This window comes from Sphaerisporangium rubeum (genome assembly GCF_014207705.1).
Classification (GTDB): Bacteria; Actinomycetota; Actinomycetes; order Streptosporangiales; family Streptosporangiaceae; genus Sphaerisporangium; species Sphaerisporangium rubeum.
The window spans coordinates 5,150,371-5,206,068 of the sequence record NZ_JACHIU010000001.1 but is presented as its reverse complement, the minus strand read 5'-3'; the positions used below and the strand labels follow the sequence as shown (position 1 = coordinate 5,206,068).

Here is a 55,698-nt window from a genome sequence, read left to right as displayed (position 1 = left end):
CTGCCACAGCAGCACACCGCCGGTCTCCGGGTCGTAGATGTGCGAGCCGAGCCTGCGGTCGATCTCCAGCGCCATCAGCGCCGCCGCGAGCACCGGGAACGCCAGCAGCACCAGCATGCTGGTGAGCAGCGTGTTCCACGTGAAGATCGGCATCCGGAACATCGTCAAGCCGGGTGCGCGCATCGTGATGATCGTGGTGATGAAGTTGACCGCGCCGAGGATGGTCCCGAGGCCCGACATGACCAGCCCCATGATCCAGAAGTCGCCTCCGTGGCCCTGGGAGTACTGCTGCCGCGACAGCGGCGTGTACGCCGTCCAGCCGAAGTCCGCGGCGCCGTTCGCCGTCACGAAACCCGCCACCACGATCAGGCCGCCGAACAGGAACAGCCAGTAGCTGAGCATGTTGAGCCGGGGGAACGCCACATCCGGCGCGCCGATCTGCAACGGCATGATGGCGTTGGCGAATCCCGCGAACAACGGGGTGGCGAAGAGCAGCAGCATCAATGTGCCGTGGATGGTGAAGTACTCGTTGTACTGCTTGGCGCCGGCCACCTGGAGGCCCGGTGCGAACAACTCCGCTCTGATCAGCATCGCGAGGAACCCCGCGATCAGGAAGAACACGAACGCCGTGACCAGATAAAGGTTCCCGATCACCTTGTGGTCGGTCGACGCGGCCCATTTCATCGCCGTGTAGGCGCGCTCGCGTCGTTTTTCCCGTCGTTCAAGCACGGTCTCTGAAACCATGCCCCACCCCCGTCCGCCTCCGGCGGGCACACCTCCTTTCGTTCCCCGTTCTCCGCACGCGGTTCACCAACAGATTTCCATGAAACGCCGCCGGGTCTCAGCGGAACAGCGCCGCGGGGACGGCGTCGGCGACCGCCTGATAACCGGCCGGGTTGAGGTGCAGGTGGTCACCGGTGTCGTACGCGGGCCGGATCCGGCGCGGGTCCGCGGGATCACCGATCACCCGGTCGAAGTCGACCACGGCGTCGAAGCCGCCGCCGGTGCGGATCCAGTGGTTGACGACCTGGCGCGTGTCCGCACGCAGCCCTCCGGGGTCGTCGTAACCGGGGTCGTTCCCGCCGAACGGTGTGATCGTGCCGCCGTACACCGGGATCCCGTGCGCGTGCGCGCGCGTGACGATCTGCTCGTAGGCCGCGATCAGGTCGGCCGCGACCCGCGCCTGCTCGCCGGGGGTCGCCGCCGCCGTCCCGATGTCGTTCACCCCTTCGAACAGCAGCAGCCACCGCACGCCGCTCAGCGCGAGCAGATCCCGGTCCAGCCGCGCCAGCACGCTCGGGCCGAGCCCGTCGTCCAGCACACGGTTGCCACCCGCCGCCTGGTTGAGCACGGCGACGTGGCGGGTGGACGGGCTCGCGTGCAGGCGGTCGGCGAGCCGGTCGGGCCAGCGGTCGTTGCCGTTGGTGGTGGAACCCCGGCCGTCGGTCAGCGAGTCGCCGATGACGACCAGGCCCGCCGTCCCCGCCGGGGCCAGCACCTCGACGCCGCTGAGGAAGTACCAGTGATCGGTGCTCGTCGCGCCGGTCAGGTCCACGCGGGAGACATGGTCACCGCCGACGATGTGCGAGGTGGTGCGCGAACCGGGATGCGAGGTGATGGCGGTCGACGCCTGGCCCTCGGCCAGGTGGATCGTCACGGTCAGGTTCGACCGCGGGGCCGGCGCGAGGTCCAGCGGATCGGACACCGCCTGCGCACCCACCGGGATCGTGACCGACGGCCGGCCGCCGAAGGTCACCGGACGCGACGTCCCCGGCTCGACGGCCGCCACACCGGCCCGGCCGCCTGCGGGGAGCGCCACGGCGGCCTTGGTGAGGGGCAGCGCGGCGCCGCCGAAGGCGTTGGAGAACCGCAGCCGCGTCCGCGTGCCGCCGGCCGACACGCGTACCGTCTGGCGCAGCGTGGCGCCGGCGAGCACCAGACCGTCCCGGGTGAACGGCGGGGGAGGCATGTTGTCCGGCTCGGTGAGCTGCGGCGCCGCCACCCAGGTGTGCACCCAGCGCGCGCCTGCCGGGTCGGTCATCTCGTGCGGCCCGGTCGCCGGGGGACCCCGCCGCCTGCGGTCACTGCTGGTAGTTCTCGACCTCGCTGACCGGCCGTGCCGCCGCCTGCTCGGGGTCCTCGCCGAACTCGCGGCGGGCCTTGCGCTGGCGCAGCAGGTCCCAGCACTGGTCCAGGGACTCCTCCAGGTGCCGCATCCGGCTCCGCTCGTCCTCCGACGACACCTCGCCGGCCGACACCCGCTCCCGCAGCGTGTGCTCCTCCGCGACCAGGTCCTTGATCTTCGAGAAGATCTCCCCGTCCTGCATGCGCGCCTCCCTTTCCGTTTAGGGGGAGCTTACGGGTAGCGCATCCCATAGGCTGACAAAGGCCACTCATCACGCGCTGACCAGGTGTGACGCGCCTCGGCCGGCCCGGTCATGCGCCGAGGAGGGCCACCTGGTGAGACGGCGTCTCATCGACCCCGGTCCATCTGCTACCGTCGGACGTATGCTGCGCGGGCTGCTTCTTAGCCGCCGCGGCGAGGGCCTGTAAGAGGCCGGCTCCCTCGCCGCGGAGCGATGTGCTGCGCGTCGGCCGCCTGTGGATCTCCCGGTGGCGGCAACTCTTCTACGCATCAGGTCACACCTGTGCCGCCCCGGTTTACTGACAAAACCGACGAGGAGCACGATGTTTCCGGAGCAGCAGCCCAGCCAGATGCCGTACCAGCGCTACGAGTCGTACGCACCGGTACGCCTGAAAGACCGCACCTGGCCTGATCGTGTGATCGACCGGGCACCCCGCTGGTGCGCGGTCGATCTGCGCGACGGCAACCAGGCCCTGATCGATCCCATGGACTCCCACCGCAAGCTGCAGATGTTCGAGCTGCTGGTGCGCATGGGCTACAAGGAGATCGAGGTCGGCTTCCCCGCCGCCTCACAGACCGACTTCGACTTCATCCGCCGCATCATCGAAGAGGACCGCGTCCCCGGCGACGTGGTGATCCAGGTCCTCACGCAGGCGCGGGCCGAACTGATCGAGCGGACCTTCGAGTCGCTGCGCGGCGCCAAGCAGGCCATCGTCCACCTGTACAACTCGACCTCCACGCTGCAGCGCCGCGTCGTGTTCGGACAGGACAAGGACGGCATCACGGCCATCGCCGTCGAAGGCGCCAAACTGTGCAAGAAGCTCGCCGGCCAGATGACCGACACCACGATCTTCTTCCAGTACTCACCCGAGTCCTTCACCGGCACCGAGCTGGAGTACGCCGTCGAGGTCTGCGACGCCGTCAACGACGTGTGGCAGCCCACCCCCGACCACAAGACCGTCATCAACCTGCCGGCGACCGTCGAGATGGCCACCCCGAACGTCTACGCCGACCAGATCGAATGGATGCACCGCAACCTGCGGTACCGCGACTCCATCGTGCTGTCGCTGCACCCCCACAACGACCGCGGCACCGCCGTCGCCGCCGCCGAGCTCGGCTACCAGGCCGGCGCCGACCGCATCGAAGGCTGCCTGTTCGGCAACGGCGAGCGCACCGGCAACGTCTGCCTGGTCACCCTCGGCATGAACCTGTTCTCCCAAGGCATCGACCCGCAGATCGGCTTCGGCGACATCGACGAGATCCGCCGCGTCGTCGAATACTGCAACCAGCTCCCCGTCCACCCGCGCCACCCCTACGGCGGCGAACTGGTGTACACCGCCTTCTCCGGCTCCCACCAGGACGCCATCAAGAAGGGCCTGGAACACCTGGAGCGCGACGCCGCCACCGCCGGCGTCCCCGTCGACGACTTCGCCTGGGCCGTGCCGTACCTGCCGATCGACCCCAAGGACGTCGGCCGCACCTACGAAGCCGTCATCCGCGTCAACAGCCAGTCCGGCAAGGGTGGCGTCGCGTACATCATGAAGGCCGAACACGGCTTCGACCTGCCTCGCCGCCTGCAGATCGAGTTCTCCGGCGTCATCCAGTCCCGCACCGACACCCAGGGTGGCGAGGTCACCGCCGCCGAGATGTGGACCATCTTCCGCGACGAGTTCCTCCCCGACCCCACCCGTCCCTGGGGCCGCTTCGCACTCCTGGCCCACCGCAACGTCTCCAAGGTCGACGAGAAGGACATGATCAGCGTCGACATCCGCATGGACGGCGAGATCCGCGAACTCGAAGGCGTAGGCAACGGCCCCATCTCCGCCTTCGTGGACGCGCTGAGCCGCGTAGGCGTCGACATCCGCGTCCTCGACTACAGCGAACACGCCATGAGCTCCGGCTCCGACGCCAGAGCCGCCGCCTACGTCGAATGCCAGGTAGCCGACCAAACCCTCTGGGGCATCGGCGTAGACGCCAACACCGTAACCGCCTCCCTCAAAGCCATCCTCTCCGCCGTGAACCGAGCCCACCGCACCTGACCACTCCAGCCCCGGACCTCCTGACCGTCCCCGGGCTGACCTGTCGCCTGTACCGGGTTTCGGTTGGCCGGTTGTTCCCAAGGTCGGCCTGGCGCCTGTGCCGGTTTTCGATCGGTCGGTTGTTCCCAGGGTCGGCCTGTCGCCTGTGTCGGGTTTCGGGTGGTCGGTTGTTCCCAGGGTCGGCCTGTCGCCTGTATCAGGGTTCGGTATGTCGGCTGGGATCGAGGGTTGCGGCCACCACATCGGCCGGTCTGCCTACTGCTCCGCGCATCGGCGGACCGGCCTCCCACCTCCGCCTCGCTTGCCTCTTTCTCGGCGCCGATACGGCGGGACGCGGGACGGCGAATCCGGCGCCTCTGTACGGCGCCTGAGATGGTTGTGCCGAGGTCACGCACCATGCTGATCAGTAGGTCGCGTCGGCTGATCTGGATCCTTGAAACCCCTACCTCGCTCGCTGTGGTCTTTGCCCACCCATCCGAGTCGACTCACGCCAACATGGCGGCCCGCCTACCCCCCGGGCTCTCCCGGCAGTAAAACTCCGTCATGGCCGGCCTTCCTCCGGCCGGTTCTGCCACAGCCGGTTTCCAGCGCGGCCAGCCTTCACCACCAGACCCGGCACGACCCGGCCTCCCCACAGCAGGCCCCGAAACATTCACAGCGTGACCGGCGTGCCATCCCCGTACGCACTACCGATGCGTAGATGCTGTGAGAAGAGCTTGACCACCACCAGCGCGAATGCGTTGATGCGCTGGACGAATCCACCACCGCGGACGACGGCGGGTTTCGTACTGGGGATCAGCAAAAAGTCCGACATTCTCCCTCCCCGCCTCACCCACGGCGACCTAAGGCAAAGGAGTCCGAATGTCCGCACGCAGGCTCACCCAGGCCCTCACCGCAGCCCTGATCACGGGAGCCGCCGTCCTCACCGTGACCCCGGCGAACGCCATGGCCCCCGACGACTGCGCACCCGGCAAGATCTGCGCCTGGAGCGAGATGTTCTACCGAGGCAAGATGGCCGTACTCCCCGCAGGCGCCGGCTGCGTGAACACCGAGTTCCCCGTGTACTCCATGTACAACACCTACGGCACCCCCGGCATCCCGGCAGTAGCCCTGATGTACACCGGCCGCAACTGCACAGGCACCCTGCTGTTCAACGTAGGCCCCAAGGAGCGCTACCCGGCGTTCCCGGCCCCCGCGCTCAGCGCCATGCTCGCCTGGTAACAACCTCACAGAGATCTCACAGAAGCTCTCCGGAGCCCTCCAGCACGACCTGCCAGCATCTCGCCGCATGAACACACGGCATCGGCACACGGAGGGACCCCGGTGATCGAGGTAAGGCAGATCAGCAAGCGGTACGGCGACGTCACGGCGGTGGACCGGCTCACGTTCGACGTACGGCCGGGGGTGGTCACCGGCTTCCTCGGGCCGAACGGCGCAGGCAAGACGACCACCATGCGAATGATCCTCGGGCTGGACGCACCCACCGCCGGTGACGCGCTCGTGCTCGGGGTCCGGTACGCGGACCTGCCGGCGCCGATGCGGGCCGTCGGCGCGCTGCTGGACGCCGGTGCGGCGCACCCCCGCCGTACCGCACGCGATCACCTGGTGTGCCTGGCCGACAGCAACGGCATCGGCCGCCGCCGGGTGGACGAAGTGCTGGGGCTCACCGGGTTGTCGGCGGTGGCGGGCCGCGGAGCGGGGACGTTCTCGCTCGGCATGCGGCAGCGGCTCGGCATCGCGGCGGCCCTGCTCGGGGACCCCGCGGTGCTCGTGCTCGACGAGCCGGTCAACGGCCTCGACCCTGAAGGAATCCTGTGGATCCGCACGTTGATGCGCGACCTCGCCGCCGAGGGCCGCACGGTGCTGGTGTCCAGTCACCTGATGAGCGAGATGGCGGTCACCGCCGACCACCTCGTCATGATCGGCCGCGGCCGGCTGATCGCGGACATCTCTGTCGAGGACGTCCTGCGGTCCCGCGAGGTCCTGGTCCGCACCCCCGAGGCCCGGCGGTTCGCCGGTGCGCTGACCGCCATGGGTGCGGCGGTGCGGCAGGACGGCGAGGAGCTGACCGTCGCGGGGGTGTCCGCCGAGGAGGTGGGACGGCTCGCCGCGGCGGAAGGCGTCGTCCTGCACGAGCTGACGCCGCGCCGCACGTCCCTGGAGGACGCCTTCATGGCCCTGACCCGCGACGGCGTCGAGTTCGGAGCGGCGCGATGACCGCCACGAGGAACGGGACCGGATGGGACCTCGCGTCCGTCACGGCGCGCGGCCGGGTCAGGCCGGTGGATGTCGTGCGCTCGGAGTGGTCCAAGGCACGCACGTTGCGGTCCACCTGGTACACGCTGCCGGGGCTCGTCATCGTGGGTGCGCTGCTCACCTTACTGTTCGCGAACGCCGCACGCCGGGGTCAGGCGGACCCCGAGGCGGACCCGTTCGAGTGGGTGTTCCGAGGGCTGCTCATCCTGCAGCTCATCGCCGGATACCTCGGTGCCAGAGCGGTCACCGTCGAGTACGCGACCGGCACCCTGGGGGGCTCCCTCACGGCGGTCCCACGCCGGGGACGGATCCTCGCGGCGAAGGCGGTGGTGTACGCGGCCATGGCGCTGGTCGCGGGCTGGGTCACCGCGGTGACCATGTTCCTCATCGGCCGCACCGTGCTCACCGCCAGGGGCCTGCCGTTCTACGCCGTCACCGACCCTGGGGTGGCGCGGGCCCTCGCCGGCGTCGGCCTGTACATGGCGGTGATGAGCCTGTTCGGTCTCGCGATCGGCGTCCTGGTCCGCACGACCGCCGGAGCCGTCACCGTCCTGTTCCTGGTGTCCCTGCTCATCCCGGTCCTGTCGCAGCTCTACCCGGCCTGGCTGGCGACGTTCGTGGTGAAGTACTTCCCGACGACGGCCGGCGTCCGGCTCCTCACCGTGAAGGACGACCCCGCGCTGCTCGCGCCATGGCCCGGTTTCGCGGTGTTCTGCGCGTACACCGTGGTGCTGCTGGCCGTCGCGTACGTGGTGTTCCGCCGCCGCGACGCGTGATGCGACGCTGAGGCGACGAGGATGGGACGGGACGACGGGGGTGAGGCCATGACGGACACCGGGAGTTCCGGCGAGGAACGGCTGCTGGTCGTGGACGACGAACCCACGGTGCGCGAACTGCTGGCCGCGACCCTGCGTTTCGCCGGTTTCACGGTGACGTCCGCCGCCACCGGCACCGAAGCCCTGGAGGCGGCACGCGCCGACCGTCCCGCGCTGGTGCTGCTCGACGTCATGCTGCCGGATCTCGACGGCTTCCAGGTCGTCCGCCGCATCCGCGACCTGGCCCGCCCCCCGATCCCCGTCCTGTTCCTCACCGCGCGCGACTCCCCGCAGGACAAGGTCACCGGCCTCACCCTCGGCGGCGACGACTACGTCACCAAGCCCTTCGACCTGGAGGAACTGATAGCCCGCATCCGCGCCATCCTCCGCCGCACCGGCACCCCCGAAGCCGCCACCCTGACCGTCGGCGACCTGGAACTCGACCCCGAGGCCCACCAGGTCCGCCGCGCCGGCACCCCCGTCCGCCTGTCACCCACCGAGTTCCGCCTCCTGCACCACCTCGTCCTCAACGCCGGCCGCGTCGTCTCCAAGGCACAGATCCTCGACAGCGTCTGGCAGTACGACTTCGCCGGCGACACCAGCATCGTCGACACCTACATCAGCTACCTCCGCCGCAAACTCGACCCCACCGGCCCCCGCCTCATCCACACCGTCCACGGCGTCGGCTACATCCTCCGCAAACCCCGATGACCCCATCACGTCCCCGGCGGCCTTGGCGCGTATCGCTGCGCGCTCGCCTGATCCTGATCACCAGTGCGCTCCTGGCCACCGGCCTCATCGTCAGCGGCTCCATCGTGATCGGCATGCTGCGCGCCAACCTGGTCGACCGCGTGGACAAGCAACTGCGCTCCCTCAGCGGCCTCGCCGCACTGCTCCCGCTCCTCCCGTCCGACATCCTCGGCAGGCAGAACCCGCAGGAGACACGCAATCGCGTAGCCAACCTCGACCTCGTCACCGACCTGTACGTAGCTGTCCTCACCCCGTCCGGCACCGTACAGCAGGAGGTCCGCCTCCCCGCACGCCACGACGAGACCGGCCCGTCCCTGCCGGCCCTCACCCCATCCGAGATCACCCGCCGAGCCCAGCACCCCTTCGACACCCCCGACCGCACCGGCCCCGGCACCTGGCGCGTCCTCGCCCTACCCCGTCCCGCCATCCCCGGCATCCCGACGGCGAGTCCAAGAACCCCCGCCGTCCCCGGCCTCCCGACCGGGAGTCCTAGAGCCCCTGCCATCCCCGGCACCCCGACCGGGAGTCCAAGAACCCCCACCACCCCCGGCACCCCATCCGCGACCCCGGACACCCCCACCACCATCCCCGGTCTGCCGAGCACCACAGGCGGTGTGGTCGTCGCCGTCTCCATGGACGGTGTGACCTCCACCGTGGCCCGCCTCCGCGCCGCCATCCTCGTCACCGGCGCCGCACTCCTCGCCGTCCTCACCCTGACCGGCCTGTTCGCCATCCGCGCCGGCCTGCGTCCCCTGCGCCGCATCGAGGAAACGGCAGCCGCCATCGCCGCAGGCGACCTCACCCGCCGCGTCCCCGAGGCAGGAAACACCGAGATCGGCCGCCTGTCCGCCTCACTCAACGGCATGCTCACCCAGATCGAACAGGCCTTCGCGGCCCGCGCCGACTCCGAGGCCCGCCTCCGCCGCTTCGTCGCCGACGTCAGCCACGAACTCCGCACCCCCCTGTCCGGCATCAAGGGTTTCACCGAACTCCACCGCCTAGGCGGCCTCACCGACGTCGACCAGGCCATGTCCAGAATGGAAACCGAAGCCACCCGCCTGTCCCGCCTGGTGGAAGACCTCCTCCTCCTGGCCCGTCTCGACGAAGGCGGCGACGCTCTCCCCCTGGACCTGGCCCCCATGGACCTGCGCACCCTGGCCGCCGACGCACGCCTCGACCTCAAAGCCCTGGCCCCCGACCGCGAAGTGACCTTGACCTCCCCAGCAGGCGGCCCCCCGGCCCCCGCTCTGGTTTTCGGAGACGAACGCCGCCTCCGCCAGGTCGTCACCAACCTGATCAGCAACGTGGTGACCCACACCCCACCCGGCACCCCCGTGAGAATCACCGTAGGCACAACCCCGGACACCACCCCACCCGAAGCGACCCTCGCCGTGACCGACCATGGCCCCGGCCTCACCCCGGCCGAAGCCCCCCACGTCTTCGACCGCTTCTACCGAACCGACCCCTCCCGCTCCCACCCCGACACCACCGGCACCGGCCTCGGCCTCTCCATAGCCCACTCCCTAACAAAAGCCCACAACGGCACCCTCACCCTCCGAACCACCCCAGGCGCCGGCGCCACCTTCACCCTGACCCTCCCGGCCATCACCCCACCACCGTAGCGACGTATCCACCAGTGACCCAGCGACCAGAACACCAAGAGCCGAGCGACCAAATCTCCATCGAGTGAGCGACCAATCGACCAGCTACATGGCGTCCAGAGTTCCACTCGATCGAGCGCTGTGGCATGCTGACCTGGTGGTGGACATGGGATGGACCCCTCTCGGTGATGTACGTCCGAGGCATGCCGAGAGCGCCGTAGCCGAGGCCTTGTCCGATACCCGTGTCGTGCTGATCAACGGAGCCCGCCAATCCGGCAAGAGCACTCTCGTCCGCGTGGTCGCCAAAGGCAGGTCAGCCGAATGGCGCACCCTGGACAACCCCGTCGTACGTCAGGCGGCCCTCACCGACCCGGCCGGCTTCGTCGACTTCCCCGAGCCGATGGTGATCGACGAGATCCAGCGGGCCCCTGAGCTCCTCCTCTCCATCAAGGAACAGGTGGACGCCGACCCCCGTCCCGGCCGCTACCTCCTCACCGGCTCCGCGCGCGTCCTCGGCCTGCGAGCCCTCCCCGACACGCTCCCCGGCAGAGTCGAGACCATAGAGCTCTGGCCGTTCTCCCAAGGCGAGATCGACGGCACCCCCGACCGCTTCATCGACGCGCTCTTCACCCACGGCCCCGGCCTCCGCCACACCTCCACGCTCACCCGCGCCGACTACGCCGACCGCGTCGTCCGAGGCGGCTTCCCCGAGGCGGTGGCCCGCGCCACCCCCCGCCGCAGGGAACGCTTCTTCGACTCCTACGTCTCCGACCTGATAGCCCGCGACGTCACGCAGCTCTCCGAGATCGAACGCGTCCCCGAGATGCGCACCCTGATCCGCCTCCTGGCCGCACGCTCCGGCAATCTCCTGGTGCCAGGCACCCTGGCCTCCGCCGCAGGCGTCCCGCTGACCACCGTCAACCGCTATCTGGCCCTGCTGGAGGAGGTCTTCCTGACCAAGCGCGTCCCCGCCTGGTCCCGCAACCTCAGCAACCGCGCCACCAGCATCCCGAAACTGGCTTTCGTGGACTCAGGCGTGGCCGCCAACCTCATAGGCGCCGACACCCGCACCCTGATCCGTCCCGAAGGCCCCTTCGGCCCCCTGCTGGAGGGCTTCGTCCTGATGGAACTCAGCCGCCAGCTCACCTGGTCGCAGGAACGCGCAGACCTCTACCACTACCGCACGAAAGACCAGGTAGAGGTGGACGCCATCCTGGAGACGCGCCAGGGAAAAGTAGCCGCTCTGGAGATCAAAGCCTCCTCGACGGTCCGCCCCGACGACTTCCGCGGACTCCACCACGTGGCCGACCGCGTAGGCGACGACTTCATCGCCGGGGTGGTCCTCTACACCGGCACCCAAACCCTCCCGTTCGGCGACCGCATGCGCGCCATCCCCATCAGCGCACTCTGGCAAGCCGCTCCCTGAAGGCGCTCAGCCGACCTCATACCCCTTGATCAGCCTGACGAGTACGGTCCACTCCCGAGCCGGGACGACCAGCGCCGGTCCACAACGATCCTTGCTGTCCCGCACGGCCCGTCGTCCTCCGGAAAGGTTCGCCACCTCGACACAGTTACCGCCGTTGCTGCCGGAATAGGTGGACTTCTTCCAACGGCTGGTATCGAAGGCCGTGGTCAGCTTGTCCATCGGGATATCGTCTCCTTGATTAATTCCAGGGATTCGCGCTGAGGAAGCGCTTCGGATCGAATGCCTTCGTACCTGAATGCTAGGGTCCTTACGGTTTCTGTCCAGTCTGTGACCTGTGCGTTGGACGCAGCCTCGATGTACGCGGTGTCCGGTGCGCCATCCGCCTCCGCGAGCACGAAACCTCCCAGCAGGCCGGTTGTGGAGCAGGCGGTGAGCGGCAGGATCTGAATGGTGATCCGAGGGGACTGGCCGATCTGACAAAGATGTTTCAGTTGTTCCGCCATGACCTCGGGGCCGCCTATCGGACGATGCAGTACGGCTTCGTCGAGTACTGCCCACAGCATCGGCGGCTTGGTGCGCCGGAGGACCGACTGGCGTTCCATCCGCGTCGTCACCTGCTCTTCCACCTCCTCGACCGTCACCCCAGGTTCTCCGCTCAGCATGGCCCTGGCGTAGTTCTCCGTCTGTAGCAGGCCGGGGACGAGAGAGGGTTCCCAGGTGCGGATCACGTCCGCGCTGCTCTCCACTTCGAGCCAAGGACGAAACCACGGTGGCGCGGACGCGCGGGTCACCAGCGGCCAGAGTCGAACCAAGGCGCCATCGGCTTGGAGAGCGTCGTCACAGTGTTGCGCGAACTGCTCGGACGGGCACCGTTTGGCCGTCTCGATCATGCTGATGGTTCCGACCGAATACGGTACGGCTCGCGCCAGTTGCTGCTGTGACCAGCCGCGTTCCTTCCGATGCCGGCGGAGTTCGAAACCGAACAGTGCTACGGGGGAGTTCGAGGGAAAAAGTTCACTTTCCTTCGGCATGAGGACTCCGTTGTCTTCTCAGCCTTTCAGCGAAACCGTTGGTAGCTTGTTGAAGTCAATCCGTTACTCAATGTATCCGAACTTCGAGAGGGTTGGAGGGGCAATCGTGAACCAACGCGTGAAACGGGTGAGGCATGAAGGCAGCGAGTGCGGAGCCGAGGATCCTTGGTGAGGTGGAGCTTCCCGCTGTTCGGGAGTCCGTCGCACTGGCGCGGGCCGAGGTGCGGCGATGGCTGGGGGAGGGGGCTCCGGTCCTGGAGGATGTGGTGCTGCTCGTGTCGGAGCTGGTGACTAACGCGGTCACGCACTCGGGGGCCGGGCCGGGGGATTTCATCGGTCTCATCGTCAGTGAGGCCGCAGGGATCCTCTATGTAGAGGTGACCGATCCCGGGTCACCTCTACACGGGCCGCGGGTGATGGAGCCGGACGGTGGGGAGCACGGTCGCGGGCTGCTCATCGTCCAGGAGGTGGCACTGGGGTGGGGGAGCAGCGGCGGTGGGGAGGGTGGGGCTCGTACGGTCTGGTGTGCGGTGCGGGCTTGAGGGTTACCAGCCGGCGGCGCGGCCTAGAGGGGTGTCGGTGGTGGGGGAAACGGGGGTGGTGAGGACGACAGGCATCTGGGCCATGAAGCGGGGTTCGGTGCCTTGGTGTTCCTGCGCCGCGTGGATGGTGAAGGGGTGGACGATGTAGGCGTCGCCGGGGGAGCCGGTGGCGAGGGAGATGGGGCGGTCGGCGCCTGTCGTGTCGAACAGGGAAGCCGACTGCATCGGGTCGATCACCGTCTCGTCCAGGTGGGAGGCGATGTCACGGTGGGAACCCGCGCGGATGCGGGTCGGCGCGTCGGTGGGGCCCACCTCGGAGAACAGGACGAGCAGGAGGAGGGTCTGAGGTCGGCCGCTGACTCCCCAGGTGCCGTCGGGACGCTGGGTGTTGTGGTCCACGTGCCAGCCGCGGTCGTCGGCCGACGGGCTCACGGGGAAGCGGACGGGGATGTTGCCGAGGCTGCCTCGAGGTTGCCAGCCGCCTTCGCCGGCTACGGCGTCCAGGGCCGCGCGTAGGCGGGGGCTGCGGACGAACTCACCGAAGGGGCCCTGGCCGGCGAGGTCGGCGGTCCAGACGACGGGCTTGGTCCAGCCGGACGGGTCGTCGGGGGACAGGCCGATGAAGCGCCATAAAAGGGCCCTGGCCTGGTCGGCGACCTCGCGCGGGACGATGGCTTCGACTTTGGCGAAACCGTCGGCGATGAATCGGTCGACGTCGATGGTGTGCATGGGTCAGGAAGCTATCAGCGGCGTCCAACGATTTTTGGGGGCCGTGAGGAGGGTGGGGAGATGAACCCGGGACCGGGTTCCCGGGTTGGGTGGCTGTCGGGAAAGTGGGCCGGAACGAGGCTTTCTCGGGCCGGGGGAAGGGCTCGAACGGGGTTTGTCAGGGTGGGGAGAAGCCCAGGATGTGGGCTTGGACCATGGCGGTGTGGTCGAAGGCGTCGGCGGGGGTGTCGAGGACGTTGTTGTACATGCCGAACAGTTCGAAGCTGATGAAGCCGTAGATCTGGGTCCAGGCCATCAGGCCCGCCAGCATCAGGTCGTCGGGAACCGCGGTCTGGAGGGCTTCGCGGAGACGGTCGGCGTCGGGGGCGAAGCTCGCGGGGGCGGGGGGGAGGCCGGTGAGGCGTGGGGTGAGGGTGCCGGACGCCGAGGCGTCGCTGAGGATGGCCGTCATGACCATGGCGTCGCGTGCGGCGGCGACGGCGGTGTCTTGGGGGGCGACGTAGCCGGGGACGGGGGAGCCGTGGATGAGCGCGTACTCGTGGGGGTGGGCCAGGGCCCAGGTGCGGACGGCACGGCAGGCGGCCATCCAGCGGTCGAGGTGGCGGTCCCTGGGGCAGGCGGCGTCAGCGGTCTCGACGGCTTCGCCTACGGCGTTGAAGGCCTCGATGATGAGCGCCGTCAGCAGGTCGTCGCGGCTCGGGAAGTAGCGGTAGATGGCCGACGAGACCATGCCGAGTTCGCGGGCCACAGCGCGCAGGGACAGGCCCGCGGCTCCTTCGGCGGCGAGGTGCCGGCGTGCGACGTCCTTGATCTCGCTGATCAGCTCGGCGCGGACGCGTTCCCTGGCGGTGCGGCTTGCGTTCACGGGACCGACGATATCAGAGCGGCTGCATGAATCGAGAGCACTGCTCTTGACGAATGCTGCTCTCTTGAGAGAGCATTGCTCACATCACAGAGCATGAGTAACGAGAGGCGAGTCCGATGATGAGCGCGGCCAAGGGAGCCAACATGGCTCTGATGTTCTTCCTGGAGCTCGGCGTCTACGTGGCCGCCGGGTACTGGGGATACACCGCCGCGCCGTCCGGATGGGCCCTGCCCGCGGCCCTCGCCGTTCCCCTGCTGTTCGCGGTGGCGTGGGTGGTCTTCGGAGCGCCGAAGGCACGCCTGCCGCTGCGCGGGATCGCGCGGGCCGCGCTGGAGATCGTGTGGTTCGGCGGGGGAGCGGCGCTGGCCTACGCGGCCGGCGCGCACACCGCTTCGCTGGTGCTCGCGGCACTGTTCGTGCTCAACGCGGCGCTGCGGGTCGCCTGGCGCCAGGTCTGAGACATCGGAGAGAAGGAGCTCATCATGGGTAAGCACGTCGTGGTCGGCGCGGGACAGGTCGGCGGTCAACTCGCCACTCTGCTGGCGGGTCAGGGACACGAGGTGACGGTCGTCACGAGGTCCGGCTCGGGCCCGGTGGCGGCGGGGGTCACCCGCACGCCGGCCGACATCAAGGACGCCGAGGCGCTCACCGGCATCACCAAAGGCGCCGACGTCATCTACAACTGCGTCAACCCCCAGTACCACCGCTGGCAGGAGGACTGGCCCCCCATGGCCGCCTCACTGCTCACCGCCGCCGAGGCCTCAGGCGCGGGGCTCGTCACCCTCGGGAACCTGTACGTGTACGGCGAGGTGCACGCGCCGATGACCGAGGACCTGCCGCTCGCCGCCACCGGCACCAAGGGCCGCGTGCGCGCCACGATGTGGCACGACATGCTCGCCGCGCACCGCGAGGGCCGCGTCCGCGTCACCGAGCTGCGCGGCTCCGACTACTACGGCCCCGGCATGACCGACCAGTCGTTCTTCGGCGACCGTTTCATCACCCCGATCCTCGCCGGGAAGCCGGTCCGGGCCATCGGCGACCCGTCGCAGCCCCACAGCCTCACCTACCTGCCGGACGTCGCCAGAGCCCTCGCGGTGGCGGGCTCCGATGACCGCGTCTGGGGCCGTCCCTGGCACATCCCGACCGCGACCCCGGCCCCCACGTTCAAGCAGATGGCCGAACGCATGGCCGCCATCGCCGGCGCGCCGGACCCCAAGGTCACCCGCGTCCCCGACGTGGCACTGCGCGCCACCGGCCTGTTCGTCCCCATGATGCGCGAGCTCATGGAGACCCAGCACCAGCGCACCCGCCCCTTCATCCTGGACTCCACCGCCTTCGAGACGACCTTCGGCATGGCCCCCACCCCGACGGACGTCGCGCTCCGCGAGACCCTGGACTGGTGGCGCGCGGGCCGTCCGGCCTAGACCGGGGTCTGGGGGACGGGGCCTCAGCCGCCGATGCCGACGACGTCGACGTGAACCCGCCAGGACTTCTGCGGAACCGTGCACCGGGGGACGGTGTGCAGGCAGGCGTAGTCGGTCAGGGTGCTCACGTCGACGGAACCGGAGGCGGCGGCGCGGTACACCTCGAACAGCGGCAGATCGGTCGGGTATCCACCGCGGGTCAGGACTTTCGAAAGAGCCGCTCCACTGACGCCGGTCGGCCGGTACGCCGCGGGCAGCGAGACGCCGAGGGACTGTCCGACGCGAAGAGTGATCGCCTTCCCGTTGTCGGCCTCGGTGAGCGTTACGCTCGGCTCGCCGGTGACGGCGTCGTTGACGCAGCTCGCCGTCGGGGCCGGTCCCGCGCCGGCGATCTGCATCCCGAACGTCGTCGAAGCCCCTGGGGCGAGGTTTCCGTTATAGGCCGTGTTGACCGCGGTGACATAGATGGCGTTGGCGGTGCCGGCCGAGGCGATGACGGCGTTCCACGCGGACGCCACCGACTGGCCGCCGGCGAGGGTCACGTACGCCGTCCACCTGGTCGCCGGCGCGGCGGCGGTGTTGGTGATCGTGACGGTCACCACGCTTCCCCCGGCGTACTCCGCGTCGACCCGTACCGTGGCGGCGCACCCGGCCGATGGCGCCACGGCGCCTCCGGCGGCCGCCGGTGCGACGAGCATGGTCAGCAGGCCGGCGATCGCGCTCAGGCCCACAGTCAAATGTCTTGTCCAAGCCACGGCTTATGCACCTCTCAGCGCATGCGGGACGGTGCCGGCGCAGGCCGATACACCGCACGACGGGTTCCCGGCAGACGCATCGTCAATGGTGAACTTGCCGATGTCAAGGTTCGATGAATTTTTCAGAAACCACCCGCACGCTACTTTTTCACGACTGATTCCTGCCGACGTGACGTGCACGTTCACTCTGCCGTACGGGCAGAACGGTCCAGTCATGCGTATTAGTGACTGAGATTTCCCTGACGAAATTGTCAGGGCTCCACCGGATGGTTCCCACGCTTCTCGTCCCCGGGACTTCTGGAACGCGGCGCACTGTGCGGGAATCCCGGTGGAGCCTGACGACCCACCTGAGTTCAGCTCTGTCGTTCCAGCAGTTCCCGGAACAACGACTCCCACTGGGGCATGACGACTTCGGGGGTGTAGTCGCGGGCTCGCTGCTTGGCGGCGGTGCCGAGGCGGATGCGGAGGTCGCGGTCGGCGATCAGGCGGTTGAGGGCCTTGGCCAAGGCGTCGATGTCGCCGGGGGGGACCAGGAGGCCGTTCCTCTCGTGGGTGAGGACGTCGGCGGGGCCGGTGGGGCAGTCGAAGGCGGCTACGGGGAGTGCGTGGTTCATGGCTTCGATCATGACCATGGGGAGGCCTTCGAAGCGGGAGCTGAGGACGTAGATGGAGGCTCCTGCCAGTTCCTCGGGGAGGTTCTGGGTGCGGCCCATCAGGTGGACGTTGTCCTGGAGGCCGTGTTCCTTGATGAGGCCGGTGAGGCGTTCCTCCTTGGGGCCGGAGCCGAAGACGCGCAGTTCCCAGGCGGGGTTGGCGTCGGCCACCTGGCGGAAGGCGGGGATCAGCATGTCGAACCCCTTCTGCGCCACCAGGCGGCCGGCGGCGACCACCACGGGGTTCTCGTGGCGGGTCGGTTCGCGGCCGGCGGCGGAGACGGCGTTCGGGATGTGCACGACGTGCGCGCCGGGGAGCGCGTTCTGGTACTCGGCCTGGTCGCTCGCCGTGAGGGTGACGATCGTGTCGAGCTTGCCGTAGTGGCGGACGATGGCCGAGCTCACCTGGTGGGGGTAGGTCGGGAGGTTCATGTGTTCCTGGCCCACCCGGATCACGCCGCCGGTGGCGCGGCGCGCGGAGATCAGGTTCAGCGCGGGACGGGTGGTGACGAGGACGCCGTCGTCCAGGGACGTCACGTACTTGATGACGGAGGCCTCGACCGCCTCGGTGAAGTACCGGCCGGCGTACTCGCGCGGTGGCACGATCTTGCCGCGGACCCGCCGCCAGGCACGGCGGCCGATCGAGTCGGACGGCACCTCTTCGCGCTGGTCGTTCAGCGACGACAACCGGACGCGGGGGTCGATCTGGAACTGCGGCTTGGTGCGGCGCCTGACCACGCTGACGATCTCGACGTCGTGGCCGAGCGCGGCCATGGCGTTGGCCTGGCTCACCACGGTGCGGATGGTGCCACCCATGCCGTAGGCGTGCAGGAGCATGTAACGGAGCTTCACGTCGGGTTCGTCACCCCCGGCTGGTAGCCCCACGTGCGCACCATCGGCACCAGCGACTCGGGGATCTGGTCCTCGGCCGGCAGGTCCCGTCCCGCCTGCACGGTGCCGGAGCGGATCTTGTCCTTCCAGTCGCCGAGCCCCTTGACCACCACGGCCTGCTCCCCGTACGTCAGCATGCCGGGCTCCCACGGCAGCGAGAGGAAATCGCAGATCCGCCTCGTCACGGCCTCGGGTTCGGCGGTCAGGTCTTCGTACCGCACGGTGAGCCCCGTCAGCGCGCACCGGGCACGTTCCACCGCCTTCATGTACCGCAAGGCGTCCATCGCGGCCTCCTCCGGTGTCCGTTTGTCCGGACTGGCCTCGTGCCAGGACTTGGCGATGGACGCGGGGTGCCGCAGCAGGAAGATGTACCGCGCGTCCGGCCAGCACGTGCTGATCCGCTGGTACGCGAACGCGTTCGCCGGTGTCTTGTCCACGATGTACTGCTTGCCGCTTTTAACGAGTTCCCGGTGCAGTACCCGGTCCCACAGCAAATGTTCCAGATCGGCCCGGTTGTGGCCGAGCGCGTCCATGGCTTTTTCCGCCAGTGACGTGCCGAACCCGACGGTCAATCTGCGTACATGAAGCTCGTGCGGCGCGTGCAGTGCCGAATGAGCGTTGAGGACGGCCCTGAGCAGGGTCGATCCGGATCGCACCGGAGAAAGGATGAAGATGGGACTCACCAGCAGCCGGTCGGCCTTCGGATCGGCCGGCGGCCGGATCAAAGAATCGGCGGAAGGGGCCTGAACCGGCCCGGAATCGCTGGAGTCTACTTTTCCTACTCGTTGGAGCTGGAATCCGGTCGCCCCGGTCAGCGCGTCATTGATCTTGCGCTTCCAGTTCATGCTGGTGCAACATACCCGCCTTAGCTGGGAAAATACTGAGTATTACCTCCAGGCATCAGGTGTATGAATTGTCACGATCTGGAGGGCCGGGCCCCTCGCTCCCACCGCCGCGCGGCGGACGACCACCAGGACCGGCGTCGCAGCACCGTGAACACGGCCACCCCGCCGGACGGATCGAGGCGTGACCTGGGAGAGTTGGTCCGCTCCCGGGAGGCCGGGTCCGCCGTCCGGGTTTTCCGCATAAGGTTCATACCGCTTGACAACGCTCGATGAGGGAGGTCCCGTGGCCGGCTTGCTGGTGGGTCCGATGCTGCGATATTCCGACCAGGACGGCGCGTCCATCTGGGTGGAGACGAGCGACCCTTGTGAGGTGGCCGTCGTGGTGGAGGGGAACCGCTCCACCGCGCGGACGTTCACCGTGCACGGCCACCACTACGCGATCGTCGAGACGCAGGAGATCGGGGAGTACACGGTCGAGCTGGACGGCCACGGGGTGTGGCCGATCGAGGACAATCCGCCGAGCCGGATCCGGCATGTCACCGAGTTGCGGCGGGTCGCGTTCGGGTCCTGCCGGACGACCGTGCCGCACGACGACGCGCACGAGGCGACGCACGGGGTGGACGTGCTGCGTGAGTACGGCAAGCGGCTGATGGCGGGGGAGGAGCCGCCTGATCTGCTGCTGTTCCTCGGGGACCAGGTGTACGCCGACGAGCCGTCGCAGGAGATGCTGGCGTTCATCAGGGCCAGGCGCGACGACGGGCCCGACGAGATCGTGGACTTCGACGAGTACGCCGAGCTGTACCGGCAGGCATGGACCGAGCCGCTGGTCCGCTGGGTGCTGTCGGTGGTGCCGACCGCGATGATCTTCGACGACCACGACGTGCGCGACGACTGGAACACCTCGGACGTGTGGCGCCGCGAGATCTCCAAGGTGCCGTGGTGGAGCAGCCGCGTGGTGTCCGCGCTCGGCGCGTACTGGATCTACCAGCACATCGGCAACCTGTCGCCGTCCGAGCGCAAGGCCGACCCCGCGTACGCCGAGATCACCGCGGGGGAGGTGGACGGCGGCGCGGCGCTCGACGCGTTCGCGGCGCTCGCCGACGCCGACCCCACGTCCAACCGGTGGAGCTACTGCCGCGACGTCGGCCACAACCGGCTGATCATGCTGGACACCCGCTGCGCGCGCGAACTGGACCCCGCCAAGCGAGGCATGGTCGACGAGGTGGAGTGGGAGTGGTTCGCCGAGCGGGCCACCGGCGACGTCGACCACCTGCTCATCGGCTCGTCGGTGCCGGTGTTCCTGCCGAGCGGCATCTTCGACGTGGAGAGCTGGAACGAGGCCGTCGCCGGCGGGGCCTGGGGACGGCGGGCCGCCGTGGTCGCCGAGAAGATGCGCCAGGCCATCGACCTGGAGCACTGGGGTGCGTTCCGGCGGTCGTTCGACCGGCTCGGCACGCTGCTCGTCGACATCTCCGCCGGACGGCGCGGCCGGGCCCCCGCCACGGTCGTGCTGCTGTCGGGGGACGTGCACTACTCCTACCTGGCGGCGGCCACGTCCGCCGGGGGAGACCTCGACCACGCGCGCATCTACCAGGCGGTGTGCTCGCCGATACGCAACCCGCTGAGCCGCGTCGTGCGGTTCGCCAACGTGGTGGGGCAGTTCGGGGTCGCGACCCTGGTGGGGTCGCTGCTGGCCCGCGCGGCGCGGCTGCCGCGGCGGGCCTTCCGCTGGAAGATCACCGACGGGCCGTGGTTCCCCAACGTGCTCGCGACCCTCGTGCTGGACGGCAGGAAGGCGGCGGTGCGCTGGCACACGGCCCGTCCCGAGTACGAGAAGCTGGCCGAGGTCGTGCTCACCGCCACGCCGCCGTCCCACTGAGCGCAGAAGGCGCCGCCACGCCGCCGTCCCACTGACTCTAGAAGGCGCCGTCAGCCCGAGAGTTCCGCCAGTGCGTCGATGAGGCGGTCCACGGCCCAGTGGACGTCCTCGGCTGTCACGACCAGCGGCGGGGCCAGCCGGATCGTGGAGCCGTGGGTGTCCTTGGCGAGCACGCCGTGGCGCAGCAGGGCCTCGCAGACCTGGCGTCCGGTGCCGAGCGACGGGTCGATGTCCACACCGGCCCACAGGCCCCGGCCCCGCACCGCGACGACGCCGTGGCCGCCGCCGTCCCCGCCGTCCGCGCCGTTCACCGGGCCGATCAGCGCGCGCAGCCGCTCGTGCAGGACCTCGCCGAGTTCCCTGGCCCGCGCCTGGTACTCGCCGGTGCGCAGCAGCTCCACCACGCTGTGGCCGACCGCGCAGGCCAGCGGGTTGCCGCCGAACGTCGAGCCGTGCTGGCCCGGCTTGATCACGCCGAGCACGTCCGCGTCCGCGACCACCGCCGACACCGGCACCACACCGCCGCCGAGCGCCTTGCCGAGCACGTACATGTCCGGGACGACACCCTCGTGGTCGCAGGCGAAGGTCTCACCGGTGCGGCCGAGACCCGACTGGATCTCGTCGGCGACCATCAGCACGTTGTTCTCGGTGCAGATGTCGCGCACCTGCCGCAGGAACCCCGACGGCGGCACCAGCACCCCCGCCTCACCCTGGATCGGCTCCAGCAGCACCGCGACGGTGTCGGCGTCGATCGCCTCGCGGATCGCCTCCGCCGAGCCGTACTTGACGATGCGGAAACCAGGGGTGGCGGGGCCGAAGCCGTCGCGCGCGTCGGGGTCGGTGGAGAAGCTCACGATCGTGGTGGTGCGGCCGTGGAAGTTGTCCTCCATGACCACGATGTTGGCCTGGCCGGGCCGCACACCCTTGACGTCGTAGCCCCACTTGCGGGCCACCTTGATCGCGGTCTCGACGGCCTCGGCGCCGGTGTTCATCGGCAGCACCATGTCCTTGCCGCACAATGCGGCCAGGCCCTCGCAGAACTCCGCGAACCGGTCGTGGTAGAACGCTCGGCTGGTGAGGGTCACCCGCCTGAGCTGGTCCTCGGCCGCGCCGAGGATCGTCTCGTTGCCGTGGCCGAAGTTCAGCGACGAGTACCCGGCCAGGCAGTCCAGGTACCGCCGGCCCTCGACGTCGGTCACCCAGGCGCCTTCGGCCTCGCGGACGACGACCGGCAGCGGGTGGTAGTTGTGCGCGCTGTGCCGTTCCGCGCGGTCGATCTGGTCGCGTGTCACGCTCATGAGCGGATCTCCAATGTGCAGCACTTCGGGCCGCCGCCGGCTTTGCGCAGCTCGCTCAGATCGACGGGGATGACGTTCAGTCCGCGCCTTTTCAGCTCAAGGGCCAGGTCGGCGGCCTCCTGGTTGATCACGACGTTCTCGCCGTCGCTCACCGCGTTGAGCCCGAGCACCGCCGCGTCCTGCGCGGAGGCGAGCACGGCGTCGGGGAACATGCGGCGCAGCACCTCCTGGCTTCCCGGTGAGAACGCCTCGGGGAAGTACGCGACGTTGCGGCCGTCGATGGGGAACAGCGCCGTGTCCAGGTGGTAGTAACAGGGGTCGACCAGCCGCAACGTCACCACCGGCCGGCCGAGGAACTCCTGCGCCTCCTGGTGCGCGGCCACCGACGTGCGGAACCCGGTGCCGGCGAGGATCACCTCGTCGAGCGTGAGGAAGTCCCCTTCCCCTTCGTTGGTGTGCGTCGCCGCCAGCGCCGGCTCGTACCCGTTCCCGGTGAACCACGAAAGGTACGCCGGCCCCTCCGCTGCCCGTTCCACGTTGGCGAAGCGCGCGCCGTACACGCGGCCCCCCACGACCAGTGCGCCGTTGGCCGCGAACACCATGTCAGGCAGCCCGTCGATCGGGTCGATGAGGCTGACCCGGTGGCCCAGCTCCTCGTACGCGGCCCTGAGCCCCTCCCACTGCCGCACCGCCGTGGCCGCGTCGGCTCCCGCCTGCGGATCCATCCAGGGGTTGATCGCGTACTCGACCGCGAAGTACTCGGGTCGGCACATGAGGAAATGCCGGCTGGGGGCCATCTATCACTCCGTCAGAAGCGTGGGAAAACCGCTGGTCAGCGATGGCTACAGCCTAAAAACGCGAATACGGACGGACCAGCCGCGGAACTTGCGCCTCACCGGCGATCGGTTGCGTGCCGAGGTCACCGGCCGTCGATCCGTTGCGCGGACACCCCATCGCCACGCAAGCGTTACACCGGCGTCACGTCACTGGGTCGGCGCGGCGTCCCGCAGGTGCGGGGTGTCGATCAGCCGGGACAGCACGATCGAGCTCTTGGTGCGCACGACGAACGCCTCCGACGCGATGCGCTCGATCACCTGCTCGACATGACGCACGTCCCTGGCCCGGATGTGCAGCAACGCGTCGGCCTCGCCGGTGATGGTGCAGGCGGACACGACCTCCGGGTGCCGCGAGACGGCGAGGCCGATCTCGGTCGGGGAGGTCTTGCCGCGGCAGAACAGCTCGACGTACGCCTCGGTGGTCCACCCGAGCGCGGACGGCTCCACGCGCGCGGTGAACCCCGTGATGGCCCCGCTGCTGAGCAGCCGGTCGACCCGCCGCTTCACCGCCGGCGCCGACAACCCGATCTGACCGCCGATCTCGGCGTACGTAGAACGAGCGTCGGCCACCAGGGCCTTGACGATCGCACGGTCCAGCGCATCGAGCTCCACGCTGACCTGTATACAGCCGCTCCCGGTGCCGTACGCAACCGGCGACCACGCGGCGCGTGCCGGAGCCCGGCATGCGAGGAGCCCGCGCCTCGACGAGACGCGGGCTCCGCCGGAACGCGGAGGGTCACGCCTTCTCGGCGTCCCCCGTGGCCTGCTCCAGGGCCTCCTCGGGGGAGGCCTCCAGGTCGTCGCCTGCCTGCGCCAGGGCCGACTCCTTGTCCAGCCGCAGCCAGCTCGTGATGCTCTCGTACGCGAACAGCACCCCGAGGTACAGGGTCAGCGCGCCGGCCACCCACATGCCGACGCCGAGCGCCGCGCCGAGACCGAGCAGCAGCAGCCGCACCTCCCAGCCGAGACCCGCCTGGAAGACCCACGGGGCCGGCCAGATGCTCTGCCGGGTGCGGTACACCGTGTCGTAGGTGTGGTAACCCACCACGTAGATCAAGGCGAACAGCAGCCACTTGGGGGTGCCGTCGGCCAGGCCGACGAGGATGACGGCGATGAACTCGGTGCCGCGGATCAGCGGCGGCACCAGCCAGTCGAACCGGCCGAGGTGGTCGCGCGGCGCGGTCGGCACCACCAGCACGGTCATGACCAGCGCGGGAAGCAGCATGACCCACCCGGTGCCGGGGTCGAGCACACCGGTGAGGCCGATCGCCACCACGGCCGCGAGCGCGAGCAGCGCCGCGGGGACCGGTGGCAGGCCCCGGCCGAGGCGGTCGCGGAGCACGGCGACCAGCGGGCCGTCGTCGCGGTAGGCGAGCAGGCGGGCCGTCTGGACGCGCCTGCGCTCCTCGTCGGGATCGGGGAGCGGTACGGCGGCGGTCTGCGGATGGGTGATCATGCGAGGGACCTCGTCAGACGTCCGGTAAGGGTGTAGACGGCCGCGACGCCGCCCCAGATCAACAGCGTGAGGAACGTGACGCGGGGCTCGAACACGGCCGCGGTGATCGCGATGACGGCGAACCGCTCGCCGATCGGGAAGACGATCATCTTACGTGCCCAGTGGACGGCACGGAACCGGCCCGCCTGGGCCCACACCCGCAGCAGGCTGCGCGCCAGGGACACCTTGACGGTCTTGCGCTTGCTCAGCTCCTCGCGCAGCGGCCGGTCGTCCACCGCCGCGAGGTCCAGCGTCGGCAGCGGCGCCGGCGGCTTCCTGCGGTTGGCCGCGCCGAACGAGAAGTCCAGCAGGTGGCGCACCGACTGGAGCGACAGCGCCATGAGGGCCAGCGTCCACACGTCGCCCTGACCGGCGACGGTCGCGCCGACCGCGAGGCCCGCGAAGACGACGTACTCCTTGGCCCGGTCGAACGTCGCGTCCAGCCAGGCGCCGAGCACGCCGAACTTGCGCGCGTACCGCGCGAGCTGGCCGTCCACGCAGTCGAACACGAACGCGAAGTAGATGAGCACACCACCGGTGACCCATCCGGCACGGGTGCCGGTCGCGAACGCCAGCGCCGCGAGCACACCGAGCGCGATCGAGATCAGCGTGACCTGGTTGGGGGTCAGCCCGCGCCGCGCGGCCCAGCGCGCGATGAAACGCGAGTAGGTGCTGACGAAGTAGGTCGTGAAGAAGCCGTCGGCCCCCTTGACCGCGTTGTTCAGCCTGGCGCGGTCCTCGTCGTACCCCGCCATGGCCACCACGGCGGCGTCGGCGTCCTCCTGGGTGCGGACCCGCGCGAAGAACAGGTCGCGGCGGCCGCGCAGGCCGACCGAGACGCCGCGGCGCACCAGGCCGAGCACCAGCAGCTGCACCAGATCGTCCTCGGGGCCGAACAGGTGGGCCATGCCGGCGAGCTCACGTGCCGCCTCGGCCAGCGTGGCGGCGTGCCGCTGGTGCAGGTGGAGCGGGCCGAGCGCGACGGCGTTCGGCCGGGTGACCGCGTGGTACGCCGACCCGGCCGACACGATGCGGGACCGGCCGGCCCGCAGACGTACCGGCAGGCCCTCGTGGACGCCGGCGCCGATCTCCGGCATGGCCTCCTCGATCGGGATCTCTTCCCTGGCCGCTGTGGCGTTTGTGGCGTTCTCGTCGGCGGTCTCGCCGTTGTCCCCCTCGCGCGGCTCCTTGGCGATCAGCGCCAAGGCGCCTCGCTTGCTCTTGGTGATCTGGTAGATCAACTCGTCCTGCGTCACCGAGCACGCGGGGACGATGAAGAGATTGTCGGTCGCGTGCTCGACGGCGTCGGCCAGCGCGCGCAGGTCTCCCGCGAGGTCGGGTGACTCCACGACCCGGCCGGGGTACGCGCGGAAGTCCTCGGCGTCGGCGGGGCGGGTGATGGCGAGCGGCTCGGCGTCCATGGCGGTGAGCTGGCCGTACAGCCGGCTGAGCACGGAAGGCGAGCCGGGTAGCGACGTGAGCGCCAGGCGGGCGGCCGGGACTGGCGGCTCGGTGTAACCGATCGGGCCGGGCGATGCGCCCAGCAGGACCACGCGGGTCATGTCACCCTTTCAGCAGTGGTGCAGAGGCGGTGGCGATCGAGGGGGGTGTCGCCAGGGGGGAAAGTTTAGTGACTGTTCCGGCGCGCGACGTCATCGGGAATCCTCCGAGACATATTCGCCGCATAACGCCGCCACACGGACCCACCACGCGTGTCGGCTGATGTCGTCCGGGGACGGCACGCCGGGGCCGCGGCGTCCCTAGACTGGGCTGGTGAACCTCTACCGTGACGAGGGAGTCGTGCTGCGCACCCAGAAGCTGGGTGAGGCGGATCGCATCGTCACGGTGCTCACCAAGCGCACGGGCAAGGTGCGCGGCGTCGCCAAAGGGGTGCGGCGCACCACCTCCAGGTTCGGTGCGCGGCTGGAGCCGTTCACCCACGTCGACCTGCAACTGCACGTCGGCCGTTCCCTCGACGTGATCACCCAGGCCGAGACGCTGCGGCCGTACGGTGAGGCGCTCGTGGCCGACTACCCCCGCTACACCGCGGGTGTCGCCATGCTGGAGACCGCCGACCGGCTCACCGTGAGCGAGAAGGAACCCGCGCTGCGGCAGTTCCTGCTGCTCGTCGGGGGCCTGCGCACGCTGGCCGACCGGGGTCACGAGGCCAGACTGGTCCTCGACGCCTACTTCCTGCGCTCGCTGGCCGTCGCCGGGTACGCTCCGGCGCTCGACTCGTGCGCGCGGTGCTCCACCCCGGCGATCCGGGCCTTCGCCATCGCGGCGGGTGGCGTGGTGTGCGGCGGCTGCCGTCCCGCCGGGGCCGCGGTGCCGGCCGCCGAGACGATCGGCCTCATGATCGCGCTGATCCGCGGCGACTGGGACACCGCCGACGCCTCCGAGCAGCGCCACCGCACCGAGTGCAGCGGCCTGGTGGCCGCCTACCTCCAGTGGCACCTGGAGCACGGCATCCGGTCCCTGCCTCACGTCGAGCGCGTCTGACCGCAACTCAGAACGTTCCACCGCATATCCCAGGAGAGAAACACAACGTGAACGTCCGTCCGCCGTCCAAGCATCCCTCCGGCGCCGTACCGCCGCCGATCCCGCGTGACCTGCTTCCCGCGCACGTCGCGATCGTCATGGACGGCAACGGCCGCTGGGCCAAGGCGCGAGGGCTCGCGAGGACCGAGGGCCACAAGGCGGGTGAGTCCTCCCTGTTCGACGTGATCGAAGGGGCCATCGAGATCGGCGTCAAGAACCTCTCCGCGTACGCCTTCTCCACCGAGAACTGGCGCCGTTCCCCCGACGAGGTCCGTTTCCTCATGGGCTTCAACCGCGACGTGATCCGCCGCCGCCGTGACGAGCTGCACGCCATGGGGGTCCGCATCCGCTGGGCCGGCCGGCCCGGCCGCCTCTGGAAGAGCGTGATCAACGAGCTGCGCGACGCCGAGGAGATGACGAGGAACAACAGCACCATCACCCTGCAGTTCTGCGTCAACTACGGCGGCCGCGCCGAGATCGTCGACGCCGCCGCGCGCCTCGCCAGGGACGTCGCGGACGGCCGCGTCAAGCCCGACAAGATCAACGAGCGCGTCTTCACCCGCTACCTGGACGAGCCCGACATCCCCGATGTCGACCTGTTCATCCGCAGCTCCGGCGAGCAGCGCATCTCCAACTTCCTGCTCTGGCAGTCCGCCTACGCCGAGATGGTCTTCCTCAACCAGCTCTGGCCCGACTTCGACCGCCGCGACCTGTGGCAGGCCTGCGAGATCTACGCCAAACGCGACCGCCGCTACGGCGGCGCGCTCCCCAACGTCACCTGACCGACGCCAGGCCGGTCCCGACGGCCGGCGGCGAGCCGCACGCTTTTGTCGGTGCTCACGGGAACAATCGGCGCATGGAGAAACCCCCGACAGTCCCGCTCGACGAGTGGCGGCAGGCCCGCGCCGAGTTGCTGGCCGCCGAGAAAGAGCTGACCCGCGCTCAGGACGCTCTGGCCGCGCGGCGCCGCCGCCTCCCCATGACGGGTTTCGAGAACAAATACACCTTCGACACCCCCACCGGCCCGAAGACCCTGCTCGACCTCTTCGAAGGCCGCGGTGAGCTCGTCGTCTACCAGTTCATGGACAACGGCCCCGACCACTACTGCCCCGGCTGCACGGCCTTCACCGACAACGTCCCGGTGACGGCGCTCCCTCTGCTGGCCGACCGCGGCGTCTCGTGGGCCACCGTCTCCAACATGCCGCTGTCCCAGATCGAGGCGTACAAGCAGAAAAAAGGCTGGACCCTGCCCTTCGTCTCCTCCCGCGGCACGACCTTCTCCGCCGACTGCGACGCCGGCGGCGGCTTCATGCTCACCGTCTTCCTCCGCGACGGCGACGACATCTACCGCACCTACAACACCACGTCCCGCGGCGTGGACCGCCTCCTGTTCGGCCACAGCATCCTCGACCTGACACCGTACGGCCGCATGCAGGACTGGGAGGACTCCCCACCCGGCTGGCCCCAGCGTCCGACGTACGGCTGAGCACCGGCTCTCGCCGGCTCAAGCGCGGCGGCGGGCCCGGTAGGCGGCGACGTGCATGCGGTTGCCGCAGGTGCGGCTGTCGCAGTAGACGCGGGAGCGGTTGCGGGACTCGTCGAAGAAGACCTTGGCGCAGCCGGGTGCGGTGCAGGCGCGCAGGCGTTCCCACTCACCCATGACCAGCAGGTGCGCCAGCGCCACGCCGCAGTCGGCGGCCAGGTGCTCGGTCAGGGAGGCGCCGGGGCCGAAGTAGTGGACGTGCAGGGGGTAGCCGTCGTGCTCGGTCAGGCGTGCGGTGATGCGGGTGCGTTCCAGCAGCGCGTTGACGCGTTCGACGGCGGTCGAGGCGTCGGGGGAGGCGAAGATGTCGAGGAAGGTCGCGCGCAGCGCGCGGGCCTGCTCCAGGTCGGCCTGGCGCACCTCGCCGACGCCGCTGACCTTGCGGCGGCTGACGTAGGCCTCGAGGTCCGGCAGGGTCGCGAGGCCGTCGGAGCCGTCGGCCGCGGTCTGCGGAGCGGTGTTGATCAGGTCGGCGACGGCGGCGAGGGAGCACGCCATGTCATGACCGAATGGCATCCGCTTTTCCCCTATGACCCGGTGGACCAACGTGACCGTTCCCGTCGGAAAGCGTATCCCCTCCCGGCGCGCGGCCGTGGTCACTCGCGGGAGCCGGGGGAGAGGGGGATCCACTTGTGCGACCAGTCGATCAGCGCGTCGAGCACGGGGGCCAGGTCCTGGCCCTTGGCGGTGAGGTGGTACTCGACCTGCACGGGGGTCGTGTGCAGGACGGTCCTGGTGATGAGTCCTTCGGCCTCAAGGGTGCGCAGGCGTGCGGACAACATGGTGTCGCTGAGGCCGGGGATGGCCTCCTTGATCTGCGCGAACCTGTGGGCCCCGGTGAAGACGGCGCGCAGGATGGCGCCGCTCCACCGCGCGCCGATCAGCTCGACGGCGGTGTGGAAGCGGGTACAGACCTCGTGGATCTCGTGCATCGGGCCTCACGCGGGCTGGGGGGTTTCGCGCAGGGGACGCAAGGCGTCGGAGACGCGCTTGAGCTCGTCGAACATCGCCTTGGAGGCGGAGAGTATGACGTCGTTGGGTGAGAGATTACCGTCCTCGTCGAGGAACTGCTGGACGAAGGGGATGGCGATCGCCTCGAACACTGGGGTCATCTTGAGGGTGGTGACCACCTGCTTGATCATCTGCGCGGCGCGGGTGCCGGCGGCGACGCCGCCGTAGCTGACCAGGCCGACGGGCTTGTAGGCCCACTCGTGGTGCAGGTAGTCGATGGCGTTCTTCAGCGGCGCGCTGTACCCGTAGTTGTACTCCGGCATGACGAACACGTACGCGTCGGCACCGGCGATCCTGGCGCTCCAGTCCTTGGTGTGCTGGTGGACGTACGTCCGCAGGCGCGGGTGGTGCGGCTCGTCGAGGAACGGCAGGTTCACCTCGGCCAGGTCCACCAGCTCGACCTCCTCGAACGCGCCGTGCGCGCGCGCCGCCTCCTCGACCCACTCGGCCACCGGCAGGCCCACCCGGCCGGGACGGGTGCTCGCCACGATGATCTGAAGCTTCGCCATGTCGTACTCCTCGCAGTACTAAGAAATGCTGAGTGACTCAAGTTAACTTAGCACTGGGGTGGCCTATTCCCTTCCATTGCCTTCCCGCCGGAGGTGTCCGCGGCGGAAGGCCGCCGCGTGCGGTGACGCTACGCTGAAGCGTGGCCGACAAGCGTGATTCCGAGTCCTCCAAGCCCTCCCGTGGTGGACCGCCGCCTGAGCGTGCGGTACCCGCTCACCCGCTCGCGCGCAAGTCCGGCGGGGGACGGCCCCGCGGCGGACGGCCGTTGCCGAAAGGCGAGCACTTCGTCACCCCCGGCGCGACAGGGACGCGGCGCGCGGTGGAGCGCAGGAGCGCGACGCCGCTGGTCTACCTGTACGGGCTGCCGCGCTGGGTGGTCCCGGTGGTGATGGTGGTGCTGTTGCTCGCCGGGTTCGTGATGGACGACTGGCGAGGTGGTCTCGCCGCGCTCCCGGTGCTCGGCTTCGTGGGATGGCTGGCGTACATGTCGTGGCCGTCGCTGGGTAAGGGGGGCAGGCTGATGCGGGTGGCGCTCGGCACGTTCCTGCTGCTCCTGGCCCTTGATCGCTTCGGACTCTTCTGAGTGGTTTTGACAACGGTTTTCATTCTGCGCATACTCGGAAGGGTGATGCCCTTTTCGTCCAGGTGTGGCTTGCTCGACTCGACCGGCGCGCACGACCGTTCCCCCCGTTCCTCTCGTTCTCACCGTTCTCTCCTGAATCGCCGTGCCGGTGGGTCCCGCCGCCTGCGGGCCGCCGCGCTGCTCGGCGCGGGCCTGCTGATCGCCGTCACCGGATGCGGCGCCGGTCAGGCCGCGGGGACCGGCTCGTCCGGCAAACCTGAGGTCCTCGCCGCGTTCTATCCGCTGGAGTGGATGACCACCAAGGTCGCCGGGCCTGACGCGCACGTGACCTCGCTCACCCAGCCCGGGGTCGAGCCGCACGACCTGGAGCTCGACCCGCGGCAGATCGCGTCCGTCGAGCAGGCCGATCTCGTCGTCCACATCAAAGGCGTCCAGCCCGCGGTGGACGAGGCCATCGGGGAGCAAGGCGCCGCCAAGGCGTTCGACGTCGCCGCCGCCATCACGACCCTGCCGTCCACCGGCGACGAAGGCCACGCGGACGAAGGGGAGGGCCACGCCGGCGAGGAGCTGTCGTACGACCCGCACGTCTGGCTCGACCCCGCGCGCTTCGCCGAGGCGGCTGTCAAGCTCGGCGAGCGCCTCGGCGAGGCCGACCCCGCGCACGCCGCCGCGTACGCCGACCGCGCCAAGTCCACCGCGGCCGAGCTGACCGCGCTGGACGCCGAGGTGCGCGCCGGCCTCACCACCTGCCGGAGCCGCACCATCGTCACCAGCCACTCCGCCTTCGGCTACCTCGCCGACCGCTACGGGCTCAAGCAGGTCGGCATCAGCGGCCTCGACCCCGAGTCCGAGCCGTCCCCCGCGCGGCTCGCCGAGGTGGCACGGGTCGCCAAGCAGGAAGGGGTGACTACCATCTTCACCGAGGAACTCGTCAGCCCCAAGGTCGCCGAGGTCCTCGCCAAGGAGGTCGGCGCCACGACCGCGGTGCTCAACCCGATCGAGAGCCGGCCGCGCTCAGGTGACTACCTGTCGGCGGCCCGCGCGAACCTCACCGTCCTTCGCAGCGCACTTGGATGCTCATGACCTCATCAGCCCAGGCCACCGGCGTGTCCGAGCGGAGCACCGCCGCCGCCGCGCCGGTGGCGTTCGCCATGTCAGGCGGCCAGGTGAGCCTGGACGGCCGCCGTGTGCTGCGCGGTGTCGATCTGACGATCACGGCAGGCGAGGTCGTCGCCGTGCTCGGCGCCAACGGCTCGGGCAAGTCCACCCTGATCCGGGCCCTGCTCGGCCTGATCCCGCTGTCCGGCGGCACGACCGAGCTGTACGGCGTGCCACCCGCGCGGTTCCGTGACTGGTGGCGCGTCGGCTACGTGCCGCAGCGCCTGTCGGCCGGCGGCGGTGTGCCGGCCACCGTGCGCGAGGTCGTGGCGTCCGGCAGGATCGCACGCCGCGGCCGGCTGCGCCGCGCGCGACCCGAGGACCGCGCCGCCGTGGCGCGCGCACTGGCCGCCGTCGACCTCACCGACCGGGCCGGCGACCCCGTCGGTTTCCTGTCCGGCGGCCAGCAGCAGCGCGTGCTCATCGCGCGGGCCCTCGCCGGGGAGCCGGACACGTTCGTGATGGACGAGCCGACCGCCGGGGTGGACGCCACCAGCCAGCACCAGCTCGCCGCCACCCTCACCGGCCTCGTCGAGGAAGGCAGGACCGTGCTGCTCGTCACCCACGAGCTCGGCCCGCTCGCTCCGCTGATCACGCGGTCGATCGTGCTGCGCGACGGCGTGGTCGCGCACGACGGCCGGCCCGCCGAGGACGCCGCGTGCCACCCGCGGCCCGGACACGAGCTGGAACAGCCGCACGCCTACGACGTCTCAGGCGGCCCGATGAACCCGGGGACCGTCCGATGATCGAGATGCTCCAGTTCGACTTCATGTGGCGCGCGCTCGCCGCGGCGCTGCTCGTGGGCCTCGCCGCGCCGGCGGTCGGCGTCTTCGTCGTCCAGCGGCGGCTCGCGCTGCTCGGCGACGGCATCGGCCACGTCGCGCTGACCGGCGTGGCGCTCGGCTTCCTCACCGGCACCGCGCCGGTCCTCACCGCCGTCGTCGTGGCCGTGCTCGGCGCGGTCGTCATCGAGCTCGTCCGCGCCAGGGGCCGCACCACCGGGGACGTCGCGCTCGCGCTGCTGTTCTACGGCGGCATCGCCGGCGGCGTGCTGCTCATCGGCCTGGCCCCCGGCGGCAGCAACTCGACGCTCACGTCCTACCTGTTCGGGTCGATCAGCAGCGTCACCTCGGCGGACGTGTGGGTCATCGCGATCCTCACGGCGTTCGTGCTCGGCGTTGTCGCCGTGTTCGGCCGTGAGCTGTTCGTGCTGTGCCAGGACGAGGAGGTCGCCAGGGTCAACGGCCTGCCGGTGCGCTTCCTCAGCCTGCTGATCGCCGTCACCGCCGCGCTGACCGTCGTCATCGCGATGCGCGTGGTCGGCCTGCTGCTGGTCAGCGCGCTCATGGTGGTCCCGGTCGCCACCGGCCAGCAGGTGACCCGCAGCTTCACCGCCACCATGCTGCTCGCCATGCTGCTCGGCGTGGTGTCCACCGTCGGCGGCCTCACCACGGCGTTCTACGCCGGTGTCGCGCCTGGCGCGGCGATCGTGCTGCTCGCGCTCGCCGGCTTCGGCGTCGCGCTGGTCGCGGGCCGCTTCGTGCGGCGCGGCCGGGTCGCGGGCATGGAACGCGACCGGGCCGCGATGGCGGCCGGATCATGACGAGCAAGCGCGAGGCCGTACGGCTCGTGCTGGCCGGCAGCACGAGTTTCCGCAGCGCGCAGGACATCTACGCGCAGATGCGGGCCGATGGCGCCAAGATCGGCCTTACCACCGTGTACCGCGCGTTGCAGTCGCTCGCCGACGCCGGTCAGGTCGACACGCTGCGCACCGACGACGGTGAGTCGGTCTACCGGGCCTGCGCCACCGGCGGCCACCACCATCACCTGGTCTGCCGCAACTGCGGCCGCACGGTCGAGGTCGCCGGGCCCGCCGTGGAGCGCTGGGCCGACGCGGTCGGCGCCGAGCACGGCTTCACGTCGATCACCCACACCGTCGAGGTCTTCGGCGTCTGCGCCGCCTGCCGGGCCGTCGCGTCGGCCGGCTGAGCGGACCGCCTGGCGGGGAGGCACGGCGAGGGCTGGCATGCTGTGCGGCATGCTCGCTTTCATCAGATACACGGTGCCGGAAGCCAGGAGCGGCGAGTTCGTCGCGTCGGCGACGGCGATCCTGGAACGGTTCGCGGCGCAGGACGGCTACCGCGGCGGCCAGCTCGGACGTTCCGCCGACGAGCCGCACCTGTGGGCCCTGGTGAGCACGTGGGACGGGGCCGGCTTCTACCGCAGAGCCCTGTCGGCGGCCCGCATGGAGATGTACCCTCTGATGACGCTCATGCTGAACGAGCCGAGCGCCTTCGAGGTCGTGGTGAGCAGCCCGTGACCGCGCGTCGTGGCGACGCCGTCGCGTGGCGTGGATTTGTGTGCGGGTCGTGTCGCCGGTTCCCCTAAGCTTGTGGGAGAGATCGGGCAGGTGACGCGCCCTTCGATCCACTCTCAGCCCCACCCCGACCGCCAGCCGGATGGAGATTCTTGATGGCCCGCCGTACCGACATCATGGACACGATCGTCAGCCTCGCCAAACGCCGCGGGATCGTCTACCCGTCGAGCGAGATCTACGGCGGGCTGCGCGCGTCCTGGGACTACGGCCCGCTCGGTGTCGAGCTCAAGAACAACGTCAAGCGCGCCTGGTGGAAGTCCATGGTCCAGGGCCGTGAGGATGTCGTCGGCCTGGACTCCTCGGTGATCCTCGCGCGTGAGGTCTGGGAGGCCAGCGGCCACGTCAAGGAGTTCGTCGACCCGCTGACCGAGTGCCAGTCGTGTCACAAGCGGTACCGCGCCGACCACCTCGAGGAGGCCTACGCCGAGAAGCACGGCGGCCGGGCCCCCGAGAACGGCCTCGCCGATCTCACCTGCCCCAACTGCGGCACCAAGGGTGCGTTCACCTCGCCGCGCATGTTCAACGGCCTGCTGAAGACCTTCCTCGGCGCCGTCGAGGACGAGTCGGGTCTGGCGTACCTGCGGCCGGAGACCGCGCAGGGCATCTTCATCAACTACCTCAACGTGCAGCAGTCCTCGCGCAAGAAGATCCCGTTCGGCATCGGCCAGATCGGCAAGTCGTTCCGCAACGAGATCACCCCCGGCAACTTCATCTTCCGCACCCGCGAGTTCGAGCAGATGGAGATGGAGTTCTTCGTCAAGCCCGGCAGCGACGAGGAGTGGCACCAGTACTGGATCGACGAGCGTCTCGCCTGGTACGTCGACCTCGGCATCGACCGCGACAACCTGCGCATGTACGAGCACCCCAAGGACAAGCTGTCCCACTACTCCAAGCGCACCGTCGACATCGAGTACCGCTTCAACTTCACCGGCACCGAGTGGGGTGAGCTCGAAGGCATCGCCAACCGCACCGACTTCGACCTCAGCACCCACGCCGCCGCCTCCGGCACCGACCTGTCCTTCTTCGAGCAGGAGTCCGGCGAACGCTACGTCCCGTACGTCATCGAACCCGCCGCCGGCGTCGACCGCTGCACCCTGACCTTCATGATCGACGCCTACACCGTCGACGAGGCCCCCAACGCCAAGGGTGTGATGGAACAGCGCACCGTGATGCGCCTGGACCACCGCCTGGCCCCCGTCAAGGCCGCCGTCCTCCCGTTGTCCCGCAACGCCGACCTCTCCCCGAAGGCCCGCGACCTGGCCACCCGGCTCCGCCGCCGCTGGAACGTCGAGTTCGACGACGCCGGCGCCATCGGCCGCCGCTACCGCCGCCAGGACGAGATCGGCACCCCCTTCTGCATCACCGTCGACTTCGACACCCTCGAGGACCACGCGGTGACCATCCGCGAACGCGACTCCATGGCCCAGAAGCGCATAGCCCTCGACCAGGTCGAAGGCTACCTCCGCCAGCACCTCAACGACTGACGACCCCAGGCAGGCGTGCGCATCCTCCTGACGCGCACGCCTGCCGCCGACTCCGGCATGCCGGCCCCTGGCCCGGCCCAGGGGTTGACTTCTGGCGCCGACGCGGTGGGACGTGGTGTGGTGAAGCCGGCGCCGTTCGCGGCGGGACAGGTGGTCACGCGGGTGGCGTGGTTCGCAAGGTCGAGAGGGAGCGGCGCATGCCGGTGGTGAAGCGGTGGCCTTGGGGGGTGAGGTGGTCGCCGGCCAGCAGGATCGTCGTCACGTCCCAGGCGGCCCTGCTCCAGCGGGCCAGTTCGGTCCGCGCGTGGCGCAGGGCCTCGGGGGGCTGGGGGACGCGGGTCTGGCGGGACCAGAAGGCGGCCGTGCCGAGGTGCGCGTAGGCGTCGTGGACGAGAGCGCCTACGGGACGGGGATCGTCTCCCCAGGGAACGGGGAGCATTTCGCCGTTCTCGGGGCCGATCAGGGGGAACAAGGCGCCGAGGGCCGACAGCTTGGCGTGTTGTATCTCCCGCGCCAACGACAGGGCCAGCGTGACCGGGTCAGGCGGCAGGGCCAGGACCAGGGAGCCGAAGGCCGCGGACGAGGTGGCGCCGGACGGCGGACGCAGCGGCACCAGAACTTTGAGCCCGGCCATAGTCTCGGCGGCGACCCCGCCGTGGGTCCGCACGAGCAGACGCCACGCGGGGGTGAGCACGGCGCGCCACGCCGCGACGTCGTCCCGGGACAGGCGCGGGGCACAGCGGTCGAGCAGCGGGAACCGCAGAGGGTCCACATCGTCGACGAGCAGGGTCAGTGTGTCCCGGCCGGTGCCGACGGCGAGCCGCCGCAACCCGAGCCACGGACCCGACTCCTGGTGCGGGTCCTCAGGCACCCGGACCACCTGATCCCCGGTCGCCACCGCGGCCCCCGCGCCACCCGTCAGCACGATGGCCTCCTGGCCTTCGGCGGCCCGGGGGAACTCGGCCAGCCCGAGCGACGGCAGCACCACCCCACGTCCGTGCACCCGCACCGGCACCGACATGGAGACCCGCGCTCGCACCGCCGCCGCCGCGGCCACCGATGCCAGCCACCCCGGCCCCACGCCGGGGCCGGCGAGCGTCGCTGCGGACGAATCGAGCGTCACGTCGGCCCGCGGACCGGAGCGGGCCTCCAGGCCGCGATCCAGGCCGCCGCCGGCGAGGCCGCGTAGCACGGCGACGGCCAAGGCGCCGACACCGGGGTAAGCCAGCACCTCCCGTACCGCGCCGGGAGCTCGGCGCTGCAACACGGCGAGGGTGCCGTACGCGCGCCGGGCCGTCTCCACCTCCGGATGGGCCCGGGCCGTGGCCTCGTCCACGACGGCGCGCAGGAGCATCAGCCGCTTGCCGTACTCGGCGGCGGACAGCACCCGCAGCGCGCGACCACCACCTTCACCTGCGGCGATCCGGTCGAACAGCCCGGCCGGCATGGTGGGCCGCCGGGGTTTCACGGCAGTTCGCCGGTCGATCCGGAGGCGGTTCCTCCCGGCACATCTGGCTCAGCAATCAAGGAGCGCCCCACACATGTCCGTTTTGACAACGCAAGAGTAGGTCAGCCGGTCGAGCAGTCGTCAAGGCGCCGGCACCCCGACAGGTACGGCACCTGCCTGCCGCAGGAAATGCCGCACTCCGTGCCGGCGTCGGCACAGCGCCGTATCCATCGTGAGGCCGTTGAGCGCGCGGGTTTCTTCACCGATGACGCGGAGACCGATCCGGGACGGCCGTGACGCCGGACACGAATCAACCCGTCGTCGAGTCGGGCCGCAGCACCCGCACATCGGACGCCTTCACGAACGCCACACGGTGCCCGAACTGGATCTGGAAGTACACCACTCGTCCCCGCACCACCCGGTGCTCCTCCGGGTCCGGGGTGTTCGCGTGGAAGTACTCGCCGCGGGTGGCCCGGCCCACGGCGTACCGCTGACCTCGGGGGAACGCGTACTGCAGCGGTGTGACGTCCTGCACCGGCACCCCCTTGGGGTACGCGCCGCGCTCGGGATAGGCCCGGCCGTACACCGGCACGACGTCCAGGCCGCGGCGCGGCGTGACGACGAACCCCTCGGTCTCGACGGCCGTCGGACGGTTCGTCGGGTTGTGGAACCACGCGAGCTGACCGAGGTACCACACCGCCGTCCAGTCACCCCTGCGTCCCGCGACGGCGAACCGCTGGCCCGTGGTGGCCCGCGCGCCGTGGTCGTACACGTCGTACGTCGTCTCGCCGGTGGGTCTGCGGCCGACGTCACGCACCAGCGGCGCGTCGTCGCTCGGCGCGGTGTGCAGCCACACCGACGCCGAGCCGTGCGGCGGGCAGTCCACGCCGCCGCAGCCGGTGAACCTCGGCCGGTACCGCGGGTAGTCGGTGCGGATCGTCACCAGCCCCGCGTCCCGGCCGCCGGTGGCCCTGACCGGCCGGCCGAGCAGCGCGAAGTAGTGCCCCCAGTCCCAGTACGGCCCCGGGTCGACATGCATGCCGGCCACCGCGCTCGGCACCGTGCCCGGCACGTTGTCGTGACCGAGGATGTGCGCGCGGTCGAGCGGGACGCCGAACCGCCTGGCCAGGTAGCGCACCAGGCGCGCCGAGCTGCGGTACATCGCCTCGGTGTACCAGGCCCCGGCCTTGGCGAGGAAACCCTCGTGCTCGATGCCGATGGAGTGCGCGTTGACGTACCAGTTGCCGGAGTGCCACGCCACGTCCTTGGTGCGCACGTGCTGCGCGATGTGACCGTCGGCCGACCTGATGGTGTAGTGCCAGCTCACGTACGCCGGGTCGGCCACCATCTTCAGGGTCTGCGCGTACGTCGCCTCGGTGTCGTGCAGCACGATGTAGTCGATGCTCTGGTCCCTCGGCCGGTCCGCCACGTCGTGGTTGCCGTACTTGCCACCGGGCAGCCGCTCGTACGGCGCGGGCAGCCACTCGCACTCCACACCTCGCGGACACTCCACGTCACGTCCCTCCCCGAGCCGCGCCGGCGCGCTCTGACGTTCCCGCGCCGCAGGCGACGCCACGCGCGGGCCGTCGCCGGACACCGGGGGAGTGATCCCGCCGAGCCTGGCGAGGGTCACGCGCTGGCCGTCGTCGGTGACCCGCGACGCGCCGGAACGCAGGACCGCGAACACCTCGTCGGCGAACCCCTGCCCCGCGCCGGTCCCCGCGTACCGTGCCACCGCGTCGTACCACGCCGCCGGGTCGCTCACCGGCCGGCCGCCGAGTTCCCGCTGGTAGGTGGCGAGTAGTGCCGCGCCACCGAGAACGTTGGCGTCCGGATCGGTGATGAGCCGCTCACCCGGCAGCCCGGTGAGCCGCGCCGCCTCGTCCACCCGCTGCAGGTCCGGCCCCGCCGGCACCGGCGGCGTCCGGCCCCGCAGCGCCGTGCGCGCGTCCGTGAGATGCATGGGCCCGTACCCACCGGTGACGCTCGGCACCCCCTGGTTGGCGTCCCACCGCGACTCCAGGTACGACACCGCGAGCAGCACCTTCTCCGGCACCCCGTACGCCAGCGCCGCCACCCGGAACGCCTTCTGCCGGGCCCGCGCCGGATCGGCGGGCTCCTGCGCACCCGTCCCCATGCCGCCGCACCAGGTCACTCCGGCCAGCACCAGCGCCGTCATCTGGAACACGGCGCGCCGAGGCGCGCACGGCCACACGGGGAACACCACGCCGGTCACCCTAGGTGAGCAGCGGCATGATCTCACTCATGTCGCACGGCGTGTCAGTACGCTTTCACCTGGCCTGACGTACCTCTCATCCCATCGAGGGGACGGCGGAGTAGTCACGCACCGCGATCGAGTCGTGCAGCCGCACCCCTTTGGTGTTCAGCTTGGAAAGCCCTCTGGTCACCGCGACCGGCAGCGCCGACACCAGCCGCGCACCCTGCGCCAGAGCCCACACCCCGGCCGCCGACCCCGGCACGAGCGTCCGCGCCGCGCCGAGCGCGAACGCGCGGCTGTCCCGCACGGCCTTCGCCATCGCGCGCTCGTACGCCGGATAGGCGCGCGTGTGGTCGCCGCCGGCCTCGGCCAGCTCACCGGCCAGCACGTACGCGCCGACCACGGCGAGGCTCGTACTGCCGCCGACCGCAGGGCCCGGGCAGTACCCCGCGTCGCCGACCAGGGTGACCCGGCCGCGCGACCAGGTGTCCATGCGGAGCTGCGTGATCGAGTCGAAGTAGAACGCCGGCGTGCCGTCCAGCTCGGCCAGCCACCGGTCCGCCTCCGGGTGCATGCCGTCGAATCTCTGGCGCAGCAGTTCCTTCTGCCGGGGTACGTCGCGATAGTGGTAGTCGAGCTCGTGCTCGCTGCGGAACAGGAATCCCGCTCTGGAATCCTCCATGTGCGCCGCGCGGTAGACACCGGCGACCCGGCCGGCGTCCACATGCACGGCGAACTCCCCGTCCGGGACCTGACCCGCCGGCAGGGTCAGCACGGCCAAGTAGGCGCCGATGAACGTCGTGTAGTCCTTCTCCGGACCGAAGACCAGCCGCCGTACGTTGGAGTGCAACCCGTCGGCCCCCACCACGAGGTCGAAACGACGCTGTTGTCCACGCTCGAAGCGCACCTGGCCGTCGTCCTCGATGGTCGTGATGCTGTCGCCGAACACGTACTCGATGTCGTCCTTGGTGGCGTCGTAGTAGATCTCGCTCAGATCGTCCCGCATGATCTCCACGTGCCGGTCGGATGTGGCGCCGAACACCTTGGTGAGATCGAGCGTCACCGGCTTCTTCACGCCGGGCCGGTGGATGACCAGCCGGTCGGTGCCGGTGGCGAGGGCCTCCACCCGCGGCAGCACACCCATGCGCTCGGATATGTCCATGGCCGGCCGGAACAGGTCCACCGAGTGGCCGCCTGCCTTGCGCGGCGCCGGCGCACGCTCCACGACGGTCACCTCGAATCCGTACCGGGTGAGCCAGTAGGCGAGAACCGGCCCGGCGACGCTGGCGCCGGAGACAAGAACGCGCATGTCGACACTCCTTACTAAACGATAGGTAAGCAAATTACCACGTAACTTACCGATCGGTCAGTAGGGATATTCTGGACACATGCCACGTCCCTCCGACACCAGGCAGCGCATCCAATCGGCCGCGCGTGAACTCTTCGCGCGCCAAGGCGTGCACAAGACGAGCCTCCAGGAGATCGCCGACCGCCTCGGCATCACCAAACCGGCCCTCTACTACCACTTCGCCTCACGCGAAGACCTGGTCCGCAGCATCGTCCAGCCCCTCATCGAGGACGGCGAACGCTTCGTACGCGAACAGGAGGCCAAGGACCACGTCGACCCCCGCGAACTCCTCGGCGGCTTCTTCGACTTCCACTACCGCCACCGCGACGACATCATGCTCGTCCTCACCGAGATGACCACCATCGCCGAACTCGGCCTCATCGAAACCGTCGTGACCTGGCGCACCCGCCTCTCCGTCTTCCTGGTGGGCCCCGACCCCACCCTCGCGCAGGCCACCCGCGCCGTGGTGGCCCTAGGCGGCCTGCAGGACTGCACCGTCCAGTTCTCCGACGTCCCGGAACCCGAACTCCGCAAGGCCACCGTCGACGCCGCCTGCGCCGCGCTCGGCATCTGAGTCCCCCCGCGGCCCTGCTCGCCGCACCCCCACCGTTCCGGACTCCGCCGCACCCGCAGCCCTTGCCCGCACTGATACGGCCGCCGTCCCCTCCCTTTCCTCTCTGCCGGACATTCGGCCACTTCCCCATGGCATAAAACGCAATGACCGTGTCGTGGACGCCATCACGCATCGTCAACGAGCATCGGTTGCATGCAGCGCCGTGTCGTCATCGTCATCTACGAGGGATTCCAGCTCCTCGACCTCGCCGGACCCTCCGACGTCTTCACCACCGCGACCCTCCTGACCGGCGACGACGGCTACACGGTCCACGTCGCGGCCCCCCGGGCCGGCGAGGTCACCGCACGAGGCGGCGTCACCGTCACCGCGCGCACAGCCCTCGCCGACGTCCCCACCCCGATCGACACCCTGATGATCGTCGGCGGCCTCGGCATAGAGAGCCACCTGACCGACCCGGACCTCACCCCCCACGTCACCCGCCTGGCGTCCGCCTCCCGCCGCGTCACCTCCGTCTGCAGCGGCGCCTTCCTCCTCGCCGAGACCGGCCTCCTCACCGGCAGACGCTGCACCACCCACTGGCTCGTCGCCGACCAGCTCGCCACCCGCTACCCCGACGTCGAGGTCGACCCCGACCCCATCTACGTCAAGGACGGCCACACCTGGACCTCCGCAGGCGTCACCGCCGGCATCGACCTCTCCCTGGCACTCGTGGCCGAGGACCACGGCCACCGCCTGGCCCGCGACGTGGCCAGCGGCCTCGTCGTCTACCTCCACCGCCCCGGCGGCCAGAGCCAGTTCAGCACCCCCCTGCACGCCACCACCCCACCCGCCGAACACCTCCGCGACCTCCAGGCCTACATAGACGCCAACCCCGCCGCCGACCTCTCCGTCCCCACCCTGGCCCGCCGCGCCGGCATGAGCGACCGCCACTTCTCCCGCGTCTTCACCCAGCAGACCGGCATCCCCCCAGGCCGCTACGTGGAACGCAGCCGGGCCGACGCCGCACGCCGCCTCCTCGAGACCACGACACACCCCCTGCCGACCATCGCCAGAACCACCGGGCTAGGCGCTCCGGAAACCCTCTACCGGGTCTTCCGCCGCCACTGGCGAACCTCCCCAGGCGACTACCGCCGCCGCTTCCAGTCCAAGGAGCCCTGACCATGCACGTAGCCATCCCCTTGTACCCCCGCTTCACCGCTCTCGACGCCGTGGGCCCCTACACCGTCCTCGCCTTCGCCCCCGGCCACCAGGTCACCTTCGTGGCCGAAACCCCCGGCCCCGTGGTGGACGACCGAGGCACCCTCTCCCTGACCGCCACCGCCACCTACGCCGACCTCCCCACCCCCGACGTCATCCTCGTCCCCGGCGGCCCCGGCACCCTGCAAGCCATGTCCGACCCCACCCTCCTGAACTGGCTCCGGCAAGCCGACCCCCACACCCGCTGGACCACCTCCGTCTGCAGCGGCTCCTACATCCTCGCCACCGCCGGCCTCCTCACCGGCCGCAAGGCCACCACCCACTGGGCCGTCCTCGACGGCCTCCACAACCTAGGCGCCACCCCCGTGGCGAACCGAGTGGTCATCGACGGCAAGTACGTCACCGCCGCCGGCGTCTCCGCCGGCATAGACATGGCTCTCACCCTCCTCGCCGAAGCCACCGACATCCCCACCGCCGAGACCGTCCAGCTCGCCATCGAGTACGACCCCGAGCCTCCCTTCCAGGCCGGCTCTCCGGCGTCGGCGTCACCGGAGATACGGGAGCGCGCGCTCAGCCTGATCGTCTGACCGTCAGGTGTACATCGGGATCCATCGCGGCACGGGTTCCTTGATGCGGTCATCCGTCCCGGTCAGCCACTCGAGCCCGGTCAGCCATCTGAGCCTGCGGACCGCCTCGAAGCGGGTTCGCGCGTCGAGAGCAGCATCCGTGACCAGCCCGTACAGGACCAAGGTGGCCGCGTGCTGGTGCCGGCGGCCCGAGCCGGCCAGTTGATCGGCGATCTGTCCGCGCTGGTCCGCGGAGATATCGGCGGCGTCGAGAGCTGTGATCGCGGCCTGTTCCGCGGCGGCCCGGTGGGTGGGGTCAAGGGATGCGAGCGCGAATGCACTGAGAGCGAGTTCGGCTGGATCATCGGAGACATCGGCGATGAGGCGCCTCAGCGTGTCGGTGGCCCTTCTCCTGGCCTCGTCTCCCAGCTCCGCGAGCGCCAAGGCGCAGTGGCGTCGTTCCACGGCATCGGACGTCGAGGTGAGGGCCATGCGGTGGAGGAGCTCGGCTGCCGGAGCGCGATGTCCGACCGCCGTCCCTGCGAGTGTCGTCAGCGCCGCACGCAGACGCCGCACCTCCGTGATCGGAGCGCTGGTCAGCCGGGTCAGGGTTTCGGTGGCCCGACCGTCGTCCCGGCCCGCCACCAGTGCCAGCGTCCCCCAGGCCGCGGCGCGGTCCGCCTCGGAAACGGTGTCGTCCCCGGCGAACCGCCGCAGACTCTCGGTGGCGCGGGTGGGGTGTTCACCCGGGAACCGTGCGAGCAGCAGAGCGACGTCATGCCGTTCCGCCGCGTCGAGTGCCGGTTCGGTGAGCAGGCCATGAAGGAGTTCCACGGCCCGCTCACGGTACTCACCGTCCAGCTCGGCCATGGTGCGAGCGGCGCCGCACCGCACCTCGCTCTCGGCGCCGGGTTCCCCGGTGATGCGATCGAGAACCTCCGCCGCAGGCTCGTATGCCGAGCGGCCGAAGCGGATCATGGTCCGTGCGACGTGCAACCTCTGGCCGGCTGGAATGGCCGGATCGTCGGCGATCAGCCTCAAGGTCTCCAGGATGGACGGCCTGCGGTCGTGGTCGAGCTCGGCCAGTGCCGAGGCCGCCTCCACCCGCTCCCACGGACTCGCGCCACCGTCGGCGAGGAGCATCGCGAGCACCTCCCCGGCCCGCGCACGCCGGTCAGGCCCGAACCTGGCGAGGAGATCGGCGGCCAGCCGGCGTTCCCATGCGCAAAGAGCCGTGTCCTCGGCGACGGCGAGGAGGAGATCGGCCGTGCGTTCGCGGTGGAACACGCTGAGCCGGGACAGGCCCATCGCCGCCGTCAACCGGGTCCCACCCTCGCGCGCCGGATCGGCGGCGATCCCGGTCAGGGACGCGATCGCCTCGTGGTACCAGTGTCCGTCCACGTCGGCCAGCGAAGCCATGGCGAGCGCGCGAGGCAGCGCGCCGTCGTCGCCGGTGAACCGGCGGAGCGCTTCCGCGGCGAGCCGCCGGGCCATGGGGCCGGACCGGCTCAGCGTCTCGACGGCCTGGACGCGATCCCAGCCGCCGGTCCGCTGGTCCGCCGCGATGGCACCGAGGTGTCGGCAGGCGAGGTCGCGGGCCAGGGAGGAGGGGAGCCGCAGGAGCCGCTCGGCGGCCCGGTGGCGGGTGGCCACGTGGATCGACGTGTCCGAGGCCAGCCGGTCGAGCACGTCGACGACGGCGGTCAGGGCCGCGGGGTCCACGGACATCAGCGCTTTGGCCGCGTCCACGCGGGCCTCCGGCTCCACCGCTGAGCCGGACGCCAGGCTGTGGAGAACACGAGCGGCGGTGGCGCGGTGTTCCTCTCCCAGCCGGGACAGTTCTGTCGCCGCCGCGTGGCGCGTCGCGGCGTCGATCAGCGGGTCGGCACCGATCTCCCGTAGCTGCGCGACCATTCGGTCGGTGGAGGCGCCGCCGAGCCGCGCGAGGGCCGCTGCCGCCTCTCGGCGTGCTTCGGCGTCGAGAGCGGCGTCGGAGGCCAGACGCTCGTAGATTTCGGCGGCGGTCGCGCGGTAGCTGCCGCCTAGTCCTACGAGACCGGTGGCCGCTCGGACGTGGTCGTCGGAGGTAGTGAGCGGATCACGCGTCACATCGATCAGCATCTCGGCCGCCGGTGCTCGATACGCGTCGCCGAGACCGGCCAAAATTCTCGCCACAGTCACGCGGTCGTACCGATCGGCCGCCGGATCCGCCACGAGGGCCCGCAACTCCTCGGCCACACGAGGCCGTTCTGCCGGGTCCAATGTGGCGAGCGTCGTCAGAGCCTCGGTCCGTGTGCTGATCGTGGCCATCGGATCGGTGGCCAGGCGCTGGAGTACCCGCGTCGCCATGGTGCGTTCGCGCTCGCCGAGATGCGCCAGGCCCATGGCCGCCATCCAGCGTGAAATTCCGTCATACGTCGTATCGGAGGCCAGCGTCGTCAAGATTTCTACCTGGTAGACGTGATTTCGTGGCCCCATTGCGGACAAATGGGAGTCGGCCTGCCGGCGATCCCGCGCGGTCAGCAGCGGATCGGTACCGAGGGCATGCAACGCCGCGGCCATCTCCTGGCTGTGGAGATCGGACACAGTAGCCAACTCGGCGGCGGCGTCACACCGGTCGTAGACATCGATCGCCGGATCGGAGACGAGCTCCCTCAGGAATTCCGGCTCGGAACAGCGAACAGCGCTCAGCCACACAGCCGCGGACAACCGAAGCCTCCACGGCACCATCGGGTCGCCTGCGAGCATGCGGTACACGGCCGCCACCTGATCGGAGAAGTGGAGTCCGAGATCGTCCAATGTCTCCGCGACCTGTCGCCGGGCTCCGGAGCCGGTCCGGGGAGCTCGCACGAGGTGCCAGAGCAAGGCCGTGGACACGGCAGTGGTGTCCGGTTGGAGAGTCAGCAGTGCGGTCGTGGCGTACACACGATCGTCACAAGACGAGAAAGGGTCGTTGAGGAGCCGGGTGAGCCGGTCCACCAGCGCGACCACGTGTTCACCGCCGAGGTTCGCCAGCAGGGTCGTGGCCCGGCCACGCTCCGTCAGATCGACGGCCGGATCGTCGATCAGTTGCCGGAGGACCTCGACGGCCCGGTCCCGGTGCTCCTCGCCGAACGACATGAGTTCTTCAGCGGCCTGAATCCGTTGCTCCGCGTCCAGGTCGACATCGGTGGACAGCCGGCCCAGCGCCTCGGCGGCGCGGCTCCGGTACTTGTCGCCAAGCTCTCCCAGTTCGTGGGCCAAGGTCCAGCGGACGTAGAAATATGTCTCCGGGTCGGTGGCGATCTCGAACATGACTTCGGCGACCCGGTCGTGATACCTGCGGCCGAACTCGGCCAGTTTCTCCACCGCTTCGTACCGCTCCCAGGCGTCCAGTGACCGGTCCTCGGCCATCTCACGCAGAACCTCGGTGGCCCGCGAGGCATAGCGGGGATCGATCGCGGCCGCCTCCGCCAGCATGAGACCTCGGCTGTAAGCGGTGACCCCGGGATCGTCGACCAGCGGATCGACGATCGCCATGGCCTGTTCTCGATGAGCGCCGCCGAGGCCGGCCAGTTCCCCGGCGGCACCGAGGCGATGGGAAAGAGACTGGATCGGATCGGTGGCGAGCTGGGTGAGTGTCTCGGCCGCGTACCCCTCGCCTTCGGCGCCGAGTTTGGCCATGATCTTCGCGGCACGTCGCCGGGACCAGGTGGCGGCGGCCGGGTCGGCGGCGATTCGCCTGAGCAGCGCAACCGCCTGGGAACGGTGCCCTCCACCCAGTCTGGCGAGCTCCTCGGCCGCCGTCAGGCACTGCTCCGGTGCGACCGTGGAACTGCCGGCGATCTCCTTGAGGACCTCGGCCGCGAACGTCCGGTGGTCGCCGCCGAACTTGGCGAGGACAGCCGCGGCCGCACAACGGTCCTTGGGCCGCGCGGACATGGCCATGAGCCCCCGCAGGACGGCGGCACCGCTGTCCCGGACCAGGTCGGAACGGTCACGCAGAAGGTCGATGAGCACGACTTTCTTGTCCACGGCGACCGTGTCCAGCGCCACGAGCCTTTCCAGCCTGACCCGGACCGAGGGGAACCGTGTCTGACCGGTCAACGACTTTCTGAGGTCGTAGGTGGAGCAGGTGCCGATCCCTTCCTCCAGCCGGAGGAGATAGGCCGTGCGTTGCGCATCGGTACAGGGAATCCCTTGCCTGATCAGCACACCCGCGCTGTCGCGCTGGTCCCGTGTGCCGTTCTGCAGCCAGTCGATGAGCCCGCTGTCACGCTCGGACAGGTGCAGGTGGTGCAGCAGCACCCGTACCGCGCTCTCGTCGTCGCGGAGGAGGCCGCGCACGAGTTCGTCCCATGGCGACCGGCCGGGGTCGAAGCTGTCCGGCAGGGACTTGGCGCGGGCCGTCGCCGCGAGGTGTTCGGCGAAGGTCTGGTGGAGGAACCGCAGGCGATGGCCATGGCGGGTCACGACGCCGGTCTGGGACAGCCACTCGGCGAGCGCGTTCTCCCAACCGGCAGGCGGCCGAGGCGGCAGGGGGAAATGCGCGGCGAGTACGTTCCGCGCGACCTCCAGCAAAGGGGTCTCGCTGGTGGTGTACGCCGTCGCGAGCGCCTCCAGCAGGAAGGTGCGGTTCTCCCGCAGCCAGTCGAGAAGACCGGACACGTCGCGCAGTGCCGTCAGGGTCGTGGTGCGTGCGTGGACGAACTGGTTGATGTACTCCTCGTACAACTCGTACCGGCTGGCGGGGAGTGCCTGGTCGGGCCGGCTCTGGTGGAGGTCGGCGGCGACCGTGGCGAGCAGGGGGACGTCCAGGAGGTCCTCCAGGTCCGCCAGGCGGACCTGGAGCAGGAACTCCTCGGCGGCGGTGGTGCCTGCGGGGGTGCCGCCGGGGTTGAACCAGTTGTGCGCGAACGTGATGAGCGCGTCCTCGTCGAACGGCTGGAGTTCGTAGAAACCCACTCGGGGGCCACGCAGTTGCTCGATCTCGCCGGGGGACAGGGGCCGGGTGGTGACGAGGTAGCGGAACGGCGCGTCGGTCAGGGACATGCGGGTCGCGAGTACGGCCAGGAGCTTCTCGCGGTCGTCGTGGTCGGGGATCTCGTCGAGAGCGTCCACCACGATCAGCCATCGGCGGCCGGCGAGCGGGCCGGTGAACAGGCGCGGCGGGACGACGCCGTCCGGCCGGCCGTATTCCTCGGTCACCGAGGCGCTGAGCGCCTCCGGCCAGCTCCGGGACAGGTGCGAGGCAAGGACGCGAGCCGGGAGGAGAACGGGGATCAACGTCCCCCCGGAGTCCTCCATGTCGAGGGCCGACCCGGCCAAGGTGCGGGTCAGGTTGCGTCCGAGGGTGCTCTTGCCGAGGCCCGCGGCGCCTTCGATCACCAGGTGGTCGTGCAGGTCGAAGACGAGATCGAACGGCTGGGTGATGCGCGTGGACCGCCGGTCCTTCTCCTGATGCCGGTGGTCCTCGGCCTGATCCTCGAAGGGGTGGCGGGCCGGCGTGGCGGCGGCCACGCTCTGGCGGACGTACACGGTGGACAGGGGAGCGCGGCCGTACCTGCCGCGCATCGGGTACGGCAGGGTGTCGGTCACCTGGCGCATCATGCGCAGGACGCCGGCCAACTCCAGCGGCAGTGGCTCGCGCGGCGAGGACTCGGGTACCAGAGAGCAGCGGGCTCGCAGGGTCGCGACGGGGAGCATCCAGGCGACCTTGGTGATCGTCGTGCCGTCCTCGGCGATGGTGATGCCGAGGACGTGGCCGGTGGTGTCGCATTCCACGCCGGCGCCGCTGAAGCCGCGTTCGATGCGGCGGCCGGGGACGCGGGTGGCGTCCAGCTGGATCCACTCGGCTGCGGGGCCGCTCGGGTCGCCGAGTTCGTAGGACGTGGCCCAGACGCCGGTGTCGATGCCGGTGGGGTAGCCGTAGACGCGGACGGGGGTGCCTCGGGTGGAGGTGCCGGTCAGGATAGCCGGGGACGTTCCGGTGGGGGCCGGGGTGGTCAGGTGGAGCACGGCGATGTCGCCGCGTTCGTCGGGTTCGACGGGGAACCAGCAGTCCTCAGGGACGGTCGCGCGTACGCGTGAGGTGCCGGGGACGGCGGGGAAGTCGAGGTCGATCTCCTCGTCGGGACGGACCAGGGAGCCTGGACGGCGGCCCAAGGCGGCGTTCACCACATGCGCGCAGGTGAGGACGTGGTGGGGGGAGATGAGGACGCCGGCGCCGTGGACCCCGCCGCCGGCGCCGAGGATTCTGGCCGACCAGGAGCGCACGTCAGGAGGCCTGTTCGGCGCGCCAGGTGAGCTTGACGGTGAGGTGGCCCTCGGTGCCGGCCTTGGCGATGACGGCGCCTGCCTCGGCGGTCAGGCGGATGCCGAATTCGATCTCGACTTCCGCGGGGCCGGCTCTGCGGAAGGTGTCCAAGGCGGCTTCCGCGGCGGTGCGGACAGGGGCCAGGGCCGACTGGAGCGAGGCGGCGGTGGCGGTTATCACGTCGCCGGCGCGTGAGGCACGCCGGATGCCGGGGTCGTCGTGTTCTGAGATCTCTACCAGGACGTCGCCGCCGCCGGATAAAGGGAACGACATCAGTTCACTCATAGGTGGACCCCGGGGGAGGTGTGGGTGGGCTTACACGATGAATGACACGGATCGTAACGCTGCCGGCACGGGTTCTCAGGCGTCCGCGGCGGCGAGGTCGGCGAGAGCGTGGAGGCGTTCCTCGGTGGGGGAGCCCTTGGGGGCGGTGTAGGTGCACAGGCGCTGGCCGGGGTCGCCGGGGAGGGCGAAGGACTCGTAGGTGAGGGTCAGTTCGCCGACGAGGGGGTTGTAGATGCGTTTGACGCCGTGTTCGCTCTCCAGGACCGACTGGGTGTCCCACAGCGCGCTGAAGTCGGGGCTGGCCTCGGTCAGGTCGCACAGGACGGTGTGGACCTGGACGTCGTCGGGGTGGTGGCCGACCTCGGCGCGGAGGATGGCGACGACCTCGGCGGCCATGGCGGGCCAGTCGGGGTACAGCTTCCTGGCGTCGGGGTGCAGGAACACCAGGCGTGCGGTGTTGAGGTCGCGTTCCGGCAGGGTGTCGTAGTCGAACGCGATCCGGGACGCGATGCGGTTCCAGGCGAGGACGTCCATGCCGGGGCCGTGGACGACGGCGGGGACGGTGTCGTCCAGCGCGTCGAGCAGCTCGCGGATCTGGGGCCGCACCTCGGGACGGCGAGCGGTGTCGTCGCAGCAGCCGGTGCCGGTGTGGCGGCGGGGGAGGGTGATGTTGCGCAGGTACGCGTGCTCGTCGGGGGTCATGCGCAGCGCGCGGGCCACGGCGTCGACGACCGAGTCGGAGACGGACGGCGCGCGGCCCTGCTCGATGCGGGTGTAGTAGTCGACGCTGATGCCGGCGAGCTGCGCGACCTCCTCGCGGCGCAGGCCCCGCACGCGCCGCCGGGCCGGGCCGTCCGGCAGGCCGAGGGCCGCGGCGTCCAGCGCGGCGCGCCGGGTCTTCAGGAATGGCGTGATCTCTTCCGTCCCGTGCCCCATAGAAGCATTATGCGGTGGCCGGCGGGGTTGGGTGGTTCTGGCAGACCCCGGTTGAGCCGGGCCTGGTGGCGTTCGCGTGGCGGTTGGCAGGGTGGTGAACGTCCCGATCTACGGAAATCCTTTTGGAAGGCGTCACTTCATGAAGCGCAGAACCCTTGGTGGGACCGGCATATCGGTGAGCGAGTTCGCCTTCGGGGCGATGATGTTCGGCGACATGGCGAACAACGACGTCGACGAAGGTGTGCGGATCATCCACCGCGCGCTCGACGCGGGGATCAACTTCGTGGACACCGCCGACATCTACTCGGCCGGTGGTTCTGAGGAGATCGTCGGGAAGGCGTTGAAGGGCCGCAGGGACGACGTCGTGCTCGCCACGAAGGCGCACGGCTCGATGGGCCCCGACCCGAACCACGGCGGTACGTCGCGGCGGTGGCTGGTCCGCGAGGTGGAGAACAGCCTGCGGCGGCTCGGCACCGACCACATCGACCTGTACCAGATGCACCGTCCCGACCCGGCGACCGACATCGACGAGACCCTCGGCGCGCTGACCGACCTCGTGCGGGCCGGCAAGGTGCGGGCCGTCGGCTCGTCCACGTTCCCCGCCGAACTGATCGTCGAGGCGCAGTGGGTGTCGGAACGGCGCGGTCACGTGCGGTTCCGCACCGAGCAGCCGCCGTACTCGATCCTGGCCCGCGGCGTGGAGGCCGCCGTCCTGCCGACCACCCAGAAGTACGGCATGGGTGTGCTCACCTGGGGCCCCCTGTCGGCCGGCTGGCTCTCCGGCCGCTACCGCTCCGCCGAGGACCTCGACCCCTCCACCGGAGGCCGTACCACCATCGAACGCCACAAGTTCGACATCTCCTTGCCGGAGAACGCACGCAAACTCCAAGCCGTCACCGACCTCGCCAAACTGGCCGACGAAGCCGGCCTCCCCCTGCCCCACCTGGCCCTGGCCTTCGTCCGTTCCCACCCCGCCGTCACCTCAGTGATCATCGGCCCCCGCACAATGGACCAACTGGACTCCCTGCTGACCGGCGCCGACGTCACCCTCACCCCCGACGTTCTCGACCGGATCGACGAAATAGTCCCCCCAGGCACCGACCTCAACCCAGCCGACAACTACTACACCCCACCCGCCCTCACCAACCCGGCCCTCCGCCGCCGCTGACCTCGTCACCCCGTACATCACGCGACCCACGCCGGCCGTCCACGTTCCGGAGCCATTTCTGGTGAGCCGCGCCGATGAATCACGCTTGTCGTCAGCGCCTGCGTTTGTCGGTCTTTTGCGGATGTCCGGTCCCAGCCCAAGTGATCCATAAAGTGCGGTCAGGATCGTCGATGGCGTAACAGATGCGACCGCCGGATGTGGCCTCGTACTGCCACTGTTCCAGCACCTCTCCACCGATCTTGACTGTTCCGAGCGCGCCTTTGAGGGGGTGTTGGCGGAGGTCGACTCGCCGCGGTTCGGCAGTGATCGCCACCCATGCCCGGTCGAGATTCTCCACAGCGTGGACGAGGAGATGACTCCAGCCTTCTGCTGATTACCGGTTGGCGAAGCGGACGGACCACGGCTTAGGGCGAGGGACGTCCGCTCCCCGGCCGGTCATGGGAGGTCGCTCAGTGGACGCGGCACCTCGGCGCCGTCGCCAGGAAAGGGGCCTTGGAGGTCGCGCGCGAGCGCGGGGTCGCTCCAGACGATGGCAGTGGATCGCCAAGAGATCAGGGCACGGCTGAAAGGTATGAGTTCGCCGGTGTCCGCTCCAGCCAGGAGGTGAGCGAGAAGTTCCCGGACACAGGTTCGGCGTTCGTCTTCAGGCAGCCATGTCGCCCACGGCAGTTCCTCGATCAGAACCTCTTCGGCGAGGTCACGGTTGCGGCGGGCGAGAATCGCCAGTGCGCGGGCCGCGACCCGAAGGGTGGTGACTCCGGCTTCGAAGCGCTCAGCGCGCATCAAGATGAGGTTCTCGTCGTCCCTTCGTTCCAGCACCACGTCGGCATCGTCAAGAGAGGGGAGGATTTGAGAGGGCCCGCGCAGAAAGGTGCTGTACGGGAAGCTCTTCGTCGCCATGACTTGCATGCTATCTGAACTACTTCAGATAGGCCGTGTCCGCCACTTGTTCGTGTTCCTGGGACTCCAGATATCGGAAGGTCAGTCCCTCTGGCGCGTGACCGCCGCCTCGTCCAGCAGGGTGCCGACGGTGCGGGTGCCGGGGGAGGGGGACGGGACGACGGTGGCGTGGTGGAGGAGTTCCAGGCGGACCTCGGGGGCCTCGCCGGCCGCGGTGCGCAGGAGGAGGGACGTCTTGTCGGGGCCCGGGAGGGTGGCGATGCGGTCGGGGTCCACGGCCAGGGGGGTGGGGAGGGTGGGGGAGAGGGTGGCGGCGGTGATGAGGAGGTCGGGGTCGAGGCGGAGGAAGGCGGCGAGGGTCTGCTGGGCCGGGGTCGGGGTGGCGAGGCCGGCGGGGACGGGGGGTTCGAGTTCGGACTCGAAGTCGTCGTCGAAGGCGTCCTCGTCGCGTTCCCAGGTGCCGACGGCGGCCAGCCAGGCGATGTACAGGGGACGCAGGTCGCCGGAGGCCAGCTCGTCGCGCAGAGCGCTGAGGGGGTGCAGCAGATGCTCGTCGGCCTCGTCCCAATCGGCGTCCTCGTCCTCGCTGCGCAGGTCGAGCAGCAGGTGGTCGCCGGAGACCCAGGCTTCCACCTGCTCGTCCAGCAGGTACGGGTGCGCGGTGTCCAGGGGGAGGAGTTTCTGGGGGACGCGCAGCATGAGCTGGCGGGTGCCGTAGTCGGAGAGGTAGATGTGCGCGTCGTAGTGACGCTCCATCATCGCGCGGGGGTCGCCGGCGAAGTCGCCGCTCTCGTAGTGGTCGGTGAAGCCGGTGGGGCCGGCCTCGGCGGTGGCCGACAGGGCACGGACCTCGGCGAGCCGGCCGGGGGTGAGCGGGTGGTCCAGCGCCAGGAACTCGTAGTAGTGGTATTCGCCCATGGCGTGACCTGCCTCAGGTGGACGGGGACGGCGATCCGCTCGGCCGCCCGCGGACGGCGTGCCGTGGTCCAGGACGGCACGGTGACCGGCCCGTGGACTGCCTCGCGGTCACGCGCGCCGAGCATAGTGGAGGCGCGGCGGCGGCGGGATCTTCTCCGCCGGATCGGCCTTCGTCCGGGACGGTGTTCATGGGGGCCGGTGTCCGGTGAGACAGGGGGCGATTTACGATCCCGGAGTGAGGACGGGTGGGAAAGGTGGCGGCGTGAGCGGGAAGAAGGATGGTCGGCTGAACAAGAAGGTCTACGAGGCCGAGCTGTATCGGCTGCAGGCGGAGCTGGTGAAGCTTCAGGAATGGGTGCGGGAGGAGGGGGTGCGGCTGGTCGTGCTGTTCGAGGGGAGGGACGCCGCGGGGAAGGGCAGTGCGATCAAGAGGGTCAGTGAGTACCTCAACCCCAGGGTCGCGCGGATCGCGGCGTTGCCGGTGCCGAGCGAGCGGCAGCGTACGCAGTGGTACTTCCAGCGGTACATCGAGCATCTTCCCGCCGCCGGTGAGATCGTGCTGTTCGACCGGAGCTGGTACAACCGCGCCGGTGTGGAGCGGGTGATGGGGTTCTGCACACCCGACGAGTACGTCCGGTTCCTCCGCCAGTGTCCGGTGTTCGAGCGACTGCTGGTGGAGGACGGCGTCCTGCTGCGCAAGTACTGGTTCTCGGTCAGCGACGCCGAGCAGGAGCGGCGGTTCAAGGACCGGCTGGAGGACCCGATGCGGCGCTGGAAGCTGTCCCCGATGGACATGGAGTCGATCACCCGCTGGGAGGAGTACTCGCGGGCCAAGGACGAGATGATGGTGCACACCGACATCCCCGAGGCCCCGTGGTACGAGGTGGAGAGCGAGGACAAGCGCCGCGCACGCGTCAACATGATCGCGCACCTGCTCTCCACCATCCCGTACCACGAGGTCACCCGTCCCCCGCTGCACCTCCCCCCGCGTCCCCCGTCCACCGGCTACCGCCGCCTCCCGCGCAACGAACGCAACCGCGTCCCCGACCACGCCGCCACCCTCACCCCGCCGAGCTGATCCCCGCCTGCCCGAGGAGGAGAGGGCTGTGGCGCCGGCCGGGCCGCACACAGGGACCGGCTGTTCATGACGCCGGATCCGCACATCCGGGTGCCGGAGGTGTGCCGTGGTGAGTGGCGGTGAAGGTGCCGGCCGAGGCGGTCAGGTCTTGCGGGGCTCGCCGTGGTAGGTGCCGAAGGACCAGAGGTTGCCTTCGGGGTCACGGACGGCGAACTCCCGTGAACCGTAGTCGCTGTCGCGCAGCCCGTAGAGGATCTCCGCCCCCGCCTTGGTGGCCCTCTCGTACAGCGCGTCGGGGTCGTCGGTGACGACGTACGCGCCGAAGGTGCCGGGGGTGAGGCGCCAGTCGCCGGATCCGTCGGCGGACCCCAGCATGACCCCGCCGCCGAGCGGCCAGTTGAGCTGCGCGTGCGCGACCGTGTCGCCTTCGCCGTACACGGCGGTCTCCTCGAAGCCGAACGCCTCGACGAGGAACGCGATGAGCCGCCGCGCGTCATGGGCCTTGAGGGTCGGCCACACCTGTGGTGGTGGTGTCTGTGTCATACCCCTGACTGTGCCCGCGCCGATGACTCCCCGGCTTGGACGTTTCGGAACTCCTCCGCCAGCCACCGTGTCGGCGGACACCCCGCGAACTCCCTGAACTCGCGCACGAGGTGCGACTGGTCGTAGTACCCCATCTCGGCCGCCACATCGGCGAGCACCACATCTCCGGCCCGCGCCTGCACGGCACGCCTGGTCCGGTCGAACCGGACGACCCGCGCCGCGGCCTTCGGCGTGAGCCCGATCTCCGCCGCGAACCGCGTGCCGAGGTGCCGAGCGCTCCACCCCACCTCACGCGCCAACTCCTCGACCGTAACCATCCCCCCGCGCCGCGTCAGCGTCTCCCAGGCCCGCACGACCTCACGCGGCACCTGTCCGCCGTGGCCGGCCCGCCGCGCCAGCACATCGTCCAGCACCCCGAACCGCTCCCCCCACCCCGCCGCCGAGTTCAGCCGCTCGTACAGCTCACCCGCCGCCGGCCCCAGCAACGCCTCGGCGTCCACGTCGACGTTCGCCAGCTCCCCGG

56 protein-coding genes (2 of these 56 cut by a window edge) are annotated in these 55,698 nt (G+C 70.0%); 26 read left to right on the top strand and 30 right to left on the bottom strand.

The genetic code is table 11. The features are described 5' to 3' along the window. The 3 genes from ctaD to BJ992_RS22185 all read right to left on the bottom strand — a co-directional run. Positions 1–684: the beginning of an aa3-type cytochrome oxidase subunit I gene (gene ctaD / locus BJ992_RS22195; protein WP_246497467.1), read on the bottom strand. It extends 915 nt beyond the left edge of the window; 684 of the gene's 1,599 nt are visible here — the first part of the coding sequence; its start codon is at positions 682–684; the stop codon falls past the left edge of the window. Between the two features lie 157 nt (positions 685–841). Continuing rightward, complete coding sequence (locus tag BJ992_RS22190) at positions 842–2,041, bottom strand: SGNH/GDSL hydrolase family protein (RefSeq protein WP_184984025.1); 1,200 nt, start codon at positions 2,039–2,041, stop codon at positions 842–844. Between the two features lie 40 nt (positions 2,042–2,081). Further along, positions 2,082–2,327 carry a DUF2630 family protein gene (locus BJ992_RS22185; RefSeq protein ID WP_184984023.1) on the bottom strand — a complete coding sequence of 82 codons (246 nt, stop codon included), beginning with the start codon at positions 2,325–2,327 and terminating at the stop codon, positions 2,082–2,084. A 361-nt stretch (positions 2,328–2,688) separates the two neighbouring features. Here BJ992_RS22185 and leuA point away from each other — a divergent pair, with 361 nt between their 5' ends. Then, positions 2,689–4,404: a 2-isopropylmalate synthase gene (gene leuA / locus BJ992_RS22180; RefSeq protein ID WP_184984021.1), complete on the top strand. Its 1,716-nt coding sequence runs from the start codon at positions 2,689–2,691 to the stop codon at positions 4,402–4,404. A 652-nt stretch (positions 4,405–5,056) separates the two neighbouring features. Here leuA and BJ992_RS22175 read toward each other — a convergent pair. Continuing rightward, positions 5,057–5,218, bottom strand: a complete 162-nt coding sequence (locus tag BJ992_RS22175; RefSeq protein WP_184984020.1) for a hypothetical protein — start codon at positions 5,216–5,218, stop codon at positions 5,057–5,059. Positions 5,219–5,265: 47 nt separating this feature from the next. Between BJ992_RS22175 and BJ992_RS22170 the strand changes: the two genes are divergently transcribed. The 6 genes from BJ992_RS22170 (at position 5,266) to BJ992_RS22145 (ending at position 11,252) form a co-directional block, all read left to right on the top strand. After that, a complete protein-coding gene (locus tag BJ992_RS22170) occupies positions 5,266–5,625 on the top strand; it encodes a peptidase inhibitor family I36 protein (protein WP_184984018.1) in 360 nt (119 codons plus the stop codon). Between the two features lie 102 nt (positions 5,626–5,727). Continuing rightward, positions 5,728–6,621 (top strand): ATP-binding cassette domain-containing protein, encoded by an 894-nt coding sequence (locus tag BJ992_RS22165; RefSeq protein WP_184984016.1) that lies wholly within the window; start codon positions 5,728–5,730, stop codon positions 6,619–6,621. After that, positions 6,618–7,436, top strand: a complete 819-nt coding sequence (locus BJ992_RS22160; protein WP_184984014.1) for an ABC transporter permease — start codon at positions 6,618–6,620, stop codon at positions 7,434–7,436. Before BJ992_RS22165 ends, BJ992_RS22160 begins: the two co-directional genes overlap by 4 nt. A gap of 48 nt (positions 7,437–7,484) precedes the next feature. After that, positions 7,485–8,186 carry a response regulator transcription factor gene (locus BJ992_RS22155; RefSeq protein WP_281390442.1) on the top strand — a complete coding sequence of 234 codons (702 nt, stop codon included), beginning with the start codon at positions 7,485–7,487 and terminating at the stop codon, positions 8,184–8,186. Beyond that, entirely contained in the window at positions 8,183–9,847 is a 1,665-nt protein-coding gene (locus tag BJ992_RS32265; protein WP_221474931.1) for a sensor histidine kinase, read from the top strand. Before BJ992_RS22155 ends, BJ992_RS32265 begins: the two co-directional genes overlap by 4 nt. A gap of 226 nt (positions 9,848–10,073) precedes the next feature. Beyond that, positions 10,074–11,252 (top strand): ATP-binding protein, encoded by a 1,179-nt coding sequence (locus BJ992_RS22145; protein ID WP_343072799.1) that lies wholly within the window; start codon positions 10,074–10,076, stop codon positions 11,250–11,252. Positions 11,253–11,258: 6 nt separating this feature from the next. Here the strand turns inward: BJ992_RS22145 and BJ992_RS22140 are convergent, their stop codons facing one another. Together BJ992_RS22140 and BJ992_RS22135 are read right to left on the bottom strand one after the other, a co-directional pair. Further along, positions 11,259–11,471 carry a DUF397 domain-containing protein gene (locus tag BJ992_RS22140; protein WP_184984007.1) on the bottom strand — a complete coding sequence of 71 codons (213 nt, stop codon included), beginning with the start codon at positions 11,469–11,471 and terminating at the stop codon, positions 11,259–11,261. Then, complete coding sequence (locus tag BJ992_RS22135; RefSeq protein WP_184984006.1) at positions 11,459–12,283, bottom strand: helix-turn-helix domain-containing protein; 825 nt, start codon at positions 12,281–12,283, stop codon at positions 11,459–11,461. The genes BJ992_RS22140 and BJ992_RS22135 overlap by 13 nt, the downstream gene beginning before the upstream one ends. A gap of 134 nt (positions 12,284–12,417) precedes the next feature. Here BJ992_RS22135 and BJ992_RS22130 point away from each other — a divergent pair, with 134 nt between their 5' ends. Further along, entirely contained in the window at positions 12,418–12,825 is a 408-nt protein-coding gene (locus tag BJ992_RS22130) for an ATP-binding protein (RefSeq protein ID WP_184984004.1), read from the top strand. Between the two features lie 3 nt (positions 12,826–12,828). On the opposite strand, the gene BJ992_RS22125 is transcribed toward BJ992_RS22130, so the two are convergent. Next, a complete protein-coding gene (locus BJ992_RS22125; protein ID WP_184984002.1) occupies positions 12,829–13,554 on the bottom strand; it encodes a phytanoyl-CoA dioxygenase family protein in 726 nt (241 codons plus the stop codon). Between the two features lie 157 nt (positions 13,555–13,711). Further along, the gene (locus tag BJ992_RS22120) at positions 13,712–14,419 is read right to left on the bottom strand and encodes a WHG domain-containing protein (protein WP_184984000.1); all 708 of its coding nucleotides are present in this window, start codon (positions 14,417–14,419) and stop codon (positions 13,712–13,714) included. A 143-nt stretch (positions 14,420–14,562) separates the two neighbouring features. On the opposite strand from BJ992_RS22120, the gene BJ992_RS22115 reads away from it, so the two are divergent. Both BJ992_RS22115 and BJ992_RS22110 read left to right on the top strand, forming a co-directional pair. Further along, positions 14,563–14,877 (top strand): YrdB family protein, encoded by a 315-nt coding sequence (locus BJ992_RS22115; protein ID WP_246496746.1) that lies wholly within the window; start codon positions 14,563–14,565, stop codon positions 14,875–14,877. A 24-nt stretch (positions 14,878–14,901) separates the two neighbouring features. Then, positions 14,902–15,843, top strand: a complete 942-nt coding sequence (locus BJ992_RS22110; RefSeq protein WP_184983996.1) for an NAD-dependent epimerase/dehydratase family protein — start codon at positions 14,902–14,904, stop codon at positions 15,841–15,843. A gap of 23 nt (positions 15,844–15,866) precedes the next feature. Here BJ992_RS22110 and BJ992_RS22105 read toward each other — a convergent pair whose 3' ends face one another. From BJ992_RS22105 to BJ992_RS22095, 3 genes are all read right to left on the bottom strand, one after another. Further along, on the bottom strand, positions 15,867–16,574 hold the full coding sequence (locus tag BJ992_RS22105; RefSeq protein WP_343072988.1) for a cellulose binding domain-containing protein: 708 nt from the start codon (positions 16,572–16,574) through the stop codon (positions 15,867–15,869). A 377-nt stretch (positions 16,575–16,951) separates the two neighbouring features. Beyond that, entirely contained in the window at positions 16,952–18,136 is a 1,185-nt protein-coding gene (locus tag BJ992_RS22100) for a glycosyltransferase family 4 protein (protein WP_343072798.1), read from the bottom strand. After that, complete coding sequence (locus BJ992_RS22095; RefSeq protein ID WP_184983992.1) at positions 18,100–18,987, bottom strand: sulfotransferase family protein; 888 nt, start codon at positions 18,985–18,987, stop codon at positions 18,100–18,102. Before BJ992_RS22095 ends, BJ992_RS22100 begins: the two co-directional genes overlap by 37 nt. 283 nt (positions 18,988–19,270) lie before the next feature. Between BJ992_RS22095 and BJ992_RS22090 the strand changes: the two genes are divergently transcribed. Then, positions 19,271–20,866 (top strand): alkaline phosphatase D family protein, encoded by a 1,596-nt coding sequence (locus BJ992_RS22090; RefSeq protein ID WP_184983990.1) that lies wholly within the window; start codon positions 19,271–19,273, stop codon positions 20,864–20,866. A 50-nt stretch (positions 20,867–20,916) separates the two neighbouring features. Here the strand turns inward: BJ992_RS22090 and rocD are convergent, their stop codons facing one another. From rocD to BJ992_RS33905, 5 genes are all read right to left on the bottom strand, one after another. Beyond that, on the bottom strand, positions 20,917–22,164 hold the full coding sequence (gene rocD / locus BJ992_RS22085) for an ornithine--oxo-acid transaminase (RefSeq protein ID WP_184983988.1): 1,248 nt from the start codon (positions 22,162–22,164) through the stop codon (positions 20,917–20,919). Further along, positions 22,161–22,961, bottom strand: coding sequence for a dimethylargininase (ddaH, locus tag BJ992_RS22080; protein ID WP_184983986.1), 801 nt, complete (start codon positions 22,959–22,961; stop codon positions 22,161–22,163). Before ddaH ends, rocD begins: the two co-directional genes overlap by 4 nt. 186 nt (positions 22,962–23,147) lie before the next feature. Next, a complete protein-coding gene (locus tag BJ992_RS22075) occupies positions 23,148–23,612 on the bottom strand; it encodes an Lrp/AsnC ligand binding domain-containing protein (RefSeq protein WP_184983984.1) in 465 nt (154 codons plus the stop codon). Positions 23,613–23,736: 124 nt separating this feature from the next. After that, a complete protein-coding gene (locus tag BJ992_RS33910) occupies positions 23,737–24,456 on the bottom strand; it encodes a DUF5941 domain-containing protein (protein WP_184983982.1) in 720 nt (239 codons plus the stop codon). Continuing rightward, positions 24,453–25,949: a CDP-alcohol phosphatidyltransferase family protein gene (locus BJ992_RS33905; protein WP_343072797.1), complete on the bottom strand. Its 1,497-nt coding sequence runs from the start codon at positions 25,947–25,949 to the stop codon at positions 24,453–24,455. The genes BJ992_RS33910 and BJ992_RS33905 overlap by 4 nt, the downstream gene beginning before the upstream one ends. Before the next feature lie 319 nt (positions 25,950–26,268). Between BJ992_RS33905 and recO the strand changes: the two genes are divergently transcribed. The 3 genes from recO (at position 26,269) to BJ992_RS22050 (ending at position 28,522) form a co-directional block, all read left to right on the top strand. Continuing rightward, a complete protein-coding gene (recO, locus tag BJ992_RS22060; protein ID WP_184983978.1) occupies positions 26,269–26,997 on the top strand; it encodes a DNA repair protein RecO in 729 nt (242 codons plus the stop codon). 47 nt (positions 26,998–27,044) lie between these two features. Then, the gene (locus BJ992_RS22055) at positions 27,045–27,818 is read left to right on the top strand and encodes an isoprenyl transferase (RefSeq protein ID WP_184983976.1); all 774 of its coding nucleotides are present in this window, start codon (positions 27,045–27,047) and stop codon (positions 27,816–27,818) included. 74 nt (positions 27,819–27,892) lie between these two features. Then, positions 27,893–28,522: a DUF899 domain-containing protein gene (locus BJ992_RS22050; RefSeq protein ID WP_184983974.1), complete on the top strand. Its 630-nt coding sequence runs from the start codon at positions 27,893–27,895 to the stop codon at positions 28,520–28,522. An 18-nt stretch (positions 28,523–28,540) separates the two neighbouring features. On the opposite strand, the gene BJ992_RS22045 is transcribed toward BJ992_RS22050, so the two are convergent. The 3 genes from BJ992_RS22045 to BJ992_RS22035 all read right to left on the bottom strand — a co-directional run bounded on the left by BJ992_RS22045 (position 28,541) and on the right by BJ992_RS22035 (position 30,099). Further along, complete coding sequence (locus tag BJ992_RS22045; RefSeq protein WP_184983972.1) at positions 28,541–29,095, bottom strand: CGNR zinc finger domain-containing protein; 555 nt, start codon at positions 29,093–29,095, stop codon at positions 28,541–28,543. Between the two features lie 80 nt (positions 29,096–29,175). After that, positions 29,176–29,511 (bottom strand): winged helix-turn-helix transcriptional regulator, encoded by a 336-nt coding sequence (locus tag BJ992_RS22040; RefSeq protein WP_184983970.1) that lies wholly within the window; start codon positions 29,509–29,511, stop codon positions 29,176–29,178. Between the two features lie 6 nt (positions 29,512–29,517). Beyond that, on the bottom strand, positions 29,518–30,099 hold the full coding sequence (locus BJ992_RS22035) for an NADPH-dependent FMN reductase (protein WP_184983968.1): 582 nt from the start codon (positions 30,097–30,099) through the stop codon (positions 29,518–29,520). Positions 30,100–30,239: 140 nt separating this feature from the next. Here BJ992_RS22035 and BJ992_RS22030 point away from each other — a divergent pair, with 140 nt between their 5' ends. The 7 genes from BJ992_RS22030 (at position 30,240) to BJ992_RS22000 (ending at position 35,702) form a co-directional block, all read left to right on the top strand. After that, entirely contained in the window at positions 30,240–30,683 is a 444-nt protein-coding gene (locus BJ992_RS22030; protein WP_343072796.1) for a DUF6703 family protein, read from the top strand. Positions 30,684–30,752: 69 nt separating this feature from the next. Beyond that, positions 30,753–31,766 (top strand): metal ABC transporter solute-binding protein, Zn/Mn family, encoded by a 1,014-nt coding sequence (locus tag BJ992_RS22025; RefSeq protein WP_246496744.1) that lies wholly within the window; start codon positions 30,753–30,755, stop codon positions 31,764–31,766. Further along, entirely contained in the window at positions 31,763–32,587 is an 825-nt protein-coding gene (locus tag BJ992_RS22020; RefSeq protein WP_425503691.1) for a metal ABC transporter ATP-binding protein, read from the top strand. The genes BJ992_RS22025 and BJ992_RS22020 overlap by 4 nt, the downstream gene beginning before the upstream one ends. Further along, a complete protein-coding gene (locus tag BJ992_RS22015) occupies positions 32,584–33,444 on the top strand; it encodes a metal ABC transporter permease (RefSeq protein ID WP_184983966.1) in 861 nt (286 codons plus the stop codon). The genes BJ992_RS22020 and BJ992_RS22015 overlap by 4 nt, the downstream gene beginning before the upstream one ends. After that, a complete protein-coding gene (locus BJ992_RS22010; protein ID WP_184983964.1) occupies positions 33,441–33,830 on the top strand; it encodes a Fur family transcriptional regulator in 390 nt (129 codons plus the stop codon). Before BJ992_RS22015 ends, BJ992_RS22010 begins: the two co-directional genes overlap by 4 nt. Before the next feature lie 49 nt (positions 33,831–33,879). Next, positions 33,880–34,161 (top strand): antibiotic biosynthesis monooxygenase family protein, encoded by a 282-nt coding sequence (locus BJ992_RS22005; protein WP_184983962.1) that lies wholly within the window; start codon positions 33,880–33,882, stop codon positions 34,159–34,161. A gap of 152 nt (positions 34,162–34,313) precedes the next feature. Continuing rightward, positions 34,314–35,702, top strand: a complete 1,389-nt coding sequence (locus tag BJ992_RS22000) for a glycine--tRNA ligase (protein ID WP_184983960.1) — start codon at positions 34,314–34,316, stop codon at positions 35,700–35,702. Positions 35,703–35,856: 154 nt separating this feature from the next. On the opposite strand, the gene BJ992_RS33900 is transcribed toward BJ992_RS22000, so the two are convergent. The 3 genes from BJ992_RS33900 to BJ992_RS21985 all read right to left on the bottom strand — a co-directional run bounded on the left by BJ992_RS33900 (position 35,857) and on the right by BJ992_RS21985 (position 40,676). Continuing rightward, positions 35,857–37,170, bottom strand: a complete 1,314-nt coding sequence (locus BJ992_RS33900; protein WP_184983958.1) for an aKG-HExxH-type peptide beta-hydroxylase — start codon at positions 37,168–37,170, stop codon at positions 35,857–35,859. Between the two features lie 289 nt (positions 37,171–37,459). Next, a complete protein-coding gene (locus tag BJ992_RS21990) occupies positions 37,460–39,376 on the bottom strand; it encodes an N-acetylmuramoyl-L-alanine amidase (RefSeq protein ID WP_343072795.1) in 1,917 nt (638 codons plus the stop codon). 85 nt (positions 39,377–39,461) lie between these two features. After that, positions 39,462–40,676 (bottom strand): FAD-dependent monooxygenase, encoded by a 1,215-nt coding sequence (locus BJ992_RS21985; protein WP_184983956.1) that lies wholly within the window; start codon positions 40,674–40,676, stop codon positions 39,462–39,464. A 79-nt stretch (positions 40,677–40,755) separates the two neighbouring features. Here BJ992_RS21985 and BJ992_RS21980 point away from each other — a divergent pair, with 79 nt between their 5' ends. The 3 genes from BJ992_RS21980 to BJ992_RS21970 all read left to right on the top strand — a co-directional run bounded on the left by BJ992_RS21980 (position 40,756) and on the right by BJ992_RS21970 (position 43,073). Then, positions 40,756–41,289 carry a TetR/AcrR family transcriptional regulator gene (locus tag BJ992_RS21980; RefSeq protein WP_184983954.1) on the top strand — a complete coding sequence of 178 codons (534 nt, stop codon included), beginning with the start codon at positions 40,756–40,758 and terminating at the stop codon, positions 41,287–41,289. Between the two features lie 192 nt (positions 41,290–41,481). Next, positions 41,482–42,447, top strand: coding sequence for a GlxA family transcriptional regulator (locus BJ992_RS21975; RefSeq protein WP_184983952.1), 966 nt, complete (start codon positions 41,482–41,484; stop codon positions 42,445–42,447). Positions 42,448–42,449: 2 nt separating this feature from the next. Next, on the top strand, positions 42,450–43,073 hold the full coding sequence (locus BJ992_RS21970; protein ID WP_184983951.1) for a DJ-1/PfpI family protein: 624 nt from the start codon (positions 42,450–42,452) through the stop codon (positions 43,071–43,073). A 3-nt stretch (positions 43,074–43,076) separates the two neighbouring features. On the opposite strand, the gene BJ992_RS21965 is transcribed toward BJ992_RS21970, so the two are convergent. From BJ992_RS21965 to BJ992_RS21955, 3 genes are all read right to left on the bottom strand, one after another. After that, positions 43,077–49,307, bottom strand: coding sequence for a trypsin-like peptidase domain-containing protein (locus BJ992_RS21965; protein ID WP_184983949.1), 6,231 nt, complete (start codon positions 49,305–49,307; stop codon positions 43,077–43,079). A gap of 1 nt (position 49,308) precedes the next feature. Continuing rightward, the gene (locus BJ992_RS21960; protein ID WP_184983947.1) at positions 49,309–49,632 is read right to left on the bottom strand and encodes a CU044_2847 family protein; all 324 of its coding nucleotides are present in this window, start codon (positions 49,630–49,632) and stop codon (positions 49,309–49,311) included. Between the two features lie 75 nt (positions 49,633–49,707). Next, complete coding sequence (locus tag BJ992_RS21955) at positions 49,708–50,568, bottom strand: helix-turn-helix transcriptional regulator (RefSeq protein WP_184983945.1); 861 nt, start codon at positions 50,566–50,568, stop codon at positions 49,708–49,710. Positions 50,569–50,707: 139 nt separating this feature from the next. On the opposite strand from BJ992_RS21955, the gene BJ992_RS21950 reads away from it, so the two are divergent. Then, positions 50,708–51,736, top strand: a complete 1,029-nt coding sequence (locus BJ992_RS21950; protein ID WP_184983943.1) for an aldo/keto reductase — start codon at positions 50,708–50,710, stop codon at positions 51,734–51,736. 91 nt (positions 51,737–51,827) lie between these two features. Here the strand turns inward: BJ992_RS21950 and BJ992_RS21945 are convergent, their stop codons facing one another. The 3 genes from BJ992_RS21945 to BJ992_RS21935 all read right to left on the bottom strand — a co-directional run bounded on the left by BJ992_RS21945 (position 51,828) and on the right by BJ992_RS21935 (position 53,554). Further along, entirely contained in the window at positions 51,828–52,073 is a 246-nt protein-coding gene (locus BJ992_RS21945) for a hypothetical protein (protein ID WP_221474929.1), read from the bottom strand. 98 nt (positions 52,074–52,171) lie between these two features. Then, positions 52,172–52,636, bottom strand: coding sequence for a hypothetical protein (locus tag BJ992_RS21940; protein ID WP_184983941.1), 465 nt, complete (start codon positions 52,634–52,636; stop codon positions 52,172–52,174). Positions 52,637–52,717: 81 nt separating this feature from the next. Beyond that, a complete protein-coding gene (locus tag BJ992_RS21935) occupies positions 52,718–53,554 on the bottom strand; it encodes a hypothetical protein (protein ID WP_184983939.1) in 837 nt (278 codons plus the stop codon). A gap of 262 nt (positions 53,555–53,816) precedes the next feature. Here BJ992_RS21935 and ppk2 point away from each other — a divergent pair, with 262 nt between their 5' ends. Continuing rightward, positions 53,817–54,632, top strand: a complete 816-nt coding sequence (ppk2, locus tag BJ992_RS21930; protein WP_184983937.1) for a polyphosphate kinase 2 — start codon at positions 53,817–53,819, stop codon at positions 54,630–54,632. 141 nt (positions 54,633–54,773) lie between these two features. On the opposite strand, the gene BJ992_RS21925 is transcribed toward ppk2, so the two are convergent. Both BJ992_RS21925 and BJ992_RS34375 read right to left on the bottom strand, forming a co-directional pair. Next, positions 54,774–55,175, bottom strand: a complete 402-nt coding sequence (locus BJ992_RS21925; RefSeq protein WP_184983935.1) for a VOC family protein — start codon at positions 55,173–55,175, stop codon at positions 54,774–54,776. After that, positions 55,172–55,698, bottom strand: partial view of a helix-turn-helix domain-containing protein gene (locus BJ992_RS34375; protein ID WP_221474928.1) — the 3' portion only. The gene runs 322 nt beyond the window's last position; only the last 527 of its 849 coding nucleotides appear in the window; its start codon lies beyond the right edge, outside the window; the stop codon is at positions 55,172–55,174. Before BJ992_RS34375 ends, BJ992_RS21925 begins: the two co-directional genes overlap by 4 nt.

What these genes read in the sequence shown, in the direction of transcription:
- BJ992_RS22190 (WP_184984025.1), bottom strand. Translation starts at nt 2,041, where the DNA reads ATGACCGACCCGGCAGGCGCGCGCTGGGTGCACACCTGGGTGGCGGCG.
- BJ992_RS22185 (WP_184984023.1), bottom strand. Translation starts at nt 2,327, where the DNA reads ATGCAGGACGGGGAGATCTTCTCGAAGATCAAGGACCTGGTCGCGGAG.
- leuA (WP_184984021.1), top strand. Translation starts at nt 2,689, where the DNA reads ATGTTTCCGGAGCAGCAGCCCAGCCAGATGCCGTACCAGCGCTACGAG.
- BJ992_RS22175 (WP_184984020.1), bottom strand. Translation starts at nt 5,218, where the DNA reads ATGTCGGACTTTTTGCTGATCCCCAGTACGAAACCCGCCGTCGTCCGC.
- BJ992_RS22170 (WP_184984018.1), top strand. Translation starts at nt 5,266, where the DNA reads ATGTCCGCACGCAGGCTCACCCAGGCCCTCACCGCAGCCCTGATCACG.
- BJ992_RS22160 (WP_184984014.1), top strand. Translation starts at nt 6,618, where the DNA reads ATGACCGCCACGAGGAACGGGACCGGATGGGACCTCGCGTCCGTCACG.
- BJ992_RS22155 (WP_281390442.1), top strand. Translation starts at nt 7,485, where the DNA reads ATGACGGACACCGGGAGTTCCGGCGAGGAACGGCTGCTGGTCGTGGAC.
- BJ992_RS32265 (WP_221474931.1), top strand. Translation starts at nt 8,183, where the DNA reads ATGACCCCATCACGTCCCCGGCGGCCTTGGCGCGTATCGCTGCGCGCT.
- BJ992_RS22140 (WP_184984007.1), bottom strand. Translation starts at nt 11,471, where the DNA reads ATGGACAAGCTGACCACGGCCTTCGATACCAGCCGTTGGAAGAAGTCC.
- BJ992_RS22135 (WP_184984006.1), bottom strand. Translation starts at nt 12,283, where the DNA reads ATGCCGAAGGAAAGTGAACTTTTTCCCTCGAACTCCCCCGTAGCACTG.
- BJ992_RS22130 (WP_184984004.1), top strand. Translation starts at nt 12,418, where the DNA reads ATGAAGGCAGCGAGTGCGGAGCCGAGGATCCTTGGTGAGGTGGAGCTT.
- BJ992_RS22125 (WP_184984002.1), bottom strand. Translation starts at nt 13,554, where the DNA reads ATGCACACCATCGACGTCGACCGATTCATCGCCGACGGTTTCGCCAAA.
- BJ992_RS22115 (WP_246496746.1), top strand. Translation starts at nt 14,563, where the DNA reads ATGGCTCTGATGTTCTTCCTGGAGCTCGGCGTCTACGTGGCCGCCGGG.
- BJ992_RS22110 (WP_184983996.1), top strand. Translation starts at nt 14,902, where the DNA reads ATGGGTAAGCACGTCGTGGTCGGCGCGGGACAGGTCGGCGGTCAACTC.
- BJ992_RS22095 (WP_184983992.1), bottom strand. Translation starts at nt 18,987, where the DNA reads ATGAACTGGAAGCGCAAGATCAATGACGCGCTGACCGGGGCGACCGGA.
- rocD (WP_184983988.1), bottom strand. Translation starts at nt 22,164, where the DNA reads ATGAGCGTGACACGCGACCAGATCGACCGCGCGGAACGGCACAGCGCG.
- ddaH (WP_184983986.1), bottom strand. Translation starts at nt 22,961, where the DNA reads ATGGCCCCCAGCCGGCATTTCCTCATGTGCCGACCCGAGTACTTCGCG.
- BJ992_RS33910 (WP_184983982.1), bottom strand. Translation starts at nt 24,456, where the DNA reads ATGATCACCCATCCGCAGACCGCCGCCGTACCGCTCCCCGATCCCGAC.
- BJ992_RS22050 (WP_184983974.1), top strand. Translation starts at nt 27,893, where the DNA reads ATGGAGAAACCCCCGACAGTCCCGCTCGACGAGTGGCGGCAGGCCCGC.
- BJ992_RS22045 (WP_184983972.1), bottom strand. Translation starts at nt 29,095, where the DNA reads ATGCCATTCGGTCATGACATGGCGTGCTCCCTCGCCGCCGTCGCCGAC.
- BJ992_RS22040 (WP_184983970.1), bottom strand. Translation starts at nt 29,511, where the DNA reads ATGCACGAGATCCACGAGGTCTGTACCCGCTTCCACACCGCCGTCGAG.
- BJ992_RS22035 (WP_184983968.1), bottom strand. Translation starts at nt 30,099, where the DNA reads ATGGCGAAGCTTCAGATCATCGTGGCGAGCACCCGTCCCGGCCGGGTG.
- BJ992_RS22020 (WP_425503691.1), top strand. Translation starts at nt 31,763, where the DNA reads ATGACCTCATCAGCCCAGGCCACCGGCGTGTCCGAGCGGAGCACCGCC.
- BJ992_RS22015 (WP_184983966.1), top strand. Translation starts at nt 32,584, where the DNA reads ATGATCGAGATGCTCCAGTTCGACTTCATGTGGCGCGCGCTCGCCGCG.
- BJ992_RS22010 (WP_184983964.1), top strand. Translation starts at nt 33,441, where the DNA reads ATGACGAGCAAGCGCGAGGCCGTACGGCTCGTGCTGGCCGGCAGCACG.
- BJ992_RS22005 (WP_184983962.1), top strand. Translation starts at nt 33,880, where the DNA reads ATGCTCGCTTTCATCAGATACACGGTGCCGGAAGCCAGGAGCGGCGAG.
- BJ992_RS22000 (WP_184983960.1), top strand. Translation starts at nt 34,314, where the DNA reads ATGGCCCGCCGTACCGACATCATGGACACGATCGTCAGCCTCGCCAAA.
- BJ992_RS21985 (WP_184983956.1), bottom strand. Translation starts at nt 40,676, where the DNA reads ATGCGCGTTCTTGTCTCCGGCGCCAGCGTCGCCGGGCCGGTTCTCGCC.
- BJ992_RS21980 (WP_184983954.1), top strand. Translation starts at nt 40,756, where the DNA reads ATGCCACGTCCCTCCGACACCAGGCAGCGCATCCAATCGGCCGCGCGT.
- BJ992_RS21975 (WP_184983952.1), top strand. Translation starts at nt 41,482, where the DNA reads ATGCAGCGCCGTGTCGTCATCGTCATCTACGAGGGATTCCAGCTCCTC.
- BJ992_RS21970 (WP_184983951.1), top strand. Translation starts at nt 42,450, where the DNA reads ATGCACGTAGCCATCCCCTTGTACCCCCGCTTCACCGCTCTCGACGCC.
- BJ992_RS21960 (WP_184983947.1), bottom strand. Translation starts at nt 49,632, where the DNA reads ATGAGTGAACTGATGTCGTTCCCTTTATCCGGCGGCGGCGACGTCCTG.
- BJ992_RS21955 (WP_184983945.1), bottom strand. Translation starts at nt 50,568, where the DNA reads ATGGGGCACGGGACGGAAGAGATCACGCCATTCCTGAAGACCCGGCGC.
- BJ992_RS21950 (WP_184983943.1), top strand. Translation starts at nt 50,708, where the DNA reads ATGAAGCGCAGAACCCTTGGTGGGACCGGCATATCGGTGAGCGAGTTC.
- BJ992_RS21940 (WP_184983941.1), bottom strand. Translation starts at nt 52,636, where the DNA reads ATGGCGACGAAGAGCTTCCCGTACAGCACCTTTCTGCGCGGGCCCTCT.
- BJ992_RS21935 (WP_184983939.1), bottom strand. Translation starts at nt 53,554, where the DNA reads ATGGGCGAATACCACTACTACGAGTTCCTGGCGCTGGACCACCCGCTC.
- BJ992_RS21925 (WP_184983935.1), bottom strand. Translation starts at nt 55,175, where the DNA reads ATGACACAGACACCACCACCACAGGTGTGGCCGACCCTCAAGGCCCAT.